This window comes from Clostridium sp. (assembly GCF_036660475.1).
Taxonomy (GTDB): domain Bacteria; phylum Bacillota; class Clostridia; order Clostridiales; family Clostridiaceae; genus Clostridium_J.
Map to the genome: position 1 here is coordinate 1 of NZ_JAVXAO010000003.1, position 57,671 is coordinate 57,671.

General features: G+C 29.1%; 53 protein-coding genes (1 of these 53 running past the window's edge). 31 read left to right on the top strand and 22 right to left on the bottom strand.

Annotated features, from left to right (window positions below):
* Window positions 1-81: 81 nt before the first annotated feature.
* A complete protein-coding gene (locus RSA29_RS05565; protein WP_332660289.1) occupies window positions 82-327 on the bottom strand; it encodes a TIGR03905 family TSCPD domain-containing protein in 246 nt (81 codons plus the stop codon).
* A gap of 124 nt (window positions 328-451) precedes the next feature.
* Window positions 452-1,174 carry a lysophospholipid acyltransferase family protein gene (locus RSA29_RS05570; protein ID WP_332660287.1) on the bottom strand — a complete coding sequence of 241 codons (723 nt, stop codon included), beginning with the start codon at window positions 1,172-1,174 and terminating at the stop codon, window positions 452-454.
* 238 nt (window positions 1,175-1,412) lie between these two features.
* Here RSA29_RS05570 and RSA29_RS05575 point away from each other — a divergent pair, with 238 nt between their 5' ends.
* The 3 genes from RSA29_RS05575 (at window position 1,413) to RSA29_RS05585 (ending at window position 4,622) form a co-directional block, all read left to right on the top strand.
* Window positions 1,413-3,653 carry a trehalase family glycosidase gene (locus tag RSA29_RS05575; protein ID WP_332660285.1) on the top strand — a complete coding sequence of 747 codons (2,241 nt, stop codon included), beginning with the start codon at window positions 1,413-1,415 and terminating at the stop codon, window positions 3,651-3,653.
* Window positions 3,654-3,737: 84 nt separating this feature from the next.
* Window positions 3,738-3,899 (top strand): hypothetical protein, encoded by a 162-nt coding sequence (locus RSA29_RS05580; RefSeq protein WP_332660283.1) that lies wholly within the window; start codon window positions 3,738-3,740, stop codon window positions 3,897-3,899.
* 90 nt (window positions 3,900-3,989) lie between these two features.
* Window positions 3,990-4,622, top strand: a complete 633-nt coding sequence (locus RSA29_RS05585) for an isochorismatase family cysteine hydrolase (protein ID WP_332660281.1) — start codon at window positions 3,990-3,992, stop codon at window positions 4,620-4,622.
* A gap of 126 nt (window positions 4,623-4,748) precedes the next feature.
* Here the strand turns inward: RSA29_RS05585 and RSA29_RS05590 are convergent, their stop codons facing one another.
* The 3 genes from RSA29_RS05590 to RSA29_RS05600 all read right to left on the bottom strand — a co-directional run bounded on the left by RSA29_RS05590 (window position 4,749) and on the right by RSA29_RS05600 (window position 7,564).
* Window positions 4,749-6,104, bottom strand: coding sequence for a YjiH family protein (locus RSA29_RS05590; protein WP_332660298.1), 1,356 nt, complete (start codon window positions 6,102-6,104; stop codon window positions 4,749-4,751).
* 264 nt (window positions 6,105-6,368) lie between these two features.
* Complete coding sequence (locus RSA29_RS05595) at window positions 6,369-6,686, bottom strand: DUF1540 domain-containing protein (RefSeq protein WP_332660279.1); 318 nt, start codon at window positions 6,684-6,686, stop codon at window positions 6,369-6,371.
* Window positions 6,687-6,730: 44 nt separating this feature from the next.
* Window positions 6,731-7,564, bottom strand: coding sequence for a PHP domain-containing protein (locus RSA29_RS05600; protein WP_332660277.1), 834 nt, complete (start codon window positions 7,562-7,564; stop codon window positions 6,731-6,733).
* 350 nt (window positions 7,565-7,914) lie between these two features.
* Here RSA29_RS05600 and RSA29_RS05605 point away from each other — a divergent pair, with 350 nt between their 5' ends.
* Window positions 7,915-8,292: a PadR family transcriptional regulator gene (locus RSA29_RS05605; RefSeq protein WP_332660274.1), complete on the top strand. Its 378-nt coding sequence runs from the start codon at window positions 7,915-7,917 to the stop codon at window positions 8,290-8,292.
* Between the two features lie 63 nt (window positions 8,293-8,355).
* On the opposite strand, the gene RSA29_RS05610 is transcribed toward RSA29_RS05605, so the two are convergent.
* The gene (locus RSA29_RS05610; RefSeq protein ID WP_346944381.1) at window positions 8,356-9,459 is read right to left on the bottom strand and encodes an iron-containing alcohol dehydrogenase family protein; all 1,104 of its coding nucleotides are present in this window, start codon (window positions 9,457-9,459) and stop codon (window positions 8,356-8,358) included.
* Window positions 9,460-9,688: 229 nt separating this feature from the next.
* Between RSA29_RS05610 and RSA29_RS05615 the strand changes: the two genes are divergently transcribed.
* The 9 genes from RSA29_RS05615 (at window position 9,689) to RSA29_RS05655 (ending at window position 19,072) form a co-directional block, all read left to right on the top strand.
* Window positions 9,689-9,838, top strand: coding sequence for a hypothetical protein (locus RSA29_RS05615; RefSeq protein ID WP_332660271.1), 150 nt, complete (start codon window positions 9,689-9,691; stop codon window positions 9,836-9,838).
* Between the two features lie 156 nt (window positions 9,839-9,994).
* Window positions 9,995-10,723, top strand: a complete 729-nt coding sequence (locus RSA29_RS05620) for a pseudouridine synthase (protein WP_332660269.1) — start codon at window positions 9,995-9,997, stop codon at window positions 10,721-10,723.
* Window positions 10,716-11,258: a class I SAM-dependent methyltransferase gene (locus RSA29_RS05625; RefSeq protein WP_332660267.1), complete on the top strand. Its 543-nt coding sequence runs from the start codon at window positions 10,716-10,718 to the stop codon at window positions 11,256-11,258. The genes RSA29_RS05620 and RSA29_RS05625 overlap by 8 nt, the downstream gene beginning before the upstream one ends.
* Window positions 11,259-11,468: 210 nt before the next feature.
* A complete protein-coding gene (locus tag RSA29_RS05630) occupies window positions 11,469-12,356 on the top strand; it encodes a MurR/RpiR family transcriptional regulator (protein WP_332660265.1) in 888 nt (295 codons plus the stop codon).
* A 245-nt stretch (window positions 12,357-12,601) separates the two neighbouring features.
* Window positions 12,602-13,954 carry an NADP-specific glutamate dehydrogenase gene (gdhA, locus tag RSA29_RS05635; protein ID WP_332660263.1) on the top strand — a complete coding sequence of 451 codons (1,353 nt, stop codon included), beginning with the start codon at window positions 12,602-12,604 and terminating at the stop codon, window positions 13,952-13,954.
* Window positions 13,955-14,134: 180 nt separating this feature from the next.
* Entirely contained in the window at window positions 14,135-15,352 is a 1,218-nt protein-coding gene (locus RSA29_RS05640; protein ID WP_332660262.1) for an NAD(P)/FAD-dependent oxidoreductase, read from the top strand.
* Window positions 15,353-15,377: 25 nt separating this feature from the next.
* Window positions 15,378-16,028: a (d)CMP kinase gene (gene cmk, locus RSA29_RS05645; protein ID WP_332660260.1), complete on the top strand. Its 651-nt coding sequence runs from the start codon at window positions 15,378-15,380 to the stop codon at window positions 16,026-16,028.
* Between the two features lie 92 nt (window positions 16,029-16,120).
* Complete coding sequence (locus tag RSA29_RS05650) at window positions 16,121-18,043, top strand: bifunctional 4-hydroxy-3-methylbut-2-enyl diphosphate reductase/30S ribosomal protein S1 (protein ID WP_332660258.1); 1,923 nt, start codon at window positions 16,121-16,123, stop codon at window positions 18,041-18,043.
* Between the two features lie 159 nt (window positions 18,044-18,202).
* Window positions 18,203-19,072, top strand: coding sequence for a GNAT family N-acetyltransferase (locus RSA29_RS05655; RefSeq protein WP_332660256.1), 870 nt, complete (start codon window positions 18,203-18,205; stop codon window positions 19,070-19,072).
* Between the two features lie 84 nt (window positions 19,073-19,156).
* Here RSA29_RS05655 and RSA29_RS05660 read toward each other — a convergent pair whose 3' ends face one another.
* Window positions 19,157-20,353, bottom strand: a complete 1,197-nt coding sequence (locus RSA29_RS05660; RefSeq protein WP_332660254.1) for a pyridoxal phosphate-dependent aminotransferase — start codon at window positions 20,351-20,353, stop codon at window positions 19,157-19,159.
* A gap of 81 nt (window positions 20,354-20,434) precedes the next feature.
* On the bottom strand, window positions 20,435-21,625 hold the full coding sequence (locus RSA29_RS05665) for a PLP-dependent aminotransferase family protein (protein WP_332660252.1): 1,191 nt from the start codon (window positions 21,623-21,625) through the stop codon (window positions 20,435-20,437).
* A gap of 267 nt (window positions 21,626-21,892) precedes the next feature.
* Here RSA29_RS05665 and RSA29_RS05670 point away from each other — a divergent pair, with 267 nt between their 5' ends.
* The 5 genes from RSA29_RS05670 to RSA29_RS05690 all read left to right on the top strand — a co-directional run bounded on the left by RSA29_RS05670 (window position 21,893) and on the right by RSA29_RS05690 (window position 27,178).
* A complete protein-coding gene (locus tag RSA29_RS05670) occupies window positions 21,893-22,912 on the top strand; it encodes a molybdopterin-binding protein (RefSeq protein ID WP_332660250.1) in 1,020 nt (339 codons plus the stop codon).
* A 14-nt stretch (window positions 22,913-22,926) separates the two neighbouring features.
* On the top strand, window positions 22,927-23,745 hold the full coding sequence (locus RSA29_RS05675; protein WP_332660248.1) for an XdhC family protein: 819 nt from the start codon (window positions 22,927-22,929) through the stop codon (window positions 23,743-23,745).
* A gap of 112 nt (window positions 23,746-23,857) precedes the next feature.
* Entirely contained in the window at window positions 23,858-24,643 is a 786-nt protein-coding gene (locus tag RSA29_RS05680; RefSeq protein ID WP_332660246.1) for a DUF975 family protein, read from the top strand.
* Window positions 24,644-24,770: 127 nt separating this feature from the next.
* A complete protein-coding gene (locus RSA29_RS05685) occupies window positions 24,771-25,889 on the top strand; it encodes an alanine dehydrogenase (protein WP_332660245.1) in 1,119 nt (372 codons plus the stop codon).
* Between the two features lie 209 nt (window positions 25,890-26,098).
* The gene (locus RSA29_RS05690) at window positions 26,099-27,178 is read left to right on the top strand and encodes a pyruvate kinase (protein WP_332660244.1); all 1,080 of its coding nucleotides are present in this window, start codon (window positions 26,099-26,101) and stop codon (window positions 27,176-27,178) included.
* 67 nt (window positions 27,179-27,245) lie between these two features.
* Here RSA29_RS05690 and carB read toward each other — a convergent pair whose 3' ends face one another.
* Window positions 27,246-30,452, bottom strand: a complete 3,207-nt coding sequence (gene carB / locus RSA29_RS05695; RefSeq protein ID WP_332660242.1) for a carbamoyl-phosphate synthase large subunit — start codon at window positions 30,450-30,452, stop codon at window positions 27,246-27,248.
* Window positions 30,453-30,499: 47 nt separating this feature from the next.
* Entirely contained in the window at window positions 30,500-31,549 is a 1,050-nt protein-coding gene (gene carA, locus RSA29_RS05700) for a glutamine-hydrolyzing carbamoyl-phosphate synthase small subunit (RefSeq protein WP_332660295.1), read from the bottom strand.
* Between the two features lie 405 nt (window positions 31,550-31,954).
* Here carA and RSA29_RS05705 point away from each other — a divergent pair, with 405 nt between their 5' ends.
* From RSA29_RS05705 to argS, 5 genes are all read left to right on the top strand, one after another.
* On the top strand, window positions 31,955-32,131 hold the full coding sequence (locus RSA29_RS05705; protein ID WP_332660241.1) for a hypothetical protein: 177 nt from the start codon (window positions 31,955-31,957) through the stop codon (window positions 32,129-32,131).
* Between the two features lie 214 nt (window positions 32,132-32,345).
* Complete coding sequence (locus RSA29_RS05710; RefSeq protein ID WP_332660240.1) at window positions 32,346-32,708, top strand: YccF domain-containing protein; 363 nt, start codon at window positions 32,346-32,348, stop codon at window positions 32,706-32,708.
* A gap of 98 nt (window positions 32,709-32,806) precedes the next feature.
* Window positions 32,807-33,085, top strand: coding sequence for a DUF1653 domain-containing protein (locus RSA29_RS05715; protein ID WP_332660239.1), 279 nt, complete (start codon window positions 32,807-32,809; stop codon window positions 33,083-33,085).
* A gap of 84 nt (window positions 33,086-33,169) precedes the next feature.
* Entirely contained in the window at window positions 33,170-34,753 is a 1,584-nt protein-coding gene (locus RSA29_RS05720; RefSeq protein ID WP_332660237.1) for an ATP-binding cassette domain-containing protein, read from the top strand.
* A 237-nt stretch (window positions 34,754-34,990) separates the two neighbouring features.
* On the top strand, window positions 34,991-36,685 hold the full coding sequence (gene argS / locus RSA29_RS05725; RefSeq protein ID WP_332660235.1) for an arginine--tRNA ligase: 1,695 nt from the start codon (window positions 34,991-34,993) through the stop codon (window positions 36,683-36,685).
* A gap of 73 nt (window positions 36,686-36,758) precedes the next feature.
* Here argS and RSA29_RS05730 read toward each other — a convergent pair whose 3' ends face one another.
* Genes RSA29_RS05730 through RSA29_RS05740 form a run of 3 tightly spaced genes read right to left on the bottom strand, consistent with a single transcriptional unit; the run spans window position 36,759 to window position 38,935 of the window.
* Entirely contained in the window at window positions 36,759-36,917 is a 159-nt protein-coding gene (locus RSA29_RS05730) for a FeoB-associated Cys-rich membrane protein (protein ID WP_332660233.1), read from the bottom strand.
* 13 nt (window positions 36,918-36,930) lie between these two features.
* A complete protein-coding gene (gene feoB, locus RSA29_RS05735) occupies window positions 36,931-38,706 on the bottom strand; it encodes a ferrous iron transport protein B (RefSeq protein ID WP_332660231.1) in 1,776 nt (591 codons plus the stop codon).
* Window position 38,707: 1 nt separating this feature from the next.
* On the bottom strand, window positions 38,708-38,935 hold the full coding sequence (locus tag RSA29_RS05740; protein WP_332660229.1) for a ferrous iron transport protein A: 228 nt from the start codon (window positions 38,933-38,935) through the stop codon (window positions 38,708-38,710).
* Window positions 38,936-39,160: 225 nt separating this feature from the next.
* On the opposite strand from RSA29_RS05740, the gene RSA29_RS05745 reads away from it, so the two are divergent.
* The 3 genes from RSA29_RS05745 to RSA29_RS05755 all read left to right on the top strand — a co-directional run bounded on the left by RSA29_RS05745 (window position 39,161) and on the right by RSA29_RS05755 (window position 42,320).
* On the top strand, window positions 39,161-39,826 hold the full coding sequence (locus RSA29_RS05745; protein WP_346944382.1) for a ribonuclease H-like domain-containing protein: 666 nt from the start codon (window positions 39,161-39,163) through the stop codon (window positions 39,824-39,826).
* Window positions 39,827-40,003: 177 nt separating this feature from the next.
* Complete coding sequence (gene ade, locus RSA29_RS05750; RefSeq protein WP_332660225.1) at window positions 40,004-41,701, top strand: adenine deaminase; 1,698 nt, start codon at window positions 40,004-40,006, stop codon at window positions 41,699-41,701.
* A gap of 106 nt (window positions 41,702-41,807) precedes the next feature.
* Entirely contained in the window at window positions 41,808-42,320 is a 513-nt protein-coding gene (locus RSA29_RS05755) for an aromatic acid exporter family protein (RefSeq protein WP_332660223.1), read from the top strand.
* A 131-nt stretch (window positions 42,321-42,451) separates the two neighbouring features.
* Here RSA29_RS05755 and RSA29_RS05760 read toward each other — a convergent pair whose 3' ends face one another.
* The gene (locus tag RSA29_RS05760; RefSeq protein WP_332660221.1) at window positions 42,452-43,105 is read right to left on the bottom strand and encodes a hemolysin III family protein; all 654 of its coding nucleotides are present in this window, start codon (window positions 43,103-43,105) and stop codon (window positions 42,452-42,454) included.
* Window positions 43,106-43,399: 294 nt separating this feature from the next.
* Between RSA29_RS05760 and RSA29_RS05765 the strand changes: the two genes are divergently transcribed.
* The 3 genes from RSA29_RS05765 to RSA29_RS05775 all read left to right on the top strand — a co-directional run bounded on the left by RSA29_RS05765 (window position 43,400) and on the right by RSA29_RS05775 (window position 46,846).
* Window positions 43,400-43,987, top strand: coding sequence for a DUF1836 domain-containing protein (locus tag RSA29_RS05765; protein WP_332660219.1), 588 nt, complete (start codon window positions 43,400-43,402; stop codon window positions 43,985-43,987).
* 194 nt (window positions 43,988-44,181) lie between these two features.
* The gene (locus tag RSA29_RS05770) at window positions 44,182-44,541 is read left to right on the top strand and encodes a metalloregulator ArsR/SmtB family transcription factor (protein WP_332660216.1); all 360 of its coding nucleotides are present in this window, start codon (window positions 44,182-44,184) and stop codon (window positions 44,539-44,541) included.
* Window positions 44,542-44,569: 28 nt separating this feature from the next.
* Window positions 44,570-46,846: a heavy metal translocating P-type ATPase gene (locus RSA29_RS05775; RefSeq protein WP_332660214.1), complete on the top strand. Its 2,277-nt coding sequence runs from the start codon at window positions 44,570-44,572 to the stop codon at window positions 46,844-46,846.
* A 21-nt stretch (window positions 46,847-46,867) separates the two neighbouring features.
* Here RSA29_RS05775 and RSA29_RS05780 read toward each other — a convergent pair whose 3' ends face one another.
* The 3 genes from RSA29_RS05780 to RSA29_RS05790 all read right to left on the bottom strand — a co-directional run bounded on the left by RSA29_RS05780 (window position 46,868) and on the right by RSA29_RS05790 (window position 49,037).
* A complete protein-coding gene (locus tag RSA29_RS05780) occupies window positions 46,868-47,299 on the bottom strand; it encodes a hypothetical protein (RefSeq protein WP_332660212.1) in 432 nt (143 codons plus the stop codon).
* A 183-nt stretch (window positions 47,300-47,482) separates the two neighbouring features.
* Window positions 47,483-48,394 (bottom strand): DMT family transporter, encoded by a 912-nt coding sequence (locus RSA29_RS05785; RefSeq protein WP_332660210.1) that lies wholly within the window; start codon window positions 48,392-48,394, stop codon window positions 47,483-47,485.
* Window positions 48,395-48,581: 187 nt separating this feature from the next.
* Window positions 48,582-49,037, bottom strand: coding sequence for a CBS domain-containing protein (locus RSA29_RS05790; protein WP_332660208.1), 456 nt, complete (start codon window positions 49,035-49,037; stop codon window positions 48,582-48,584).
* 357 nt (window positions 49,038-49,394) lie between these two features.
* On the opposite strand from RSA29_RS05790, the gene RSA29_RS05795 reads away from it, so the two are divergent.
* Window positions 49,395-49,853 carry a hypothetical protein gene (locus RSA29_RS05795; protein WP_332660206.1) on the top strand — a complete coding sequence of 153 codons (459 nt, stop codon included), beginning with the start codon at window positions 49,395-49,397 and terminating at the stop codon, window positions 49,851-49,853.
* A gap of 67 nt (window positions 49,854-49,920) precedes the next feature.
* Here RSA29_RS05795 and nhaC read toward each other — a convergent pair whose 3' ends face one another.
* From nhaC to hemA, 3 genes are all read right to left on the bottom strand, one after another.
* The gene (nhaC, locus tag RSA29_RS05800; protein WP_332660204.1) at window positions 49,921-51,342 is read right to left on the bottom strand and encodes a Na+/H+ antiporter NhaC; all 1,422 of its coding nucleotides are present in this window, start codon (window positions 51,340-51,342) and stop codon (window positions 49,921-49,923) included.
* Window positions 51,343-51,623: 281 nt separating this feature from the next.
* Window positions 51,624-52,898 carry a glutamate-1-semialdehyde 2,1-aminomutase gene (hemL, locus tag RSA29_RS05805; protein ID WP_332660201.1) on the bottom strand — a complete coding sequence of 425 codons (1,275 nt, stop codon included), beginning with the start codon at window positions 52,896-52,898 and terminating at the stop codon, window positions 51,624-51,626.
* A gap of 22 nt (window positions 52,899-52,920) precedes the next feature.
* Window positions 52,921-54,153 (bottom strand): glutamyl-tRNA reductase, encoded by a 1,233-nt coding sequence (hemA, locus tag RSA29_RS05810; protein WP_332660199.1) that lies wholly within the window; start codon window positions 54,151-54,153, stop codon window positions 52,921-52,923.
* Window positions 54,154-54,357: 204 nt separating this feature from the next.
* On the opposite strand from hemA, the gene RSA29_RS05815 reads away from it, so the two are divergent.
* Entirely contained in the window at window positions 54,358-55,002 is a 645-nt protein-coding gene (locus RSA29_RS05815) for a TIGR01906 family membrane protein (protein WP_332660197.1), read from the top strand.
* A gap of 51 nt (window positions 55,003-55,053) precedes the next feature.
* On the opposite strand, the gene RSA29_RS05820 is transcribed toward RSA29_RS05815, so the two are convergent.
* Together RSA29_RS05820 and RSA29_RS05825 are read right to left on the bottom strand one after the other, a co-directional pair.
* Window positions 55,054-56,229 (bottom strand): SpoIIE family protein phosphatase, encoded by a 1,176-nt coding sequence (locus RSA29_RS05820; protein WP_332660196.1) that lies wholly within the window; start codon window positions 56,227-56,229, stop codon window positions 55,054-55,056.
* Window position 56,230: 1 nt separating this feature from the next.
* Window positions 56,231-57,671, bottom strand: partial view of a [Fe-Fe] hydrogenase large subunit C-terminal domain-containing protein gene (locus RSA29_RS05825; protein WP_332660194.1) — the 3' portion only. It continues 266 nt past the right edge of the window; only the last 1,441 of its 1,707 coding nucleotides appear in the window; its start codon lies beyond the right edge, outside the window — the gene reads right to left on this strand; the stop codon is at window positions 56,231-56,233.

A 57,671-nucleotide genomic window follows, 5' to 3' on the forward strand; every position in this document is an offset into this window, starting at 1 on the left:
ACCTATAAACTAGACACTTTTTTTATATGTGTCCGGTCTATAGGTACCATTTTATATAGTAATCTAAAGATAGCATTTTTTTTAATTTTCAGTGTTATATTTTTCTAATGCCTTTGCCAATTGATCTGGACATGATGTTGGCTTAGAACCGCAAGTAATTCCTTTGAGTCTAGATATAGCTTCATTTATACTCATACCTTCTACAAGGCTAGCTATTCCTAAAAGATTTCCAGCACAACCCCTTACAAAGGTTACATTCTTAATCCTATTATCAACTATGTCAAAGTTAATTTCCTTTGAACAAACGCCTGAAGTAACATATTTCATTCATTCACACCTCCAAGTAAAATAACATACCTTTATGATAATACTTTAGTTTGGAGTAAATTTCAAGTTTAAGTATAAAACATTTGAAATTAAATACTTTATAACTAATATAAAGTAAATTAGCTTACTTATTAGGAAGTTTGCTCTTTATAATTTCCTTAACTGAACTTGGAAGGTTTTCTTCTTCTTCCTTTGTAAGAGTTTTAGTGTATATAGGTGGATGTATAAATAATTCAACATCAGCAGCCTTTATTCTATTACCATTTGCCTCCATGAGCTTATATGAGCCGTTAATTGTTATAGGTATAATAGGCGCCTTAGATTTTGTTGCCAATTTAAAGCTACCTGATTTGAATTCACCAAGTGGACCACCTTTGCTTCTTGTACCCTCTGGAAATATAACTAGAGAGTTTCCACTTTTAATTATTTTTACTCCTTCAATAATGGCACCAGCAGATTTTCGTAGATTGCTTCTATCCATAAAAACACAATGAATATATTTCATCCAAGTTCTAACCATTGGTATTTTTAAGGTTTCTATTTTAGCGATAAAACCTTTAGGTTTATCTATGTAGCCCATAAGTAAAGGTATATCAAAATTACCTTGGTGATTACTAATGAAAACTACTGGAACATCTTTTGGAACATTTTCTTGACCATATACATTAACTCTGGCACCGCTATATTTTAATTGACTAAGTGCCCACTTTGAAGTTACTTCATGAATATAGGCCTCTTTTTCTTGAATTTTACCTTTTTTATCTAGTGATTTAACCTTAAAAATATTTATAGCTTTAACACCAAGACTTATGGCGAAGTGACTAAACCATATAATTGTTCTAAACATAAATAATTCCTCCATTATAGTAATTATACTAATAATTATAGTATATTAAAGGTATTTAATAAAGAATAAAATTATTAGGTGGTGAACACTTATTAATTTAAATAGAAGAAGATAGACTAAATATAGAGAAAATATATATAAGTAGCATATATATTATGAAAGTATAAATGTGATATAATTTAGTATAATAAAAATATTTTAAAAATAGTGAAAATTACATTTATATGGGGGAGATAAGTTGGAAAGATATATTATAGATGACTTTGTTGATTTACTAGATATATCATCAGATGCAGAAATAAAACTATATGATTCAACTGGTAATAATAAGAGTAATGCATTTAGTGATATGGGAGCTTGGCATGGATATTATAATTTAAATATTGATAGAACTGAGTTATATGGGGGATTTGCTGGCCCATTAATTATTGCAGAAGAATATGGTGCAAATCTTAGTGATTGCATTAGCAAAATAATTATTAAAAATAGTGATACTGGAGAGATTTATGATTTGAGTATCTGTAGTGATAAGAGTTTTAAATATTATCCAGGTAGGGTATATCAAAAGTATAACATGAATGATATTACTTTAGTTTTAGAGTTGATATTTGTAAATAAAAGGACTGCCCTTATAAAAACTACTATAAAAAACACATCTGATAGAAAAATAATGCTAAAGGTAATGTGGAGTGGTAGGATTTATAATGAAGATTCAAAAGGAAATAATCTTAAACAGAGATTCGAATCTAATGATTTAGGTGTAAAAATAATATTTTCTAATATACGAAATAATAGTACATTTCTATCAAGTGGTGATGCTAGTTTTTTTATAAATTATCCTAGCAATGTAACTACTAAAATTTGTAATAATGAATACGACAGTAAATTAATTAATCCTATTACAATAGAAAAAGAAGAGGAACATATATTGTTTTCAACTCAAAGCTATGTATTTACAAAAGATGAATATGATTATGAAAACAAAGAATCTCTTAAAATTATACATGATGGTGACAAGTATTTTAAGAAAAATTTAGATATATGGCAAGGATACATAGATAAAACCTTTTTAAGTGACAAAAGTCATCTACCATTTTCATATAAAAAAGCTATCGTAAAGGGTGTAATAACTTTAATTACAAATTGGCGAAGTGATGCTGGAGCAATAAAATATGGAGGGGTAACACCATCTATAAGTTATAAAGGATTTAATGGACTTTGGCCATGGGATAGTTTTAAACAAGCTGTAGCCCTTGCATATTTTAATGAAGAATTGGCAAAAGATAATATTAGAGCTATATTTCATTATCAAATCAAATCAGGAGATGTTGTAAGGCCAAATGATGAAGGTTCTCTTATTGATACAGTGTTTTATAATAAAGATAAGTATAGAGGCGAACAGGGCGAAAATTGGAATGAAAGAAATTCAAAACCACCACTTGGAACTTGGGCAGTTTGGAAATTGTATGAAGTTACACATGATAAAAAGTTCTTAGTAGAAATCTATGATAATCTAATAGGTTATCATAATTGGTGGTATAAAAATAGAGACTTCAATAAGAATGGAATTTGTGAATACGGAGCAATGGTACATGATGATCATCAAAGGGTTAATGAAAAAGGAAATATCAAACTCATAGAAAAGAATATTATAGAGGCTGCAGCTTGGGAAAGTGGAATGGATAATGCGCCTAGATTTGATGTTGAAGGATATAAAGAGAATGATGGTGTTAAGATTTTACTTAATAAAAACGATGACGGAGATACGATTTCATATTCTATAAACCAAGAGTCTGTTGATTTGAATAGTTATCTATACTATGAAAAGATATTATTAGCAAAGATAGCAGAGATAATAGATAAAAAGGAAGATAATATAAGATTTACAAAGGAAGCTAATAAGATATCAAAGTACATACAAGAAAATATGTATGATAATAATAGTGGATATTTTTATGATATTAAAGTGAAAGAAAGTATAGATGAAACAATAATTGATAAAAACACTTTATTAGTGGACAATGAAAATGATGATATTATTAAAAGCTCATATGATTACGGTGAAATTTTAACTTGTAGAGGAAAGGGGTGTGAGGGATTTATACCCCTTTGGGCAGAAGTTGCCTCAAAAGATCAAGGTAGAGAAGTAATAGAGAATATATTAAACAAGGATATGTTTAATACATATTTTCCATTACCTACAGTAAGCAGGGATAATACCAAGTATGCACCAACCAAGTACTGGAGAGGACCAGTGTGGTTAGATCAAGCATATTTTGCAATAGATGGTCTTAGTAAATATGGTTATAAAAAAGAAAGTATTATGCTAGCTAAAAAACTTTTTGAAAATGGAGAAGGTATTTTAGGTGATTTGCCTATAAGAGAAAACTATAATCCGGAAAATGGAGAAGGTCTACATTGTAAAAACTTTAGCTGGTCTGCGGCGATGCTATATATATTATACCAAGAAATTTTATAGTGAAAAAAAGAATAAAATATAAAAATTTGAATTAATTTGTTGTAAAAAATGATATAATAAAATAAAAAATAGGGGGTGGATTAGATGGATAATATTAAGAATAAATTTAAAAACTTAGAATTGAAACAACTAGATAAACATAATGAAAAATTATCCTCAGTATTAGTGTTAGGTATTGTTGTTGGTGCAATAGGAATAGGCTATAAGGTTACAAAAACTGCTATGAAGCTTAAAAAAAAGAAATAGTATAGTGATTCTTTTTTAAAAAAGTATTATTGAAAATTAAGCTTTTTAAAAAGTGTTAATGGAATAGTAACTTTAGACAGGGGTGAGAAAATGTTAGATGCATTAAATGGAATAAAAAATGAATTGAGTAATTTAAAGTCAGTTAGTATATCAGAATTACCAAGTAATAAAACTGGAATAATAGTAATTGATATGGTAAGAGGATTTTATGATGTAGGACCATTAGCATCACCAAGAGTTGAGAAAATAATAAATCCGTTAGTAGAACTAAATGAGAAAACTAAGGAATATAAAAAGGTATTTTTCATAGATTGCCACAAGGAAAACTCAACGGAATTTAAATCCTATCCAACACACTGTATTGAAGGAACTATTGAATCAGAATTGATTAATGAGTTGAAAGAATATGCAACTAATGGAACCATTGTAATGAAAAATAGTACGAATGGATTCTATGCTAAAGAATTTCAAAAATGGATTAAGGAAAATTCTCACTTGGAAAATTTTATTGTAACTGGAGTATGTACGGATATTTGTGTGGAAGCTTTTGTGATTTCCCTTATAACATATTTTAATGAAAATAATCAATGGAAAAACATTATAGTTCCAATTAATTTAGTTGAAACTTTTGATTTAGGGAACCATGACGCGGAGTTGATGAATTTAATAAGCCTATACAAGATGAAATCAAATGGAATCAAAATAGTGAAGTCTATTGAATAATTTTAAATAAAATGAATATATTAGTTTTAAAAAAGGAAAAAGCGTGAATTAAATCAATTCTACGCTTTTTTTTTATAAACAATTTTAAATGAGCAGTATTTATGAAAATAGGTTTCTTATTAATGATTAAAATAAAAAGTGTGCGATTATTGAAATTATGGGTAAAGTTATTAATGTTCTTTCTATAAATATTATAAATAACTCTTTGAATTTTATTGGTATTTTTGATCCAAGAAGTAGTGCGCCAACCTCGGAAAGATAGATCAACTGAGTAATTGAAGTAGCAGCAATTATAAACCTTGTCATTTCACTTTGGATTCCACCTGACATTATTGAAGGAAGAAGCATATCGGCAAAACCGGCTACTAATGTACTTGATGCTGCAGCTGCTTCTGGTATTCTAAGAATATTTAAAATCGGGATAAAAGGTAGACCTAAAATTTGAAAAACTGGCGTATGTTCAGCAATAATTAATGCTAATGTACCTACAGCCATAACTACAGGAATTACTCCAAACCACATATCTAAAACATTCAAGGCACCTTTTTCAAAAACATCTTTTTTGATGGATGAATTATTTGCTTTCTCAAGGGCATTTTCTAGACCATATCTAAATGGTGTATATCCCTGAGGGAGCGAATCATTTTTGTTATTATTAACGTTATTATGATAAACATCTTTCTTCATTGAAAGTGGCGGTATTTTAGGTACTATTATTGCCGCAATTACGCCTGCAAATGTAACTGATAAATAAAAAGGAAGAAACATATGACTAAGACCTACTGTATCAACTATTACTAAACTAAAGGTAATAGATACGAGAGAAAAGGTTGTCCCAATAACGCAGGCTTCTCTTTCAGTATAATAACCATCCTGATATTGTTTACTAGTTAAAAGTACACCTATAGTTCCATCACCAAGCCATGAAGCTATACAGTCTATTGCAGATGCTCCAGGAAGATTAAATACTGGGCGCATAACTTTTACTAATAAAGAACCTACAAATTCTAAAAGACCAAAACTTAAAAGCAATGGAAGGAATAAACCTGCAAATAAAAATACAGAAAATAATATAGGAAGTAGTTCAGACAATACCATTCCACCTGTATTTTCTGACCAAATAGCTTCAGGTCCAATTTTAAACATTGTACATATAATAAATACTCCACCTAAAATTCTTATAATAAACCATATATTATTCACATTAAATAGTGTGTTCAAAAAAATATTTTCTAATATAAATTTAGGTTTTAAAAATTTTGTTATAGTTGTAATTATCGCCGTAATGATAATAATTACAGTTACAATATAAAAAAGTGAATCTCCAAGCATTGATTGTAATGAACTTGATAATGTGGCAACTGGAATAATAATTTCACCATTTCTACTAATAGGAACCATAAATAAAAATACCCCTAAAGTAGACAGTAGTATAAATTTTAATATTGTTACTAAATTTTTATTGTTTTTAGATGTTATTATTACATCTCTATTTTTCATTAAAATACACATCCTTTCAGCATTCTGTAACGTCGTGTATAATTATACAAAACATATGTATAAAATGCAATGGAAAATTAATCATATATAAATCACATATATAGGTTATATATCTGTAAATTCATGTATTCAAATAAAATCAAGGTAAAAGATATGTAAATAAATAAGAAGTGGATGAATTATTTATGAAAATATGGGAAGAAAAATGTATAAAAAGGTGAAATAGTATACTATTTCACCTTTTTATTAGGTTGATTTATACGAAAAATTAGAACATTGAGTATCTTCTGATGTTTCAGATGTGTAGCCAGAAACAATAATTGAATCAGCATTACATTTAAAATCCTTATTATAAATACAGTGTTTGGCTCTGCAATTTATATTTGTATATGGATTACCTTCACTAATTGAGTTTGTAAGGGCTTTAGATTTATTAATGAAATTTTCACAGTTTGTATTTTCACTCTGATAAGTAGTAGCACCACTTACAGTAATTTCATTTAAACAACAATGATTACGATTGTTATTTACGCAATTTTGAACAGAACACTCAAGTAAAACCATTTTATCGCCTCCAAATTAGTTTTACTTTAGTATTGCGTATTAGATTATAATTTATACAAATTAATGAATTTATTGAAGGCGGTTTCAGAAAGCTGCATATCTCCAATATTTCCATGATTAGTATCTTCAATATATATTCCATGAAAATCCGATCCGCAAGTTATTATCATATTTTTGATTCTTGCAAGAGTTATAAATTCATCAGTTTCTCGTTTGAAATTTTGATAATATATAGCTTCAATGCCATGAAAATCATATTTCAGAATATCCTTTATTGGAGTTTTACGTATAAGTTTTGGATGTGCAAGAACAACTATACAATTGTATTTTTTTAAAAGATTAATTCCTTCCTCAATGGATATGTGCTTATTTGGTACGTAAGCAGGACTATCATTTCCTATAAATTTATTAAATATATATTGGAAATCATAATTATAGCCAGCTTCAATTATGGCTTGAGCTATATGTGGCCTTGCTACAACACCATTGCTTAATTTTAATATATTTTCAACATCAATATTTATATTAAAAAATTTGTTCAAATTATTAACAATGGCGATTGCTCGATTGCGTCGATTTGCTTTTAGATTATCAAGGAAAAGTAATAATTCTTTATTTTTATAGCTATCATCCTTGAAATATCCAAGTATATGAATGCTTTCACCATTATGGTTACAACTTAACTCAATACCAGGAACCACATTTAGATCAAGTTCACTGGCTTTTAACAAAGCCTCTTCAATGCCATCGGTAGTGTCATGATCGGTTATAGCAAGTAGCTGTACATTCTTATTTTTAGCTATTTGAACCACTTGTGAAGGGGTAAACATTCCATCAGATGCGGTAGTATGGCAATGAAACTCTGCGATTATATTCATAAAAACCCTCTCTCTTATAGAACACATAAAAAATCTATGAAATTTAAAAATACATTGATTTTTATGTGTTACAAATATATAAAATAAATATAAGTATATTATATATCAAGTAAAGCACTATTAGTATAATAACTTATAGGTTAGTTTAATGTCTTAAATTGTTCTATAAGTATTTAGAATAATTTTATTAAAGAATCATCAATTATATTAAGTGTTAATATTTTAAGTACATTACAAAGGTATCATTTACGTAAGAGGGTTTGTGATATTAATATATTTATGCATAATAATAATTGTCATAATTGAAAAAACAAAGTATAATATAATAAAACACCAAAAGGAGAAAAAATATGAAAGGTGAAAATAGAAAAAGAATAGCAACCTTAGACAATAGAATCAACACTACAAAACTCGTAAAATTATATATATTTCATTATTTAATCTATGAAAAAAAAGAAGAATATGGATTAGAAATTGCAAATTATATAAATAATAATTTCACAAAAGTATCAAATGGATTAATATATCCATTACTTAGAGATTTAGAAGAAAATTTATACCTTACTGCTAAGTGGGAAGACTTTGATAGAAAAAATAAACGTCTTTATAAAATTACCGATGAAGGCATAGATCATTACAATAGAATAAAACCTGATTATTTAGAAGCAATAAATTATAATATTTCTATTTATAATAGTGTAATTGATAAAATTTATAGCAAAAAATAATGTAATAAGAAATAACAAAAGAACTAATTAAGATTTTATGATACTTCTTAATTAGTTCTTTTGTTATTTTATGCTGTTAGTATAAATTTTCAATATATCTTCATATGACAATTTGTATGGATGGTTTTTCAACTTAGCTTCATTGGAACTCATATACTTAGCATAATCTTCTAATTCACTTAAAGAGATTTTTATATCAGTGCTCAGTAAATTTTCTATAAATTCGCCAAATGCATTTAGATCTTTAATATTTAATAATGAAAGTATTGTATTAACCTTTGTTTTATTATGAATGTTATATATTGAAAGGTATTCTTTTAGCAATATACCATTAGCTTTTCCATGTGGTATATTATGATAATAAGTTAATGGGTATCCCATACCGTGAGGAATTGATGTTCCGCTTTGAGAAATTACCATACCTGCAATTGAAGATGCAATAAGTAATTTTTCACGTATGTCGAAGGTTAAATTATCTTCGCCGATATAAGGAATACACTCTTTAAATATACTCATACCACTCTCAGCAAATGTGTTGCTAAAATGATTCGATGCAGCAGATAAATATCCTTCAATTAAATGTGATAATGAATCTATTGCTGTATTTATTGTTACATTTTTAGGTGTATTCATTAAATATGAGGCATCCAAAAATGAAATTGCAGGAAAAATTTTCGGAAGTATACCTCTTTTATTTTTAATGCTATGATCAGTAAGAATAGAATATTGTGTTGTTTCAGTTCCTGTTCCTGCAGTAGTTGGAATAGCAACGATAGGTAAAGATGTAAGAAATCCATTCGAAAACAATTCATCAATTAGAATATTGGGGTTTGAAAGCATAACCCCAGCTGCTTTAGATGCGTCTATTGGTGAACCACCACCTATTCCAATGATGAAATCTATATTCCTATTTAAACCAAATGATTTAATCTTATTAATAGTTTCAGTAGATGGATTTTCTTCAACATCATCGAAAATGTAACTTTTTATATTATTTATGGTTAAACAGTTTAATACATGATTTAGAGATCCATTTAATTTAGATGAATTCTTACCAGTTACAATTAATGCAGTATTTCCCAATTGGGTCATAATACTACCATGATTCGTCACTGCATTTTTTTCGCAAATTATTTTTGTAGGCATGAAAAAAATTGGATTATACAAAATGCATTCCTCCTTAAACAATATATTATTAGATAATTTGAATTTAATATATTAAATTCAAATTATCTATACTTTCAATATACCATTTATTGAATATTTTCTCAATAAAGGCCTTAAGAAAAATTAGCCTTGTGTTGATAGAGATTTAACAATATTAGAAATTGAAAATACAAGTGGTTTGTATATTTTTAAATAATTTGAAAATAATATTAAACGGGAGGTGAGATAAATGGCTAAAAATAAACAAAACAAACCTAAAAAAGAATCTAAAATGACTAGTGAACTTACTTCTATGGTAGATAAGTCAAATGAAAGTAAAAAATCAAAGACTGGATATATGGAACAGCCACCAAATTCAAAACAAAACCAATTAAAATAATCAATTTAAAGTTAATAAAATTTTGATAAAACACCAGCATTGAATAAAAATATCAAGGCTGGTGTTTTATTTATAATAAATATTTTCTTCATTTATTGATTTTTACAAGAATAATATCTATAATTCAATTTAATAGGATATGAAGGGAAGTTTATAATGGAAGAAAGATTACAAAAGTATATGGCTAGATGCGGAGTTGCATCTAGGCGCAAATGTGAAGAAATAATTTTATCTAAAAGAGTTAAAGTTGATGATGTAGTAATAGTTGAATTGGGATCTAAGGTCTATCCATCTATTAGTAAAGTGGAGGTAGATGGGAAGTTAATATTACCCGAAGAAAAAAAAGTGTACATAGCGCTTAATAAACCTACAGGATATATTTCAGCGGTTAAAGATGATAGAGGGAGAAAAACAATATTAGACCTCGTAAATGTGAATGAAAGAATATATCCTATTGGCAGACTTGACTACGATACATCTGGGTTAATACTTCTTACAAATGACGGGGATGTATATAATAACATAATTCATCCAAGAGTTTCTATTAGTAAAACTTATATAGCTTTAGTTGAGGGAATAATAGACGAGGAAGTTAAATTTAAATTCCAAAAGGGAATAGACATAGGTGATTATGTTACAGCACCTGGAAAATGCACTCTACTTAATTCATATAAAAATAGTTGTGAAATTGAAATTACAATACATGAAGGTAAAAATAGACAAGTAAGGAGGATGTGTGAGGCGGTAGGTCATAATGTACTTATGTTAAACCGTGTATCTATAGGTAACCTTTCATTAGGCAATGAATTAAAAGAAGGCGAATGGAGATATCTAAGTGTCGATGAAATTAAATCATTAAAAGTAGTAGGACATGACAATGTTTAGGTATTTAGGTGATATAACAGATGTTGCCCATTATATTATTGAAAATTTTGTTATAGATAGATGTATAGCTATAGATCAAACTTTAGGTAATGGAAGCGACTGTGATTTTCTAAGTGGAAAATTTAAAAAGGTGTACGCTTTTGATATTCAGTCAACTGCAATTGAAAAATACAAGAAAAAAAACAAAGAAAATGTTATTCTTATTATGGATTCACATGAGAATATAGCTAATTATATAAAAGAAGAAGTAGATGTAGCAATTTATAATTTAGGGTTTTTACCAGGCGGAGATAAATCAATTACAACTCATGCTGAATCAACATTAAAAAGTGTTGAAGATACTCTTAAGATTTTAAAAAGTGGTGGATTTGTATTAATAGCAGTATACACAGGTCATAATGCTGGTCAATATGAAAGTGAAGAACTTATCAAATATGTAGGTTGTTTGCCAAAGAATAAATTTGGCGTTATGTTACATAAAGTTATTAATAGAAGTGAAAATGCGCCATATCTATTAGTTATTGAAAAAAAGTAATGATTTTACAATATTAATACATAATTGCTTTAATATGATTAGAAAAAAATTAATGAAAAGTTGCCTTTTAATTAAGGTGGCTTTTTTATCATTAGAATTAATATAAATTTTATATTGATGGATAAGTCATCATATGTTAATATGAAGCATATAATTCATTTTACTGAAAAATGAATTATAAATAATGAAATCTTTTAAAAGGAGTTATATATGGAAAATAATAATGTAGATTTAATGAGATTAATACAGACTAAATTTTCAAGATTAAGTAAAGGTCAGAAACTTATTGCTGAATACATATTAAAGCATTATGATAAAGCTGCATTTATGACAGCGGCAAAGCTTGGTATAAGCGTTGGAGTTAGTGAATCTACGGTTGTTAGATTTGCCAATCAACTTGGATATGAAGGGTACCCTGAACTTCAGAAAGCGCTTCAAGAATTAATTAAAAATAAACTTACTACAGCACAAAGAATTGAGCTTTCAAATGATTTTATTATTCCTAATAATGCATTAAAAGGAGTTTTAAAATCAGATATAGAAAATATTAGAGCCACAATGGAAAAAATAAATTATGAAGCATTTGAAAGTACAGTAAATAGCATCTTAAATTCTAAAAAAATATACATTGTTGGATTGAGAAGTTCAGCTGCGCTTGCTGATTTCTTAGGATTCTATTTGAATTTAATATTGGATAATGTAAAAATAGTTTCTTATGGAATGAGTGATATTTTCGAACAGATGCTTACTTTAGGCGATGGAGATTGCGTTATTGGAATAGGATTTCCACGTTATGCTATGAGAACTGTTGAAGCTATTAATTATGCTAAATCATGTGGTGCAGACGTAATCGCTATTACAGATAGTGTATTATCACCTTTAGCAACAAAAGCTGACTATGTACTAGTTGCAGAAAGCAATATGGCTTCATTTGTAGATTCACTTGTTGCTCCATTAAGTGTCATTAATGCATTAATTATAGCTGTTGGATTAAAAGAAAAAGAAAAGATATCAAAAACATTTACTGATCTTGAACACATATGGCAAGAATACCAAATATACTCATATAAAAGTAATAAAGATGTAAATAAATTTTAAAATGTATGAAAATTTAAAATATATGTTGATTTATGGATAAAAATATTTTATTATGTAAATAAAGACATGTAATCGTTTTAAAAAAATGCAATAAATCAGTTAAATTGTTTTTAAAAAGAAGGAAAAAAAACGTTTGCATCGAATATATATTATTATAAAGATTTACTTGAGGTTTCAAAAGAGGTTGCTTCAAGTGGATTAATATAAATATCAATATTGTTTAAATTTTAGGAGGTATTATTACTATGGATACTAAAGCTTATATTGAACAAGTATTAGAAAACGTTAAAAAAAGGAACAGTGCAGAGCCAGAATTTATACAAGCAGTAGAAGAGGTTTTAAACACTATTGGGCCGGTACTTGAAAACCACCCAGAGTATGTAAATGCAAACATATTGGAAAGATTCTGTGAGCCAGAAAGACAAATAATGTTTAGAGTATCTTGGCAAGATGACAATGGTAAGACTCATGTAAATAGAGGATATAGAGTACAGTTTAACGGTGCTATAGGGCCTTATAAAGGTGGTTTAAGATTCCACCCATCAGTTTATCTTGGAATTATCAAGTTCCTAGGATTTGAACAAATACTTAAAAATGCATTAACTGGACTTCCAATTGGTGGAGGAAAAGGTGGATCTGACTTTGATCCAAGAGGAAAATCAGATGCTGAAATTATGAGATTCTGCCAAGCCTTTATGACAGAATTACAAAGACATATCGGACCTGATGTAGATGTTCCTGCTGGTGATATTGGTGTTGGCGGAAGAGAGATTGGATACCTATATGGTCAATATAGAAGAATTAGAGGAGCTTTTGAAAATGGAGTTCTAACTGGAAAAGGTTTAAGTTATGGTGGAAGTTTAATAAGACCAGAAGCAACCGGCTTTGGCGTTACTTACTTCTGTGAAGAAATGCTTAAACATGAAGGTACTGACTTTACAGGTAAAACAGTTGCAGTTTCTGGATTTGGAAACGTTGCTTGGGGTGCATGTATAAAAGTTGCTGACTTAGGTGGAAAAGTTGTTACTCTATCAGGACCAGATGGTTATATATATGATAAAGATGGAGTAACTACAAAAGAGAAAATAGACTTCTTAGTTGAAATGAGAAATTCAGGAAGAGATAAAGTTCAAGATTATGCAGATAAATTTGGCTGTGAATTCTTCGCTGGACAAAAACCATGGGGAACTAAAGTTGATATAATCATGCCTTGTGCAACTCAAAATGATATTCATATTGAGCATGCAAGACAAATTGTTGAAAATGGAGTTAAATTTGTATGTGAGGCTGCTAATATGCCTTGTACAAATGAAGCTGTAGAATACTTCTTAGAAAAAGGATTAATTGTTGGGCCAGCTAAGGCGGCTAACGCTGGTGGAGTTGCTACATCTGCACTTGAAATGTCACAAAATAGTATGAGACTAGCTTGGAGTGCAGAAGAGGTAGACGAAAAACTTCATAACATTATGGTTACAATTCATAAAAATGCTATGGAAGCAGCAGAAAAATGTGGACATGGTTACAACTTAGTTGCTGGTGCAAATATTGCTGGATTCATTAAGGTTGCTGAAGCAATGTATGCTCAAGGAAATTTTTAATATTAAATTTATTTAACTTTAATATTAAAGGAGAGAATTTAAAAATTCTCTCCTTTTCTATGTAATAAACAAAAAAATGGGTTTAATTAAATAAATACATTGAATAATAGTAGGATTTATATTAAATTATAGTATAGAGAATGTTTTTATAATGCAAAGTAAGACATAGGTGGTGATTTTTTGGCAAAGGTAGTAGTTATAGGTGGAGGACCCGGTGGAATGATGGCTGCAATAGCAGCTAGCGAAAATAACCAGGTCGTATTAGTAGAAAAGAATAATAAGCTTGGCAAAAAATTATTCATTAGTGGTAAAGGTCGATGTAATATTACGAATGGAAAAGATATTAGTGAATTTTTTGATTATATACCTACTAATCCGTATTTTTTGTATAGTTCTCTATATAGTTTTACAAATGAAGATACATTTAAATTTTTTAATCAACGTGGAGTAGCACTTAAGGTTGAAAGAGGGGACAGAGTTTTTCCAACTTCCGATAAATCATCAGATATTATTAAAGTCTTTGAGAATGAGTTAAAAGAAAAAAAAATAAAAGTATATTTAGATTCAAATGTTAAAAAAATAAAATTGCAAGATAAGGAAATAACTAGTGTAATTCTTGAAGATGGAAAATCAATAAGTTGTGACCATGTTATATTAGCTACTGGAGGAGCATCTTATCCACAAACGGGATCTAATGGGGATGGCTTTAGAATCAGTAAGGATTTAGGACATAAAATTATAGAAATTAAACCTTCTTTAGTACCTTTAGAAATTGTAGAACCATGGGTAAAGGATATACAAGGATTGTCGCTAAGAAACATACAGCTTACTGTTAGAAATAGCGATAATAAGATAGTATTTAGAGAACAAGGCGAAATGTTATTTACTTACTTTGGTATATCAGGTCCTTTAGTACTTAGTGCAAGTAGTGTAATAATGCCGAGAAATAAATATACGGTGGAAATTAATCTTAAACCTGCACTTAGTGACAAAGCTTTAGATCTTAGAATACAAAAGGATTTTTTGAAGTATAATAATAAAGAGTTTAAAAATTCATTAGATGATTTATTTCCACAAAAGTTAATACCTACTATGGTTAAACTAAGTGGAATTTCAGAAGAGCAAAAGGTAAATACAATAACGAAAGAACAACGAAAGAACTTTATTAATGCTATTTCTCACTTTACTTTAAATGTAAAGGGGCTACGACCAGTTTCTGAAGCTATTGTTACTTCAGGTGGAGTAGATACTAAAGAAATAGATCCTTCAACAATGAAGTCAAAGATTATTAAAAACCTTAGTTTTGCAGGTGAAATTATAGATGTAGATGCATTTACAGGTGGATATAACATTCAAATAGCTATGTCTACTGGATTTATAGCAGGTAGTAAGCTATAACATATAATGAATAAGGGGTGATACTATGCAAACATCAATAGCAATTGATGGTCCTGCAGGAGCTGGGAAAAGTACTATTGCAAAGTTGTTAGGTGAAAAATATAATTTAATGTATATAAATACAGGTTCAATGTATAGAGCTGTTACTTTATTTGCAATGAAAAATGGAATAAAAGAAAATGAAATATTAAAATTATGCGATCTTATCGACACTCTGAATATGCACTTTGATGATGAAAATCTAATAGTTAATGGAGTAGATATAACTAAGGAATTAACTAATATTGAGGTTACAAATAATGTTTCTAAATATGCATCGATGCTTGAAGTAAGACAAAAATTAGTTCACCTTCAACAAGAAATATCTAAGGATTATAACGTAATTATGGATGGTAGAGATATTGGAACAGTTGTATTAAAAAATGCAACATTGAAGATATTTTTAAACGCAAAAGCGGAAGAAAGAGCCAATCGTAGGTACAATGAACTTATAGCTAATAATATAAAAGTTGATTATAATAACATATTAGAAGATATAAAAAGAAGAGATTATATAGATTCTCATAGAGAAATAGATCCATTAAAAAAAGCTGAAGATGCCATAGAAATAGATTCTTCATTAATGAGTATTCTTGAAGTTGTGGAAGAAATTTCTAAATATATTGATAAAATATAATAATATTTTTAAAAGTTTACTCCTTAAGTTAAATAATAGTAGGTTTTTGAAAAAAAATATTGTATAGTTAATAGTGAGACAGAGGTGATGTTATGACTGAGATAATTCTTGCTGATAAGGCCGGGTTTTGTTTTGGGGTTAGAAGGGCAGTCGATGAGGCTATAAGGCTAAGAGAAAAATATAAAAAACCTATATATACATTAGGACCATTGATACATAATAGTGATGTAGTTAAGAAATTAGAAGAAAAGGAAATATACGCAATAGATATGGAAGAAGCGTATAAAATTCAGAAAGATGAAGTTGTTGTAATACGTTCCCATGGGGTAGGAAAAAATGTACTTGAACATTTAAGTGAAAATAGTGTTATAATAGAAAATGGAACTTGTCCTTATGTTAGAAATATACAACAAAAGGTTGAGGAGTATTATGACAAAGGATATAGTATTATTATTGTAGGAGATGAGAGCCATCCAGAAGTTATAGGTATAAATGGTTGGTGCAGCAATTCGGCAATAATATCTAAAAATGGAGATAATATAACGTCATTTTATCGTAAAGTGTGTGTCGTTTCGCAGACTACAGAAAAACAAAGTAATTGGGAATTGGTTCTAAGTAAGATTATTCCTATTGCTAAAGAAATTGTTGCGTTTAATACTATTTGTAGTGCAACAGAAGAACGGCAAGAATCAGCTAATAAAATTTCAATAGACGTTGATTTGATGTTAGTTTTAGGTGGATATAATAGTTCAAACACTACAAAACTTTATGAAATTTGCAAATCAAACTGTAAAAACACCTATCATGTTGAAAAAGTAGATTCAAAACTTTTAAGTTTGATAGGTAAAGAAAATATAAATAAAATAGGAATTACTGCTGGAGCCTCAACTCCAGAGTATATAATTGAGGAGGCTATTAACAAAATGAAAAAACAATTCGATATAAGCAAAGAGGATATGGATCTTTATGATAAATATTCTAACGATAGCAACAATATAGCAGCAGGTGGAATATTAGAAGGTGAAGTATTTAAAGTTAATGAAAAAGAAGCATATTTAACAATAGGTGCTAAAACAGAAGCAATACTTACTGTTGAAGAGTATTCAAGAGATAAGGAAACTCCTTTAAATAATCAAATTAAAGTTGGCGATATTATTAGAGCAAAGGTAGTTAACAGAAAAAATACTGACGGGTTAGTTGTATTATCTAGAGTTGAAATACTAAGAGGCGAGCAACAACAAGAACTTAAAGTTGCATTTGATAATGGAGATATAATTAAGGTTGAAGTTAGTCAAGAGGTAAAAGGTGGACTTGTAGCACTATTTAAGGGTGAAAGAGTATTTATACCTGCATCTCATATTGAATTAAGCAGAGTAAGTGATTTAGCTAAATATATAGGTCAAACTGTAGATGTTAAAATCATAGAATTTGCAAGAGAAAGAAATAGAGTGAAAATTGTTGGATCAAGAAGAGAAATACTAGCTAAGGATAGTGAATCTAAAAGAGAGACTACATGGGCTTCATTAGAAAAAGGTAATATAGTTGAGGGTGTTGTTAAAAGAATAGCAGCATTTGGAGTATTCATTGAAGTTGGTGGAATTGACGGGTTACTTCATAGTTCGGAAATGTCTTGGAATAAAGTTAATAATCCATCTAAACTTTTTAAAGTTGGAGAAGTTGTTAAAGTAGTCGTTATAGATTCAGACAAAGAGAATAATAAACTTGGACTAAGCATTAAGATGTTAAGTGAAGACCCATGGAATAATATAGCAGATAAATATCCTATAGGATCAGTTGTTGAAGCTAAAGTTGTTAGATTTGCACCATTTGGAGCATTTGTAGAATTAGAAGCTGGTATTGATGGGCTTGTTCACATATCTCAAATCACTAAAGAAAGAGTAGAAAAAATAGAAAATGTGTTAACGATAGGTGAAACGGTTAAGGCTGTTATAACTCAAGTTGATGCTGACAATAAAAAAATAGGTCTTAGTATTAAAGACGTTGATTCAGAATAAAATTAGCAAAGTATACTCTATAAATGTAAATTTGTAGAGTATACTTTTTTAATTTTTAATTTATAGGCTTTAATATATTAAATTATGTAAAATAGGTTATAATATTAAAATTTTCACTATACTATATATATAGATTCAAGAGTAGAGGTAGATGGATTTATGTATAAATTAGAGTCAATAAATAATTCAAATTTAAATTTATTAAACATATTCAATTTAAATGACGACTATAAAGAAGATATTGTTGAAATTGTTAACAACAAAAATATTTTCAAAAAATTATTATTCATTAAAAACATTAAGTATATTAAATTATATGATAAATATATTGGTTTTATATGGTTTGTAAAATTACAACATCAATGTTATAAGATTCATTGTTTAAAAATTATTTCTGAATATACTAGCATGGAGTACTATAAAGCATTGTTCAATCTTTTTAGCAATGCTTCGTCCATAAGAATAAGTGATAATAATCTTGATAAAAACTTATTGTTAGATTTAGGCTTTACGATTGAAAAAACTATACTTGAAATGAAAAAAAATATAACTAGTATATATGAGGATAAGTATACTTTTGAAAATAGCCATATTTCATTTCATGTATTTGAAGACGGTAGCGATGAAGTTACAAGATGCTCTATTCAAAATGTAGTATTTAACTCCATAAGTAGGCAAGCAATTCGAGAAGAAGATATAATATGTGAAAGATATGAGAAATATTATATACCTAGTGGGTGTATTTTTATTAATTTAGATTGTATACCTATAGGATATGCTCAACTTATAAGAAAGAATGAAATGATATTCATGGCTAATTTTGGTATAATTCCACAATATAGAAATAATGGATATGGAAAATTTCTGCTTAAATATATGTTAAATATAGCATCAGATTTAGGTGTTAGTGAAGTATACCTTAAATGTGATTCATGTAACAGAGATGCAGTAAAATTATATGAGTCTGAAGGGTTTAAAAGAGTAAAAGTATGCTATGAATATAAGAAAAATGAAAAGTATCTATTGTGAAAAATTGTATATAATAGATAAGATTTATATTTCAATAAAAATAAAAGAAATTAAGGCAAAATCCCTAATTTCTTTTATTTTTATTTATTTTTCATTTTTCATATATTCAATCAAACCTCGTTCTAAAATATCCATTGCATCTGACAATGCAGTACTGTTTAAACAGTAGGATAATCTAATTTCATCAAGTCCAAGTCCATCAGTTGCATAAAAGCCTTCTGCAGGAGCAACCATAACAGTTTTATTATTATAGCTATAATCAGTTAACATCCACTTGGCAAAATCTTCTCCGCTTTTTATTGGTAATTTTACTACTATATAAAATGCGCCAGTAGGTTTTTTACAAATTACACCTGGTATTTTTGAAAGTTTATCAAACATAATATTTCTTCTGTTTTCGTATTCTTTTTTTACTTTAACAAAGTATTCCTTTGGAGTATTTATCAAATTTGCTGCACCTAATTGTTCTAGTGTCGGAACACATAATCTAACTTGACACATTTTCATAATTTGGCTAATTAACTCTTTATTTTTAGATGCAACGAGTCCAATTCTCGCACCACAAGCACTATAGCGCTTAGATATACTATCAATAAGTATTACTCTATCCTTAATATCTTCCATATAAAGAGCTGACGTATATTTTAAGTCATCATAAACAAATTCTCTATAGACTTCATCTGCAATAAAGAATATATTGTATTCTTTACATATATCAGCTAACATTCTGATTTCTGCTTCTGTATACACAACACCTGTTGGATTACCAGGATTTGAAATCATGATTGCTTTTGTTTTAGGCGTAATTTTAGAGATTATTACTTCTTTGTCAGGTAGATGGAATCCGTCTACTGCTCTAGTTATAAATGGAATAACATTGACACCAGCACCTTGAGCAAATCCCGAATAATTTGTGTAAAATGGTTCAGGAATTATAACTTCATCACCTGCGTCACACACTGCTGTTAATGTTAATGAAATAGCTTCAGATCCACCATTCGTAACAAGAATTTCGTCCATACTAAAATCTATATTCCATTCTTTATAGTATTTAATAAAACTTTTTATAACATCATCTATACCTTGAGATTGTGCATACTTAAGAACATCTTCGGTGTAGTTAGTTATACCTTCTAAGAATTCCTTAGGAGTTTCAATATCAGGTTGTCCGATATTGAGAGGATAGATACTTATTCCTCTATTCATAGCTTCTGATCCATAAGGTGCAAGCTTACGGATTGGAGAGTAACCCATTGCTAGTATTCTTTTTGAAAATTTCATTGTAAATCCTCCTAATTTGAGTTAAATTTAATTCATTAAATAATATATTAAAAAAAGAGTAACGATTAAATAAATATAATTCTAGTTGTTATAATATTTATGAAGGACTTTTGCTAATCGCTTAATCCCTTCTACAATTCTATCATCTGGCATATTAGAATAGTTTAATCTAAAGAAATTTTTCCTTCCACCATTAGCAAAGAATGAGCTTCCAGGCACATAAGCAACATTTTCTTTCAGTGCATCCTCCATGATAACAGCTGAATCCAAATCCTCTCTTAGTTCAACCCAAGTAAATAACCCTCCAACTGGATAAGTATATTTAATTTCTTTTGGGAAGTATTCCTTCATAGTGCTTAGCATTAAATCGCGTCTTACTTTATATATTTTAATTATACTATCTATATGCTCATCTAGACTATAAGTTTTCATAAATTCTGCTGCAGCCACTTGAGCTAATGTATTACATTGAAGATCGGCACCTTGTTTAATCAATATATATTTCTCAATAATTTCTCTTTCTGCTAATATCCATCCAAGTCTTAAGCCAGGACAAAAAGTTTTTGAAAATGTACCAAGATTAATTACATACCCAGATTTATCAAAGGATTTAATTGACGGTAGTTTTTCACCTTCAAATCTTAATTCACCATATGGGCTATCCTCAATAACAGGAATTTCATATTTAGCACTTAATTCAGCTATACGTTGTCTTCTTTCTAAGCTCATAGTTATCCCACTTGGATTTTGGAAATCAGGAATTGTATAAATCATTTTAATGTTATTTTCGGTAGCTAAAACTTTTTCTAATTCATCAACAATCATTCCATTTTCATCCATTGGTATTTCTAGAAACTTAGGACCGTATGGTATAAAGGCATTTATGGCACCTAAATAACTTGGACTTTCACAAACAATAGTATCACCCTCATTTATGAAAAGCTTTGCAGAAAATTCTAAACCTTGTTGTGATCCATTGGTTAACATTATATTTGATATATCACATTTTACTCCTGTTGGCGCAACTCTCTCTTTTACAATGATTTCTCTAAGTGGAACATATCCATCGGTAGACGCATATTGTAAAGCAAGTTGGCCCTTATTAAGTATAACATCTGTCATTACTTCATTTAATTTTTCTAATGGGAAAAGTTCAGGTGCTGGTAATCCACCGGCAAAAGATATAATTTCTGGTTTTTCAGTTAGTTTTAGAAGCTCTCTTATTTCAGATGCTTTTAGTTTTGATGTTCTGTTTGCATAACATATGTTCATACATACACCCCCATAATTTTGTTAAATAAAAATAGTTACATTTATTTACCCTATGTACTATAATTGTATTATAACCTATTTAGAAAAATTTTCAAGATGTTTCACTACAGTATGAAAGTTATACTGTACAAAATAAGCATATATTTGATATAGTATATTGATTTCAATACCACACATTACAATAACTTGTAATGTGTGGTATTTTTTTACAAATTATGTTATAATAATCTTTAATTTAATACTACTTGTTTGTTAGGAGGAAATTTAATGAAAAGTGTAAAAGTAGAAGATTCAATTGGGATGGTAGTTGCTCATGATTTAACTAAGATAGTAGCAAATGAGTTTAAGGGTGCAAGATTTAAAAAGGGTCATATCATTGAACTTAAAGATATAGAAGAGATGAAATCTATGGGTAAAAATCATGTATATGTTTTAGAACTGGATGAAGAAAATTTACATGAAGATGATGCTGTTAATGAAATCGTACAAGCTATTAAAGGAAATAATATTTTTTTTGAAGGTCCTAAAGAGGGTAAAATTAATCTGCTGGCAACAACGAGTGGTCTGTTAAAAGTAAATTTAGAAATGCTGTATGATATCAATAGCATAAAGGATATCGTTGTCAGTACACTGCATAATAATACGGTAGTAAAAAGTGGTGATATAGTTGCAGCTACAAAAGTTACACCCTTAGTTATAGAAAAAAAATATATAAACGAAGTAAAAGAATTACTTGAGAATGAAATAGGTATTATTAAAATAAAACCTTTTGTGCACAAAAATGTAGGTATTATAATAACTGGAACTGAAGTTTATGAAGGTATTATAACAGATAAATTTGCACCATTAATTAAAAGTAAAGTTATCAGTTATGGTGCTAGCGTTAATGATGTAATCTTTGTTCCAGATGATTTAGACAAAATAGTTCATGCGATAGAAGAGTTTAAAAAAAGTGGATTTGATTTGATAATATGTAGTGGAGGTATGTCTGTAGATGCAGATGATGTTACACCAATCGCTATTGAAAAAGCTTCTTCACAGGTTATAACTTATGGTGCGCCAGTTATACCAGGCGCTATGTTTATGTTAGCGTATTCAAATACTATACCTATTATCGGAATTCCGGCTTGTGGGATGTTTTTTAATATAACTATATTTGATGTGCTACTTCCACGACTAATGGCAAATGATAAAATTTCACGGAGAGAAATAAGTGAAATGTCACATGGTGGACTATGCCTTAGATGCAATGTTTGTAATTATCCAGTATGTCCATTTTGTAAGTAGGAGGTATTTATAATATGGATTATACTTTATTGGAAGAAATTAATGACAATGTAAAGAATGGTAAAGAAGTTGCACTATCTATAATTACAAAAGCCTGTGGTTCATCTCCTAGAGGTGAGGGTACTATGATGGGAGTTTTACGTGATGGAACTATTTTAGGTACTATTGGTGGGGGAGCCCTTGAAAATGAAATAAAAAAAGAAAGTGTTAAATGTATTAAATTAAGAACTAGTCGAAGATTTACCTTTAACCTGAATGAAACAAATACCGATCTTAATATGACTTGTGGAGGTGAGATAGAAATATATATAAAAATTTTATTACCTAAACGTAAGCTTTTAATAGTTGGAGGAGGGCATATTGCACTGCCACTTCAGTATATTGCTAATATAGTAGGATATGATGTTGTTATATTTGAAGATAGGGAAGAGTATTGTAATTATGGTAGATTTAAAGTTGCAAATGAACTTATTTTAGGTGATATTAGAGAAAATCTTTCAGTTTATCCAATAAATAATCAGTGCAGTATAGTAATTATTACCAGAGGTCATATTCATGATGAAATTGCATTAAAAACAATTTTAGATACACCAGCTAATTATATAGGAATGATTGGAAGTAAAACAAAGGTTAATAATCTTATGCAGAAACTTATAGCTGAAGGTTACAGTAAGATAATTTTAGATAAGATTTATTCACCAATTGGATTAAATTTAGGTGGAGAAACTCCTGAAGATATTGCATTAGGGATTATGGCTGAAATTTCATTATTAAATAACAATGGGAGTTTAGAACATAAAAAATTCATTTCAAAGAATGGAACATTATCATAATTTTAAGAATATAATACACTTGAATATAATATTTATAGTAGTATACAGATAATTAATTTGAGATGGAATTAAATACAATATGCTACTAATTTTAAATTAAAGGAGGAAGAAAATGATTAATCGGAAAGCCCTAAAGAAATTATCTAAAGATCAATTAAATGGCCAGTGGACGGTACCGGTACTTATAACCTTATTCATTATGGTACTTCAAATTATACTTCAATCTACACTAAAAATTGTCAATTTTGGCAATGTTGAAAATTTGGGTTTGGATATTTTATGGTTTGTGTTAAGCACTTTTATATTGTTAACTATTAATGTCATGATAAATTCATTCTATCTAAAAATATCCAAAGGATCAAAGGTTAAATTTTCAGACCTTTTTATCAATACAAAAACATGGATAAAAGGAATTGGTATCCAACTTTTAATGACATTAATAATGCTTCCTCTAATAGTGATTTACTCTATACTTTTAGTTATTACAATGCTTAAGTATTTTAATTATATCATGATGAGTGGTTTTGGAATTACAGCGTATTCACCTCCTGCATCTTTTTATCTAATAATGTTACTATTTATACTTATATTTGCAATTGCACTTATAATTTTAGAATTATATCTTTTCCCTGCTTTAATAATTATATGTGAAGATAATAATAATGGTCTATGGAAAAGTATTAAATATAGTTTCAAAATGATGAGAGGTAACGTATGGGGGTTATTTGTATTACAACTTAGCTTTATCGGCTGGGCATTATTATGCATATTAACATTTGGGATTGGTTTTCTATGGCTTATCCCTTATACTAATACAACCCTTTTCAATTTTTATAATGAAATAAGGAACAAATCGCAAACTAATACTAACTATAATGATATTACATCTTTAACGTAAGATAGTATATGAATTCTTAAACTAAAGCTTAAAGTAATTATACTTTAAGCTTTTAAAATAATACTTGTTAAGAAATATAACTATACTTTTCAATTAGTTTATAAACTATTTATCTAGGAGGTATTATATGATTATAGGTGTTCCAAAAGAAATTAAGGTTAATGAATATACTGTAGCTATTTCTCCATCAGCAGTTGCTGAATTTGTAAGTAATGGACACGTAGTACTTATAGAGGAAAGTGCTGGAGTTGGAAGTGGCTTTAATGATGATGAATATGTAGAGCATGGGGCAATAATTACTGACAAAACTACAGTTTATAATGGTTCTGATATGGTTTTCAAGGTAAAAGAATTACTTCCATCAGAGTTTGAATACTTAAGAGAAGGTTTGATAATTATGACATATTTCCATTCAAATGCGTACAGAGATGAAACTGACGCTTGTATTAATAAAAAAATTATTGGTATAGCATGCGAAGATGTTCAAGATAAAAATGGTAAATTCCCATTATTAAGACCAATGAGTGAAATTGGTGGGAAGGGTGGGTTTATCGCTGCATGTAACTATAGCCAAAAAATAAACCACGGTAGTGGTAAAATGTTGGCAAGAGTTAGTGGTATTAAAACACCCCATATAACTATATTAGGTGCTGGGTCAGCCGGTGTTGGCGCCGCTGAACTTGCAGCTGGATTCGGAAATAGAGTAACTATATTGGATATAGATTATGGGAAATTAGAAAGTGCTAAAGGAAAGCTACCATTAAATGTAGAATTTTTACATTCAAATCCTTCAACAATAAGCGAGATAATTAAAAATACCGATGTGCTTATGAATTGTGTATCTTGGCCTAAATGGAGGACAGATCATATTATTACTAGAGATATGCTTAAAACTATGAGGTCTGATACAATTATAATTGATGTGGCCTGTGATATTGGTGGGGCTGTAGAAACTTGTCATGCAACAACCCATAATGAGCCAGTGTATTTTGAAGAGGGCATACTACACTATTGTGTAGATAATATACCTTCTGCTTACGCTAGAACCGCCACCTGTTCAATTTGTTTGGCAACAGTACCATATGCATTAGAAATAGCTAACAAAGGTGTAGAAAGTGCTCTTATAGAGAATCCACACTTAAGAAAAGGTCTTTGTTTTTATAATGGAAATTTAACTTTAGAGGAAACAGCATTAAAACAGGGACGTAAATCTATTACACCTGAAGAAGCACTCGGCATTATTTAAATTAAAAACTACTGTAAATAGATAAATCTATTTATAGTAGTTTTTAATTTTTGCTATGTTATTATATAGATTTAGTTTTGAGTGTATCATATATAGATAGCAATTAAATATTTGTTGCATAATAAATATTATTATACAACACTATTGTTTGTTGTTATAAAAGATGATAGATTTATAATATGTTCCATAGAATATATAAATGTTATTCTATGAGTAAAATAGCATATATGCATTTAATGCAAATAAATAGTTTAGGTGATGAAATGAAAGTAGTATGTTCAATCGGTCCAAATGTTAAGTCGTTAAGTGATTTAGATAAATTCATAGATGCAGGAATGGATTCTGCGAGATTAAATTTTTCTCATATTGAGTATGAGAAGGCTAAAGATCAAATCCAATATATAAAAGATAAATATCCTAGTATTACAATTATACAAGATTTACAGGGTAACAAGCTTAGAGTATCTTCACTATTTAATGGACAATTAAGAGTAAATTTTGGTGAATCAGTATACTTCTGTAGTGAGGATTTTTACAAGTCGAATCTTAGACATAGTGATAAACATATACTTATTCCTATTTCATTTCAAGGTGAGTTTTCGTGGCTTACTAATGCTAATAAGATCTTAATGAAAGATGGAACTATGGAATTTAAGGTTATTGGAAAACTTAAGGATAAAGATGCAATAAAAGCAGAAGTTGTAATAGGTGGAATGGTTAGGGGCGAGAAAGGATTAAATGCTCCAGGTATGGATAGAACCGGTATGGGTTTAACTGTTAAGGATAAATCAGATATTGAATTTGGTATTCAGAATAAAGTAGATGTAATATGCCTTTCATATGTTACTAGAGCAGCTGATATACTAGATTTAAAGGCATATATAGGAGAAATTAAAAAGGATAAGACTGATATTAATATACCGAAACTTTGGGCTAAAATAGAGTGCAAAGAAGGAATTGATAGCTTTGATCAGATTGTAAATGAAGTTGATGGAATAATGCTAGGAAGGGGAGACTTGCTTTCAGAACTTGATATAGTAGAAATTCCTTTTGTCCAAGACAAGATTATTGAGAAAATGAAATCAAGTAAAAAAGAACTTATAATTGCAACTTATGTGCTAGATTCTATGAGAAATTCCTTTAAGCCTAAAATTCCTGAAGCTGACGATATATATAATTTCCTTAAGAATAAAGTTGATGCAGTTATGCTTGCAGGAGAAGTTGGTGTTGGACGAAACCCAATTGAGGTTATAAAATTTGCTAAAAAGATTATTGATAAATATAGTTAATATGATTAAAAATAATTAAGGACAATGTATACATTGTCCTTAATTATTTGATTAAATTTTGAACAGACTATTTTCCAAGGTTAAATACATCCAAATCTTTAACTTTAAGTCCTCGTTTCATAACTGTAACCATTGCTCTTAGTGTATCTAGTGATGTCATGGTAGATACTCCAGCTTCAACGGCTGTTCTTCTTAATTTGAAACCATCACGTTGGGAATCATTTCCTTTAGTTGGTGTGTTTACTATCAAATTAATAGATTTACTTCTAATCGCATCAACTATGTTAGGCTTATCTTCACCAATTTTATTAACTATTTCAGTTTCTATGCCTGCAGATTTTAGCATTTTTGCAGTTCCTTCAGTAGCAATCATTTTACAACCAAAGGAGTTCATTTCTTTGGCTAAGATTAAGAATTCATCTTTATCACTACTGTTGATTGTAACTAATAGTTTATCTCCTGACTTTAGAATCTGCCTTTTAGCTGCGATAAAGCCTTTCATCATAGCTTCATCAAAAGTATGTCCGATTCCAAGTACTTCTCCTGTAGATCTCATTTCGGGCCCAAGACTTACTTCAACCTTTGGGAGTTTTTCAGTTGAAAATATAGGTACTTTTACAGTTACAAAATTAGGTTCTGGGCAAATACCTTCTTCATAACCCATATCTTTTAATGATTCTCCAAGCATAGCACGAGTAGCCAGTGACACTATTGGAACATTAGTAACTTTTGTTATATAAGGAACAGTACGAGAAGCTCTAGGATTTACTTCGATAATATATATTTCTCCCTCAAATTCAATGAATTGAATATTTATCATACCAATAACTTTAAGCTCTAAAGCGATTCTTCTTGTATATTCAAAGATAGTACGCTTAGACTTTTCTGATACATTTTGAGAAGGGTATATACTTATAGAATCTCCTGAGTGAACGCCAGCTCTCTCAAGGTGTTCCATTATGCCTGGAACTAATATTTCTGTGCCATCGCAAATTGCATCTACTTCTATTTCTTTACCAACCAAGTATCTATCTATTAAAACAGGATTTTTACTATCTCTTTTAAATGCATTTTCTAAATATCTCTTAAGTTCTTTTTCTCTGTAGGTAATTTCCATACCTTGACCACCGAGCACATAAGAAGGCCTTACAAGAACAGGATATCCAAGTTTTTCAGCTCCAACTATACCATCTTCCACATTCCATACAGCCATACCTTTAGGCCTATTGATATCAAGTTCCTCAAGCATTGCCTCAAATCTTTCTCTATCTTCAGCTCTATCAATACCATCTGCATCAGTACCTAAAATTTTAATACCATTTTCTCTTAGAAGCTTAGATAATTTTATTGCAGTTTGACCACCAAATTGTAGTATTACACCTTCTGGCTTTTCTTTATCTATAATGTTTAAAACGTCTTCTTCAGTCAATGGTTCAAAATATAGTTTATCAGATATATCAAAATCAGTAGATACAGTTTCAGGATTATTATTTACAATTATTGTTTCTATTCCTTTTTTCTTAAGAGCTCTAACTGCATGAACAGAACAATAATCAAATTCTATTCCTTGTCCAATTCTTATAGGTCCTGAACCGACAACCATTACTTTTCGCTTATCTGATACTACTACTTCGTCAAATTGTTCATAGGTTGAGTAGTAATATGCAGATACAGCATCAAACTCACCAGCACAAGTATCTACCATCTTATAGGTTGGCATAATATTATAAAGTTTTCTAAGCGTATATAATTCTACAGGGCTTATATTCATTAAGTCTGCAATACCTTTGTCTGAGAATCCTTTCTTTTTTAATAACTTTAGGTAGTCTCTATGAAGATCCTCTACCTTAGCGGTTTTTAAGAATTCTTCTTGTTCTACTATCCATTTAAACTTATTTATAAAGAAGGTATCTATTCCTGTGATTTCTGATAACTTTTCAACAATATATTTTCTTCTAAGCATTTCAGCTAGGTCAAATATTCTCTCGTCATCGGGTACCATTACACTGCTTTTAAGCTCTGATAAGGTTTTTTCTTGAGATGGTTTATGATCAAGCACATATTTACCAATTTCAAGAGATCTAATTCCTTTAAGAAAAGCAGCTTCAAAGTTAGAACCTATAGCCATGACTTCTCCGGTTGCCATCATTTTAGTTCCAAGAGCTTTAGTGGCATTTTTAAATTTGTCAAAAGGCCATTTTGGAATTTTAACTACAACATAGTCAAGAGCTGGTTCAAATGATGCCATAGTCTTACCAGTAACTGAATTTACTATTTCATCTAAAGTATATCCAAGAGCAATTTTAGCCGCAACTTTTGCTATAGGATATCCTGTCGCCTTTGAAGCTAATGCAGAGGAACGAGAAACTCTAGGATTTATTTCAATTACAGCATAATCAAAGCTATGAGGGTTTAATGCAAACTGAACGTTACATCCACCTATGATGCCTACTTCATCTATAATCTTTAGAGCCGAAGTTCTAAGCATTTGATACTCTTTATCTGACAATGTTTGAGAAGGGGCTACAACTATAGAATCTCCAGTATGAACACCAACTGGATCTATGTTTTCCATATTACAAACTGTAATGCAGTTTCCTTTAGAATCACGCATTACCTCGTATTCTACTTCCTTCCAACCTTTAATACTCTTTTCTAGAAGTACTTGATTTACTGGGCTAAGTGAAAGACCGCTATCTAATGTTTCAATAAGTGATTCTTCATCATCTGCAATACCGCCACCAGTTCCACCTAGTGTATAGGCTGGTCTCACAATAACAGGGTAACCAATTTTATTTGCAAACTTAATTCCAGATTCTATATCATTAATTATCTCTGATTCAATAACAGGTTCATTGATTCTTTCCATCAATGATTTAAACAAGTCTCTATCTTCACCTTTTTTTATAGATTCTACAGTTGTTCCAATAATATTAACACCATACTTTTCAAGAATCCCTTTTTCCTCAAGTTCAATTGTTAGGTTTAGACCTGTTTGGCCACCCATTCCAGATAAAATACTATCAGGTTTCTCCTTTATTATTATCTTCTCAATAAATTCTGTGGTTAGCGGTTCTATGTATATTTTATCTGCTACTTCTTTATCTGTCATTATAGTTGCTGGATTAGAATTTATTAGTATAGTTTCTATTCCTTCTTCCATAAGTGCTCTACAAGCTTGTGTTCCTGAATAGTCAAATTCAGCAGATTGTCCTATTACAATCGGACCAGACCCTATGATTAATACCTTTTTTATGTCATTTCTTTTACTCATTAATTATTCCTCCTACATGAAAGCTCTCTGTCTTTCTTAATGTATTTTTATTTTATTAGTTCTAAAAAATTATCAAATATAACTGCATTTTCTTTAGGTCCAGGTGATGCTTCAGGGTGATACTGAACACTTGCTATAGGTAGTGTTTTATGTCTCATACCTTCAAGTGTGCCATCATTAACACTAACATGAGTAATTTCCATATCAGCTGGTAACTCACTTACGTAATATCCATGATTTTGACTAGTTATATATACCTTATCACCTATTATATCTTTTACTGGATGATTTGAACCTCTATGACCAAATTTAAGCTTAGCTGTTTTACCACCAAATACCCATGCTAAAAGCTGATGTCCAAGACAAATGCCACATACTGGTTTTTTATCAACTAGTTTTTTTACTTCTTTAATTACATTACCTAAAGTCATAGGATCTCCAGGACCATTTGATAGAAAGATTAAATCAGGATTAGTATCAAGTATTTCTTCCGCTCTTGATGTAGCAGGGAACACTGTTAAATTACAGTTTCTTTCTTTAAAATTCCTTAGTATATTTGATTTAACACCAAAATCCATAACTGCAACATTTGGACCAGTTCCTTTAATTTTATAAACTTCTTTTGTAGATACTTTATACACTGCATCATCATTATGAAACTTTTCTAATCGATCTTTAACATCATCTAAAGATAAATCTTTAATAGTTATAAATCCCTTCATTGAACCATGATTTCTTAGTACCTTTGTAAGTGCTCTTGTATCAATCCCCTCAAGTCCCATAATCTTATTTTCTAGTAGATAGCCATCAAGTTCCATCTCACATCTAAAATTAGAAGGATTGTTCGATTTTTCTCTTACTATAAATCCCTTAACCTTTGGTGATAAAGATTCTAAATCTTCTAGATTAATACCATAATTACCAACTAGGGGGTAAGTCATAGTTACTATTTGACCATAATAAGATGGGTCTGTAAGTGTTTCTTGGTATCCTGTCATTGAAGTATTAAAAACTACTTCACCAACAGTATCCTCAATGTACCCAAAAGCATTGCCTTCAAATTCAATTCCATTTTCTAATATAAGTTTTGCCTTAATATTCTTTGTATTCAAGAAAAACCCTCCATTCAAAATTATAAATTCATAACAAAAAGGATAATAAATAAAACAAACAAATTGTTGTTTTACTCACTATCCTATGGGTTTCTCTTTAAAATAATTATACTTATAGCCATTGTTAGCTCTCCCTTCGTGGCCTCTCTGGACCAATTTAAAAGTAGATATGTCCCTTTGATTCTATAAAAAAAAATCAAGAATGTCAACATAAATATACAAGCATCTACAATAAAGTTTTAAAATATGCACAAATGTAATATTTATTTAAATTATTTTTATATAATTTTAGTGATATATATGATTTTAATAAGAATATATATCACTACACCAAATTTCTATGAATAAATTAATTATAATTACCAACAATAATTTATGGAGGCGATATTAATGAGTAAAAACAATAAAATAATTAGTAATAATCTGCAAAATTCTACTGGTAATAATTTAAGTGGAATAAATGTAAAAGCGCTAGGTAACTATACAAAAAATGCTGTAAAAAATTTCGAGGAAAACATTGTAAGTGAAACAGATTATTTAGAAAAAGTAGATAAAGAATTAGAATGAGATTAAAGTTAAATTTGGTTTATATATTCAATTTCCACCGCATTAAGGTGGATTTTTTGTTTTTAAAATGATATAAACAGTTAAAATAAATTTATTAAGAAAATACTTACGAAGAATTAAATAAACTTATAAGTTTAAAATAGAGTTGTATACTTGCAAATTATATTAAATTGTATATTATAATAAGTAGTATTTAATATTAAAGGAGATTATAATGAGTTGTTTAGGAAACATTATCTGGTTTTTGTTTGGAGGACTTATTGCTGGACTCCAGTGGTGGTTAACAGGTGTTTTATGGTGTATAACTATAGTTGGAATACCAATCGGTCTTCAATGTTTTAAGTTTGCAAGACTTCAGTTTGCACCATTTGGAAAAGACATTATAACTACAAATGATAGCAGTATGGGATTTTTGTTAAATGTCTTATGGTTAATATTTGGTGGATTACCACTAGTAATAACAAACTTAGTTAGTGCTCTATTACTCTCAATTACAGTAATAGGGATACCATTTGCAGCTCAATCACTCAAAATGGCAAGGCTAGCATTTGCACCATTTGGGAAAGAAGTGAAGTAAGTTTAATAATTGTAGATAGTAATTTATTTATATCAAATGAAATTTGGATAAAGCAAAATATTAAATTTATTATTCTATAAGTGAGAGGTATATATTATATGCGAAATATTGACGATTCCAAAGGGAAAATTTTTAGGCATTTTAAAGGTGATTTATATTTATTGGAAGGTTTTGTAATCAATTCGGAGACAAGAGAAAAAATGGTGCTTTATAGAGCATTATATGGAGAGTGTGGATTATTTGTAAGACCTTATAATATGTTTATTGAAGAAGTGTTAGATAATAAGTTAAATCCAACAGGACAAAAGTATAGATTTGAAGAATTTGAAGTAAAAAGTGAAAACAATCATAGTATAAACAGTAAATCTATGATATAATTATAAACATATGTTTTAATAAAAAATCAAAAAGTTTTACCATGTTAGGTAAGACTTTTTTAATGGATAATTGGAGGTAACATTATGATTAGTACTACAGGCGTTAGTTTAAGATACGGAGCACGTAAACTTTTTGAAAATGTAAATATTAAGTTTACTGAGGGGAATTGTTATGGTTTAATAGGTGCCAATGGAGCAGGTAAATCTACATTTTTAAAAATACTATCAGGAGATTTAGAACCTAATACAGGAGATGTTTCTATAACAACTGGTCAAAGAATGACTATGTTAAAGCAAGATCACTTCGAATTTGACGAAGAAGAAGTTTTAAAAACTGTAATTATGGGACATAGAAGATTAGTTGAAATTATGAATGAAAAAGATGCTCTTTATGCTAAAGAAGATTTTAGTGATGAAGACGGCATGAAAGCTTCAGAACTTGAGGGAGAGTTTGCAGACCTTAATGGATGGGAAGCTGAGAGTGAGGCTGCAACATTATTACAAGGACTTGGAATTAGTGAAGATTTACACTTTAAATTAATGAAGGATCTTAATGGTTCTGAAAAAGTTAAGGTTCTACTTGCACAGGCACTTTTCGGACATCCTGATATCTTATTACTGGATGAGCCTACAAACCATTTAGATATTAAATCTATAGCTTGGCTTGAAAATTTCTTGATGGACTTTGAAGGAACTGTTATTGTTGTATCACATGATAGACACTTCTTAAATAAAGTTTGTACCCATATGGCAGATATAGACTTTAGTAAAATACAAATGTATGTTGGTAACTATGATTTCTGGTATGAATCAAGTCAGTTAGCATTACAAATGTCTAAAGATCAAAATAAGAAAAAAGAAGAAAAAATTAAAGATCTTCAAAACTTTATAGCTCGTTTTAGTTCAAATGCTTCAAAAGCTAAGCAAGCTACTAGTAGAAAAAAACAATTAGATAAATTAACACTAGACGATATCAAACCTTCTTCAAGAAGATATCCTTTTGTTGGATTTAAAGCAGATAGAGAAGCTGGAAATGACTTATTAGTTGTTGAAAATCTATGTAAGACTATTGATGGAGTAAAGGTCCTTGATAATGTAAGCTTTATGGTTTATAAAAATGATAAGATTGCATTTTTAGGGGATGGAGTTTCAAAAACAGTTTTATTCAAAATCTTAATGGGTGAGATGGAGCCAGATAGTGGAACATTCAAATGGGGTGTAACTACTTCTCAATCATATTTCCCGTCAGATAACTCAGAATACTTTAATGAATGTGACTTAAATCTTGTAGATTGGTTAAGACAATTCTCTGAAGAAAAGGCTGAAAGCTTTATAAGAGGATTCCTTGGTAGAATGTTATTTTCCGGAGAAGAAGCGTTAAAGCAGTCATCTATACTTTCTGGAGGAGAAAAAGTTCGTTGTATGTTATCTAAAATGATGCTTAGTGGAGCTAATGTATTAATACTAGATGAACCTACAAACCATTTAGACCTAGAATCAATAACAGCAGTAAATAACGGGTTAATGAACTTTGCTGGAACAATGCTATTTACATCTCATGACCATCAGTTTATTAATACTATTGCAAATAGAATAATTGAAATACTTCCTACTGGTGAAGTAATTGATAAAACTATGACCTATGATGAGTATCTTGAATTAAAATAATTGAGTACACAACTTAAAGGATATTTATTTAAATAAATTATGAAGAGAACCTTTGAGAAGCTCCCCGAAAATTTAGGTTAGTAGGGACCAGTCGCTATTGCGTTAAATGTTTGAGTGGACTTTTATTAGAATGGTACCACGGATATATACCCGTCTCTTTCGTAAAGAAAGAGACGGGTTTTTATACGGATTTTTATATTAGATAATGTAGCATCTAAAAGAAAGAGAGGATTTATCATGGATTATAAAAATATAATAGCTGAAAACTTATGCACATATATAGATATAGATACGGAAACCATTATAAAAGTTATTGAGAACCCACCAAAAGCTGATATGGGAGATTTCGCTTTTCCTTGTTTTCAATTAGCTAACGCTATGAAGAAAGCAGCAAATATCATTGCTCAAGATTTAAAATTACAGATGGGTAACATTGATGGATTTGAAAAAATAGAGGTATTGGGGCCATATGTAAACTTTTTCGTAGCTAAAAGTGATTTTATAAAGGATATTATAGAAAGAATACTTAGTGAAAAAGAGCAGTATGGAACAACAAATGAAGGTGTAGATAAAAATGTTATTATAGAGTATTGCTCAGTTAACATTGCAAAGCCATTCCACGTTGGACACCTTGTTACAACAATGCTTGGAAACTCACTACACAAAATATTCAATTCACAGGGATATAATGCTATTGGTATTAATCATTTAGGTGACTGGGGAACACAGTTTGGAAAGCTTATATATGCATATAATAACTGGGGTGATGAAAAAGCATTAGAAGAAGAACCTATAAAAGAGATGTTAAGAGTATATGTTAAATTCCATGATGAGGCAGAAAAGAATCCTACCCTTGATGATGAAGGAAGAAAATACTTTAAACTTCTTGAAGATGGTAATGAAGCTGAGGTTAAACTTTGGACTAAGTTTAAAAACTTAAGTTTAAAGGAATTTGATAGATTATTTAATTTATTAAATATTAACTTTGATTCTTTTGATGGAGAAAGCTTTTATACAGACAAGATTGGTTCAGTTATAGAAGAAATAGATTCTAAGGGATTATTAGTTAAAAGTAACGGAGCTAAAGTTGTTATGCTTGAGAAAGAAAATATGCCGCCATGTATAATTAGAAAAGCTGATGGAGCAACTATTCATGCTGCATGTGATTTAGCTGTTATGTTCTATAGAAAAGAAACTTATGATTTTCACAAGAATATATATGTAGTGGCAAAGGATCAATCTCTACATTTTAAGCAAGTATTCACAACAGTTAAAAAGATGGGTTATGATTGGGCTGATGATTGTATACATACACCTTTTGGTCTTGTTAGATTCCCAGACAAAAAGTTTTCTACCGGAAAAGGTAATATAATGTTCCTTGAAGATTTATTAAATGAAACAGTTCTTAAGACAGAAGAAATAATAAATGTGAAGAATCCTAATCTTGAAAATAAGAGAGATGTAGCTAAAAAGGTTGGAATATGTGCCATTGTATTCACTTTCTTTAAAAATTCAAGAGAAAGAGATATAGTTTTTGATTGGAACGAAATGCTAAGTTTCGAAGGAGAAACTGGTCCTTATGTTCAGTATACCTATGCTAGAGGAAAAAGTATCCTAAGAAAACTAGGAGAGGCAACATCAGAAGTTGATTATAGTAAGCTTATTTCAAGTGAAGAATTTGAACTTGCAAAAGAATTATCAGGATTTAATAATGCTATAAAACAGGCTTTAGATAAATTACAACCTTGTATTATTACTAGATATACTATTGATGTGGCTAAAGCATTTAATAAGTTCTATAATGCTATAAATATATCAAATTCAGAAGATGAAATAACAAAACAGACAAGATTATCTTTAGTAAAAGCTACTCTTCAAGTATTACACAACGGATTAAACCTTATTGGTCTTGAAACTGTAGATGAAATGTAAATTACTAAAATAGTACAGTAAAAATCCCAGTGAAGCGAAATCTTCACTGGGATTTAATTATTTATAAATTATTTTATTTATCATCAATTTTATTATCTACTTTTGTTACGAAGTTTGGACATTTTGATGTACAACTTCCACAATCACATCCACCAGTTTTGGTTCCTATTTTTTTATATAATATGAAACCAGCAAATCCAACAATTAGTAGAGTTATTATAATCTCTATCATAATTTCACCTCATTTAAATAATAATATTCATTATTTGATATATTAAAAAGGAAAATATCCATGCTACTGCAAATTGATAGATTACGGAAAATGTAGCTAATTTAGTACTAAATTCCTTTTTCAAAGTAGCAATAACTGACACACAAGGTGTGTATAATAGGGTAAATACTAAGAATGAAATTCCACTTGCGGTAGTAAATGAGGCTGCAATATTCGCTACTAAATCTCCAGAATATAGTACACCCATAGTACCTATAACAACTTCCTTAGCCATAAGCCCAGTTAACAGTGCAACTGAATTTTCCCATGTCCCAAATCCTAATGGTCTAAATATTGGAGAGATAAAGTTACCAATTGTAGCTAAGAAACTTTCATTAATATCCACCATACCATTTATACTGAAGTTTGACAAAAACCATACTAATACAGATATTGAAAATATTAAAGTTCCAGCTTTTTTCAAAAACCCTTTACCTTTTTCCCATGTATGAATCATCAAACCTTTAAATTCAGGGAGCTTGTACTCGGGTAATTCGATAATAAATGGTTCTTCATCTTTTTTGAATATAGTGTTCTTAAATATATATGCCATCAAAAATGCAATTAATATACCTAAGATGTAAAGTCCAAATATAACCAATGACTCACTTGATGCAAACAGAGCACTTGTAAATAATGCATAAACAGGTAACCTTGCATTACAAGACATAAATGGTATTATCAACGCTGTTAATTTCCTATCTTTTTCACTTTCTAAAGTCCTTGCTGACATTATACCAGGTACAGAACATCCAAAACCCATTAAAAGTGGAATGAACGCTTTTCCAGAAAGACCCAATTTCCTCATTAGCTTGTCCATAATAAATGCAGTTCTCGCCATGTATCCACTATCTTCCAGAAAACTAATTCCAATAAATAATGTTAATATTATAGGTAAAAATACTATTACAGATCCAACACCTCCAACAATTCCATCGATTATTAAAGAGTGAAACCATGGTGCAGTGTTTGCTAAAGGAATTTCTAAAAGAGAAACGAAATTTACATTTATTAATGTATCTGCTATTTCTTGAAGAGGCCCTCCTATCCAATCGAAAGTAAACTTAAATATTAAAAACATAATTCCTAAAAAAATAGGATAAGCCAAGAATTTATTAAGAACAATTGAGTCGATTTTTTCTGTTACGTTATCAGTAATAGATTTTTTACCATTTACACAACTATTCAGAATGCTATCGATATATGAATAGGTTTCCTTTTCATTAAGCATAGAAAAATTATGCTTTTTATTAATTTCATAGTTAACATTATTAACGATGTCAGTCTGCAATAATTCTTTTAATTCTCTTACTCCGTCACCTTTAGAAGCTGATACAGGTAAAATTGTAACTCCTAATTTTTCAGAAAGTTCACCATAATTAATGTGAATCCCTTGACTTTTAGCTACATCTATCATATTAACAACCAATAAAATAGGCTTGTTAAATTGAGTTAATTGAGACGTAAGATATAAATTTCTTTCTAGATTTGAACCATCAATAATATTTATTATCAAGTCAACTTCATCAGTGTATAGAAAATCCTTAGACACTTTTTCTTCATTTGAGAATGTATCCATAGCGTATATTCCAGGTAAATCAATAATTTTTATATCCTTTGTAAGGTAACCTTCTTTTTTTTCAACTGTTACACCTGACCAATTACCTACATATTGGTTAGACCCTGTAAGAGAATTAAACAAAGTAGTCTTACCAACGTTTGGGTTACCTATAAGAGCTATAGTTTTCATACTAGATAGCCTCCTTAATAAATATTAATTCAGCATCTTTTTTTCTGATTGCTAAATCAGTACCTCTTAAATTTATTATAATTGGATCACCAAATGGTGCAACTTTTTTTACTAATATTTCAGTTCCTTCTACAAACCCTAATGCCAATAATCTTTTTGTTAATTTATCGTCACATGCTAGTTCTTTAATTAAACCTTTATGACCTGGTTTTAAATTAAAAACGTTCATGAATATCACTCCTTCTTGAAAACAATTATCAATTATATATTAATAGTATATTCTAAATGATAATTATTGTCAATGTATAAATTTATATTTTATAAGGAGATTTACATATAGATAATTTATGTCATGATATGATATAATACTAATATATGTTTTTATGGTTTACTTTTAATTAAATATTTTACATATTTAATTATGTACAATTAATATATAATACATGTTAAAGAAATGAGTGGTAAGGTGATAATTAAAGAAATTGCTTTAGATATCGATAAGTCTGAGTTTAATGATAGTCTAAGCATAAATGGTGAAAATGATTTTTTTAAAAAGTCTGTTTTTTTTGATTTGGAGCATTATGTATACAAAAAGCCTATATGCATAGGAGTTTTTGGAGCCGGATATTATGATGAAGAAAATGATAAACTTATGATTACTCAATATATGATGGAAAATAAACATGAATTAGAAAAAGTGCTACTTTTATCAAAGGAGTATTTCATCAAAATGAATGAAGAGTTTGGAAAAGAATATATAGTTACATTTTCAGGAAATAATGACTTTATAGTTTTAGACTATTTATTTAATAAATATGAATTCAATTATAATTGGGAAGATTATTTTAAAAGCATAGATTTACAAAAGAAATATGAACAAGTAAAGAAAAAATCAATAGGATTAAAAGCTCTTGAAAGCGAATGTAGCATTATTCGCGAAAGTGAGATCATAAGTGGCTCGACACTAGCCAAAACATTTGGGAAAATAATGAAAGATGATATGTATTTTTCTAGAATGCCAACTGAAAAGAAGGATAAAATCCTCTTATATAACATGCAAGATGTTGTTAGTTTATTTCATATATATACACAATGGAATAAATATATTAAATCTGAATAATTTAAGCTATCTCATAGAAGAATATAAATTTGTATTTTTCTATGAGATAGCTTTATATTTAAATATCATATAATCCTATCGTGCAAGTAATTTATATCACAATAATCATTAAAGTAGAATTTATATATGCAAATTATTCAAGATCATTTTTAGTATAATAAAACAAGAGGTGGTATTATGTCAATATTGTCCAGAGGTAGAGATGCTTCTATAAATAATGAAAAATGTGATTTAGTCCTAAAAAATGCTCAATTTATAAATGTATTCACGTCGGAAATTCAACAAGCTGATATAGGTATTGTTGAAGATATAATAATAGGTGTGGGTACGTACAGTGGAATAGAAGAAATTGATTGTAGCTCTAAATTTATATCGCCAGGGTTTATTGATGCACATATTCATATAGAATCATCAATGGTTACACCTAATACCTATGGTAATCTTGTAATTAATCATGGAGTTACTACAGTTATAGCTGATCCACATGAAATTGCTAATGTTCTCGGAGTAGACGGAATTAAACTTATGATGGATAACTCAGAATTAGCACCTATAGATATACATTTTATGATGCCATCCTGTGTCCCCGCTGTAAAATTTGAGGAAAATGGTGGAGTATTAAATGCAAGAGATTTATATGAATTTATAACCTCTCCTAAAGTTATTGGTTTAGGAGAGGTTATGGATGTTAATGCAGTGACAACGATGAATCCAAGTATGATGGAAAAGTTAGATGCCTTTAAAGACAGCAATATAGATGGACATGCGCCTCATATTTCGTTAGGTCAACTTAATCAATATATTTTATCCGGAATTAAGACGGATCATGAATGCATTACCAAGGAAGAGGCTTTAGAAAAAGTAAGATTAGGAATGCATGTGTTAATAAGAGAAGGTTCTGCAGCAAAAAATCTCATAAACTTAATTGGCGCAGTTGATGATAATAATTATAGAAACTTTTCGTTTTGTACAGACGATAGACATATAGAGGATATAATTGAAGAGGGGACAATTAATAATGCAATAAAGCTTAGTATTGAATGTGGACTTAACCCTATAAAGGCCTATATTATGGGGACTTATAATGTGTGTAAATGTTATGGATTAAGCAAAAAAGGTGCTATTGCTCCAGGATATATTGCTGATTTAGTGATTCTAAATAATTTAGATGATGTTGATATTGATATAGTTATTAAAAGTGGACATATTGTTAATAAATCTCGTGATACCTCAAATGAGTTTGTAGCAAGAAACACAGTAAATATGGATAAATTAACTGAAAAACACTTTCAGATTACACCTACTGGAAGCAATATGAATGTGATTGAAATAATACCCAATTCACTCGAAACAAAATTAAGTATAAGGCCGAGCATAATTATTGATAATAAACTAGATATGTCTTCATATGAAGATGTTTTGAAAATAGCAGTATTTGAGCGCCATAAACGAACTGGAAATTATTCACTAGCATTTTTATCGGGAATGGGACTTAAAAATTGCTCGGTTGCGCAAAGTATAGCACATGATTCTCATAATATTATTGTAATTGGTGATAATGATAATGATATGGCTAAAGCAGTAAATACTCTAATTGATATTGGCGGTGGAATTGCGATTGTTAGTAATGGGGATGTAATAAATACCTTACCTCTAGAAGTTGGAGGCATACTTACTAACGCATCAGTAGATTATGTATATAGTAGATTGAAAGAGTTAAATGTTTTTATGGATAAACATGGATTGAAGGTAAATGTAGATGCATTTATAACATTATCATTTATGAGCTTACCAGTAATACCAGAAGTTAAATTAACAACTAAAGGATTAATTTCATATAAAACATTAAGTAAACTTCCAGTTTTTTTTGATTAATAGTGGAAATATTATTATAATCTTATATAATATAAAAGTAATAATCTATTTGAATTATTACTTTTAGTAGTATGAGTAACACTATAATACACGAGGAGATTGGATTTTGAAGAACTTAAACATCATAACAAACTTAAAAAAATATGTAGGAATGAGAAATATCAAAACTGCTCTAGCAGTTGCAGTAAGTGTAGTAATATCGGATATATTTAAACTACAATCACCTTTTTTCGTTGCTACTTCTGCATTGATTTCTATGGAAACAACTGTTAAAAAGGGGATACATGCTGGAATTTCAAGAGTACTTGGAACTATAATTGGTGGATGCTTGGGTGTAATAGCTGTATTAATTCACCCTGGTAATGTATTTTTAATTTTTACTGGTATAGTTATATTGATAACTTTATTAAATTTATTAAATTGGCAAGATTCTATATCAATCGCATGTGTTGTTTTTTGTGTAATAATGATTACAATGAGCAGTGAAAATATTGTATTTTATGCATTTCAACGAACTTTTGATACTATAGTAGGGATTATAATTTCAATATTTATTAATTATATTATTTCACCACCAGTAGATTCAAAATTTTCTAAAGAGGCAGATCTTAATGAGTAATTTTAATATGTATGTGTTAAATTATATTAAAACACTATAAATGACAAAATACTACTAAATTAATTTAGTAGTATTTTGTCATTTATATATCATTAACCTAACAAGTATCTATAATATTATATTTTAATACATTATAGATTTAAAACATACTTATAAATAAAATAGTAATGAGCCATACTTCCTAAAATCACAAATATATGAAAAATTTCATGAGCTCCAAAACTTCTGTGAACACCTTTTTTCTCTAAACAATAAATCACGCCGCCAATTGTATATAAAACCCCACCAAGAATTAGAATAAACAGGCCACTAGCTGAGACTACTGATGACAATGGTCCAAAGATAAATATAGCCATCCATCCCATGAGTATATATATAGATGAAGATAACCAAGACGGACAATTAATCCAAATCATCTTGAATATTATTCCAGCTAATGCCATACCCCATATAGTAAATAGCATATAATATTTAAGTGGGTTACTTAAAAGAACTAAACAGATTGGAGTATAGGTTCCTGCAATGAGCACGAATATCATTGCATGATCTAATTTTCTCAAAAATTTAATAACGGAATCTTTAGCAATGGTAAGGTGATAAACACTACTTGCAGTGTAGAGTAGAATTAAACTTAATCCAAATATAATAGTTGAAATTAGAGTATAAAAATCATAGTTATTAGCAGATATCTGTTTAATTATTAGGAAACATATCCCTAAGAAAGAAATAGCCGCTCCAAATATGTGTGAAAATCCACTGAATGGTTCACGAAAATTAGTATTCATATAAATACCTCCTAAATGTAATTGCACACCTAGTTTTTAATACTATGTGATGTCATATATATAGTATACTACTAAAATTAATAAAATATATACTTATTTTATTAATTTTATGTTAATTTCTATATAATCAATTTTAAATAAATATTATATTTAGATTTTAATCTTATAATGATTTTAAGTGGATTTAATTATTCTATATTTGGAATGCCTTGTTTATACATAGCAAATAATGGTATCATAATATTATTATATAATTTTAATACGTAGATTATGGGCGAGAGGTGTAAAATAATTATGAAATTTGACGATAATGAATTAGTTGAATTATTTTTGAACTTAAATCTTAATGAAGAAATAGAATTAAATAAGATACCAGATCTTGATTTGTACATGGATCAAGTTATTCAGCTATTTGAAAATAATCTATCAAACTCTAAAAGAAATGAAAGTGATAAGATATTAACAAAGACTATGATAAACAATTATTCTAAAGATAAACTATTATTTCCGACTAAAAATAAAAAATATACTAAAGAACATATAATTTTAATGATTATGACTTACGATTTAAAACAAACATTGTCAATAGGAGATATTAAAAAAATTTTTAATCCTATGGTGGAAGGTGTGTGTAAAGACGATGATATTTTAAATATTTCTGAATTGTATGAAAAATACCTTATCCTTAAAAATAAGCAATGGGAAGAAGAAAAAATATTATTAGAAAATACTCTACATTCTGTATCTTCTCTGTATGAAGATATAGACGGTGAAAATAATGATATTAATTATCAAAAATTACTATCTACTATACTAGCACTTTTAAATTCGGCAGCATTGAACAAACGACTTGCCGAAAAAATAATTGATAAATATTTTTAATGTGTTAATATAATGCTGTTATTCTAATATTTAGGATAGCGGCATTTATTTATTACTCAATTATATAAATAAATTTTCAAGTTACTAAATATGATGTAATATAAATTGCAAAATAAAAAAATATAAATTTTATTGACAAATAAGTATTAAGATCATATTATAGATATATGAGCATATATTCATATGAGGAGGTTATGTATATGGAACAACTAGAATTATGCAATTGTAATTACATTCACAGTGAAGTTATTGATAAATTGCATGGTAAATCATTAGATGATAACACTGTGAGTGATTTAGCAAATTTTTTCAAATCAATAGGTGATCCAACTAGAGTTAAAATTCTTAATATTCTAATGAATACCGAAGCATGTGTTTGCGATATCGCAGCATTAACGAATATGACTCAATCAGCTATATCACACCAACTGAGAGTATTAAAGATGTCCAGAATTGTTAAATCTCGAAGAGATGGTAAGGTTATATATTACTCATTAGATGATGACCATGTTAAAGATATTTTCTATAAAGGGTTAAATCATATAAATGAGTGAGTAATTAAAATCAAGGGGGAGATAAGGTATGGGAGAAACAAAACGTATTTATCAAATACAAGGACTAACTTGTGCAAATTGTGCACTTAAAATTGAACGTGAACTAAATGGACTACCTTATATTGAAAGTGCGGTAGTTAATTCAATAACATCTAAAGCAATTTTAGAGCTTAAAGCAGATATTGATAAAGAGCTAGTATTTAAAGATGTAGATAAAATAGCGTCAAGAATAGAACATGGTGTTAAGGTAAAAGAAATTGATAAAAATCATATTGGTAAAAGAATTAATCCAATTCAGGGCAATATTAAAATAAATAGTAACAGTAAGTCCAGACCAAAAAGTAATACCAATCATGTTCAAAATTCAACTTTAGAATCAAATCATGATCAAATAAGAAGTTTGGAAAACCATGATCAAGGTAATAATCATAATCATAGTCATGCAACAGCTTACTCTAAGAAAAAAATTATTAAACTTAGCATAGGATTAATAGTAGGTTTTTCGGCTGCTTTAACTAGTGGAATAATAAGCTTAAGTTTATTTATACTATCATATTTAATTATTGGTGGAGATATTTTATTAATCGCTGGTAAAAATATAATTCGTGGTCAACTATTTGATGAAAATTTTTTAATGAGTATAGCTACAATCGGCGCATTTGCTATAGGTGAATATCCTGAGGCTGTAGGTGTAATGTTATTCTATCAAGTAGGGGAGTTTTTTCAAGATCTTGCTGTTAATAAATCTAAGAAGTCAATAGCAGATCTTATGGATATTAGGCCTGATTATGCTAATCTTAAACTTAAAAATGGTGATATAAATGTAGTGTCACCAGAGAGCATCAATGTCGATGATATAATATTAATTAAGCCTGGTGAGAAAATACCTCTAGATGGTGTAGTAGTGCTAGGTTCATCACAAATAGATACGTCTGCATTAACAGGTGAATCAGTTCCAAGGATTATTAAAGAGAGAGATGAAGTTTTAGCTGGTTCAATAAATAAAACATCTCTAATAGAAATTAAAGTTACTAAGGAATTTGGTGAATCTACAGTTTCCAAAATACTTGAACTTGTTGAAAATGCATCTAATAAAAAGGCACCAGCTGAAAAATTCATTTCAAAGTTTGCTAGATGGTATACACCAATTGTAGTGATTTTAGCTATTATGTTAGCGATTTTACCACCTATATTTGTTGGTGGTGAATTCTCAACTTGGGTATACAGAGCATTATCATTTTTAGTTGTGTCTTGTCCATGTGCACTCGTAATTTCTATTCCATTAAGTTTCTTTGGAGGAATTGGAGGTGCGTCTAGGAGTGGTATTTTAGTTAAAGGTGGTAATTATTTAGAAGCCTTAAGTAATGCTGAAATAGTAGTTTTTGATAAGACAGGAACATTAACAGAGGGAAGTTTTGAAGTTACAAAGATTTTACCACATGGATTTATCACTGAAGATATATTAATAGAATATGCAGCATATGCTGAAATATATTCAAATCATCCAATTGCAAAGTCTATAGTTGAATCATATAAACGATTAAACGCTAAGGCCGTAATTGATAAAACTAGAATTAAAAGTTATGATGAAATTGCTGGAAAAGGTGTTAAGATATATTTTGGAGATAGATATATTTATGCAGGTAACTACAGGTTGATGGAAGAGCTCGAAATAAATTACATTAAATCGAATGACGTTGGAACTATTGTATATTTAGCTGTAAATAATAATTTTGTAGGAACGTTAGTTATTTCAGATAAAATAAAAGAATCTGCTCCAAAGGCTATTTTTGATTTAAAAGAAATTGGAATAAAGAAAACAGTTATGTTGACTGGGGATAATAAAACAATTGCAAATTATGTAGCCAAAGTAATTTCAATTGATCAAATTAATTCTGAATTAATGCCTCATGAAAAAGTTGCAGAGATAGAAAAACTATATAAAACACTTTCTAAAAAAGGTACAATTTTATTTGTAGGGGATGGAATAAATGATGCACCTGTATTAGCTAGGGCTGATGTCGGAATAGCTATGGGTGGTATAGGTTCTGATGCAGCAATAGAAGCTTCTGATGTCGTTATAATGACAGATAACCCTGCTAAGATTTCTACAGCAATAAAGATTGCTAGAAAAACCCAAAAAATTGTTGTTCAAAATATAGTATTTTCATTGCTAATAAAGATAGTAGTATTAGCACTTGCAGCGATAGGTATTGCCAATATGTGGATGGCAGTATTTGCAGATGTTGGAGTTACTTTACTAGCAGTTTTGAATGCTATGCGTGCAATGAAACTAGAAGACTAAAAAATAAAACAGGAGAAAGCATTAATTGCCTTCTCCTGTTTTTTTATTGTAAATTAAAAAATCTATCTTATCTGTACTATTCTGAAAAAATATAGTTAATTTTTCTTTGTCATCAACAATTTCATAATCATCGAATTGATAGCTTTTAATTACATTATTGCCATTAGATGTTCTAGTATTGTCAACATTTACAAAAAATTTTCCATGTGTATATAGGATGGTTTTTATAGTAGGTTCATTATTTTCGTTATAGTAAGTATATATAAGTTTAGATGTTTTGCTTTCCTTGCAACTCTTGTCAAATTCAAATATTAAATTAATATTTGTAATGACACCTTTATAATTTATTACGTGATTTTCTTCTATAGCATTATTAGGAAGAAAATCTTTAGGAATAGATTGCATATATGATAACAATTTATTGTTTGAGATTTCAGAACTATTATACAACATATATAATATAGATACTAAAACTATAATGGGAAGAATATACAGCTTTTCAAAAAAGAACTTAGTTAGATTTGATTTATGAGTGTCTATTTTAGCATTTTTATTTCTTATACGCCTATTAATAATAAAACCACCTTTTCTATATAAATAACATTAACTATTTATATAGAAAAAAGGTGGTGAATATTACAATGAAATATTCTTTTTTTCTTTAGTACTACTCTTTCTTAAAAAACTTAGTTTAGTTTCGGTTATAATAATAGCTACCAATATAAAAACACATCCTACTAACATGGAAAATGTAAATATTTCATTTAATAATAATACAGAAAATAAAGCTCCGAATAAAGATTCTAATGAAAGTATTATAGCCGTATGCGTAGAACTTGTATATTTTTGCGCTACATTTTGAATTAAAAATGCAATTGTTGTACTAAATATAGCTAAATAAATAATAGAACCTATTCCTTGTAAGTTCATTGAAGTAGGGAACGGCTCAAAGAAAATTGCAGTTGAAATAGAAAGTAATGCCGCAGTCCCCATTTGAACAACAGTTAAAATAATAGGATCATCATCTTTAACGAATTTACTAATAGTTAGTATTTGACCTGCAAATCCAAATGCACATAGCAATGTAAGTGTATCTCCATAACCTATAGATACACCATCTTGTAAAGTTAACATTGAAATACCTATAATACAAATTACTGCACCTATTAACGAGTAATTATCTGGCTTTTTCTTTGATAACATCCATTGTAAGAATGGAACAAGAACTACATAGACAGCAGTTAAAAATGCACTTTTACCTGCCGAAGTATATTTGATACCAACTGTTTGAAGTGCAAATCCTAAGAAAAGAAATATTCCTATTATAAATCCATTTTTAAGTTGCACTCTTGTCACTTTATTAACACGTTTATGAAAGATGATATACATTATAATAGTAGACAATGTAAACCTCATCGCCATTTGATAAAATGGTGTTATAAAGTCTAATGAGTCCTTAACTGCTATAAATCCTGCCCCCCATAATATAGCTACTATCAATAATGCTATATCTGCGTATAAACTGTTCTTTTTAAAATTTTTTTCCATAGTACCCCCTAAGATATAAATTCAATTCTTATAGTATATTATAACATATTTTTAATTATATTATAATAGTTCACCATTCATCCATTAAAATTGAATTATTGTTTTCATAATAAAAAAACTTTTCTAACATACTACTGTATTAAGTAGTAATACTAAAAAAGTTTTTAATGCTTTTATTATGGATTTATCAACTTATTTTAGATATATTTTTAAAATCACTAAATTGATTGCAATCATCTTCTTCGAAAATCCGCTTATAGCAATATGAAATTATATCTCCTCTTTTAATAATTCCAATAAAAATATTTGAATCATCTACAACGGGCACAAAATTTTGTGATTTTGCAGCAAGTATCAAACTTTCCATATCTGAATTAATTGATACAGGTTTATTTTTAACATGTCTTGGAATTTCTTTAATTAGAACATTCTCAGTATCTTTAAGACTTAATTCTGATGAGTTTTTTAGTTTCCAGAGGATATCTCCTTCAGTAAGGGTTCCTATATATCTCCCTTTATCATCTACTAATGGTATAGATGTATATCTATGGTATTCCATTCTTTCCATAGCTCTTCTCATGGTAGAATTAATTTTTTCGAAAATAACTTCACTTTTAGGAGTAAGAAAAAAGGCAACATTCATATTTTATCATCCTCCATTTAACTCTTAATTTAATAAGTATAATATAATGTTACAGGTTAATTATAACATAATTATCACCGTAAGTCTGAATAAACTTTTTAACAATTTAAAAACATCTAACTGTAATAATTATTTTGTTATATACATTATAGTATTCTTTAATATTCAACATTGATTACCATTTTTAAAATTTGAAATCAGAATTCATTAATTATTTAAATAGTAAGGTTGAATTTTAATATAAAAAAATATATAATATTTTATATACTATAGAATACAATTATAGCATTTAAGTGTTCATATGATTTGTAATCGTCAATTTTAGGTTGATAATTAATATAAAAAGGAGATTTACGTATGGAAATAAGTCTAAACTTAATTGAAGAATCTGTTAAATCAAATAGCATAGACGATGTAAGAAAAGCATTAATTGAATATATTAGAGTTGAACCTGAAAATTCAGAAAAATTAATAAACGCTTTGAATTATGCTAAAGAAAACGTAGATGGATTGTTTGAAATTCATGACAATATTAAGTTGGAAGAAGATAATCTGTGGACTAAAGAGTATTTTCTTAAAACACTTAAGGATTTGTCTAATAATTTTTCTGAAGAAAGATTTAACCATTTATGTCTAGTTGGTGCATTTATTTATCCCAATACAGAAGCTGAAGGTCAAGATACAGTTATAATTAATAATATTAAACCTGTTTCTGATTCTGAATTAAGATTTGAAAAAGTTAAAACCATGCTAGCTTTAGGAAGCGGGATTTTAGTTGGTTTTATTATTGGCAAAAAATTAGGTAGAAAGAGATAGTCTACATTTATACTATACACAATCAAAAACAACCTTTAATTTTAAATTAAAGGTTGTTTTAAATATTTTATGCTTTAAGTGTTTCTATTTCACATTCTTCAAGTTTTTCCATTGTAAACCCTGTATATCCATAAATTATTGAAATTACAGGGTTTATATAATTTAGAAAACAGTATGGAAGATATAGGAATGGAGAAACACCCAGTGTTGTTGCCATAAATGCCCCACATGTATTCCAAGGAACAAAACATGAAGTTAAAGTTCCAGCATCTTCTAAACATCTTGATAAATTTTTAGGAGCTAGCCCACGTTTAGCGTATTCATCCTTATACATTCTACCTGGTATAACAATTGATAAGTACTGATCTCCTGCTAAGATGTTAACAACAACACAAGATATGATTGTAACTAATACTAAAGATCCAGTACTGACTGCAAATTTAAGTAATTTCTGAGCTAACACATTTAAGAAACCAGCTTTCTCCATTATCCCACCAAATATCATAGCACATATAATTAATGCTACAGTACCCATCATACTTTGAAGTCCACCACGACTTAAAAGATTATCAACTACTTCTACTCCAGTTTCACTAGTATATCCTGTATTTAAAACATTAACTATATCACCGTAGTTAGATCCCTGAATTAGAATTGCCAAAATAACTCCAGCCACTACACCAAGTATTAACCCAGGGATAGCAGGCATCTTTTTAACAACAAGAACAATTACGATTACAGGAGGTAATAGCAATAATGGATTAATTGTACATGAAGCTTTTAGTCCTTCAAGAATAATATTAACTTGGGATACATCCAATTCTTGTCCAGCATATTTAAGACCTAAAATCCCAAATATTACAAGCGAAATTACCATACTAGGGGTAGTTGTATAGAACATATGTTTAATATGGTCAAATAATGTAGAACCTGCCATTGCTGGTGCTAGGTTAGTTGTATCTGAGAGGGGAGACATCTTATCACCAAAATAAGCTCCACATATAATAGCACCCGCTATCATAGGTTTTGAAATTCCTAACCCTATACCAACTCCCATAAGTGCTATACCAACCGTACCAGCGGTTGTCCAAGAACTACCTGTTGCAACAGAAACTATTGAACAAATTATACATGTAGCAACCAAAAATATTCCAGGCGATAAAATTTTTAGTCCATAATAAATCATAGTTGGAACAGTACCACTTAATATCCAAGCTCCAATTAAGATACCTATAATCATAAGTATTATTATTGCTTGCATTGACATCTGAATAGTGTCAATAAATCCTTTTTCGATATCTTCCCATTTGTAACCAATAGATAATGCCATGATAGCCGCTACCATAGCTGCAATTATTAATGGAATATGAGGGCTAGCATCAAAAAATATAATTCCAACGGATAAAGAAATTATAAGAACAAGAATAGGGATAAGTGATTGCCATATTTTCGGTGTAATTACATTAACAGTCTCTTTTTTTTCTTTCATTAATACACACTCCTACCTTTAAAATACATTTGAGTTAATTAAAGTATAATGATATTATATATAGTAGTTCATGCAAAATCAAGACTATTCTGAAAATTTTTAAATTAATTATTTTTAGGTTATACAATTAAAAATACAAAAGGAGCCGTCTAAAATTCAACGGCCCTTTGTATTTTTTCATATTCTAATCAATAATTTCATTTAATTAACAATTAATGTGTCGTATTTATTATAAAGTTTTAATTAGCGATTGTTTAGATGATCTATTTTCTAAACATTATTTAAACATTGAAAGATTCAAATGCTATTAAAAACTTATCAATATCATCACTGCAATGACAGTTTGATAAAAACATTGCTTCAAATTGAGACGGCGGTAAATTTATTCCTTTATCAAGCATGTGAATAAAGTATTTTTTAAACATATCTGTATTACACATGGATGCATCTTCATAATTATTAACACTAAGTTTATCAGTAAAGAATGCTGTCATCATTCCACCAACTCTATTAATTTTCAAAGGAATATTTTTATTTCTTGCAATTTTCAACATACCTTCTTCTAGAATTTTACCAATTTGTTCAATGTGTTTATATATTTCTTTGTTTTCATTTAAGGTTGATACAGTTGCAATACCTGCTGCCATAACAAGTGGGTTTCCAGACATGGTTCCCGCTTGATATACTGGGCCAAGAGGAGCTAACATCTCCATAATATCACGTCTTCCACCATATGCACCACATGGAAGACCTCCTCCTATAATCTTGCCATAGGTTATTAAATCAGGTGTTACGTTCTTAAACAATTCTCTAGCGCCCTTATATCCAATTCTAAATCCACACATTACTTCGTCGAATATAAGGAGAGTTCCACTTTTCTTACAAATTCTATCTAATTCCTCCATGAATTCTACTGATGGTTTCACAACACCCATATTACCAGCTACAGGTTCAATGATAACACATGCAATTTCATTTTTATAAGATTCAAAAATCTCTTTAATATTTTCAATGTCATTATATTTAGCAACAATTGTATGCTCTACATGTTCCTTTGGAATACCTGCACTTCCAGGAATGCCACAAGTCATAACACCTGACCCTGCACTAACTAAAAATCCATCATAATGACCATGATAGCACCCAGCAAACTTAACAATTTTATTTCTATTAGTGTAACCTCTTGCAAGTTTAACTGCGCTCATAGTTGCTTCTGTCCCAGAGTTAACCATTCTAATCATGTCAATTGATGAAGTTTCGCATATAAGTTTAGCTAAATCTAATTCTAACTTAGTGGGAGCACCAAATGCTATAGCATTTTCACTAGTGTCCTTTATCGCTTTAACAACATTTGGATGCGCATGTCCAAGTATCATTGGACCCCATGCACCTACAAAATCTACATACTCTTTTCCTTCTTCGTCATATATCTTAGAACCCTTCCCAGATTTTATAATAGGTGGTGTAATTCCCATAGCCATAAGTGCTCTAACTGGACTATTTACCCCACCAGGTATATATTTTTTACTCTCATTAAAAATAGTTTGATTGTTCATGCAAATATCCTCCTTGTTGATCTTATTTTAAAAAAATACGTTGAATTAGGTCATATGCTTTCTCATTATCACCGTTTAATGTTTCTTCCTTCAATACTTCTATTGCTCGATTTATGTATGTATTTGAACTGCTTTTTAACAGTGTAGCAACTAACTTATCATTATCTTTTGTATATTTCTTATTTCTAAATGTTTTAAGATTATTTTGAACTACTAGATTCCCATCACATTTAATATTTTCAATAATTGGACTTAATGATTTTAGCTTTAAATATTTAATGTATTCATCATAATATTTTGAAATTATATATTTATTGGAATTCATTATTTCTTTTCTTAATATTTTATTTTCATTATCAACATTTTGAAGTGTATCTACATTGTACAGATCTACATTTTTCAATTCAACACAACTAGCTTCTACATTAATGGGCAATGAAAGATCAAAAATCATAACTTTCTCTGTTTGAAGATCATTTTTCATAACTAATGGGGTAGGGGATGAGGTACAACAAATTATAGCATCCATATTAGCATAACTTGCACGTAAATCACTTAACGGTTTAATAATAAGCTTGCCTAAATTAACGTAATGAGCATTTTTTAATATAGCCGGATGTTCATTGGCTTTAGATGTATTTCTTACGACTATAGTAATTGAAGTTATAAAATCAATTTTACCAATTAAATAATTAAACGTTAATTCTGCCATTTTACCAAAACCCAATATTAAGATATTTTTGCAATTGTTTTCTAATGCTTTTTTAGCAGCAATAGAAGAATACGATACTGGCATTTTATATAATTTACTTTGTGTTTTAAATTCTTTACCACAACTAATTGCCATAGAGAATAGTTTATCAAAGTTACCTTTTATCACCTTTAGGTTTTTACTTCTTAAATATGAGTCTTTTACTTGACCTAATATTTGATCTTCACCTAAAATCTTAGAATGAAATCCACAACTCACCTCAAACAAATGATTAATTGCCTTATTTTCATTCGAATAAAATATATGTTCTTTAAATGCTAAGTTCCATTTTAAAATATTAAATATCTTTAAAATCAAATCATCTTTCTTTAAGTGCGATTTTAAATATATTTCAGTTCTATTACAAGTATTAATTATAACAACTTCAGTGCATAGTACTTGCCTCATTTTTATCAATATTCCATTTATAGATTCTGGAGATATTGATAACTGACCTCTACGCACTAAATCAAGTTCTTTTTTTATTCCTATTAAATGAATCATTTCTACCTCGCAATTTACGAATTTAATAAATTTTATTAAATTAAATTTAAAACCCATTAAAAATGGGGTGTTATTATTGTATATACACAAAAGAAATTATACTATAGGATTTTTTTTTTGACAATGGAAAAACATAATAATATAAATTTGTTGATATATATGCTATTTTCTGACATAATACATATATATACACAGGAGGGGATTATGAGAAAAACAATATTGTGCAGTACCATTACCATTATAGGAATTATATTAATTATATTGATTGCTACAATATCAGTAACAAAGTTTAAGCCAATATATAACTTTAGTGTTAATATTTTTGATATTGATAGCAATGCAAATTTACCAAAGGAAAAGATATTAGACAATTATTCTTACATAGTTGACTATATTTTGAATGATGAAGCGATGTTTGAACTTCCATCTCTACCATTTTCAGAGGATGGTGCCATTCATTTTCAAGAAGTTAAAGAACTATTCAATTTATGTAAAAAAGTTATACTTATTTTAATTTCAACTTTAATTATTTTATTGATAGTTTATATCAATAAATATAGGGACTTTATGTGTTTAAAATATACTGGACTTGGTTTAATAATGACACCTGTTGTGGGAGGTATTATGGTTAGTTTAAATTTTAATTACTTCTTCACGGTCTTTCACAAAATCTTTTTCAATAATAATAAATGGATTTTTGACCCTCAAACTGACCCTATTATAAATATATTGCCAGAAGAATTTTTTGCACTTTGTGGAGGTGTAATTTTATTTTTTTGCATCTTAACTGGTTTATTTATGTATATTGCTCACAATAAATATATTAAATATCAGCTTAAAACTACTTAGCGACTAAAAAGATATTCCATAATATTTAAATTTTATGGAATATCTTTTTAATTATAAAAATGTAATACGAACCTTTTTACCCATAATTTCTAGAAGCTCTTTTATTTCTTCAACAATTCTAATTTTCAAGTTAAAATCTTTTGGAAATGAAGGGTTTTGATGAGCCGGATTTATTGCTTGTCCAACATATAAATTAATAGATGTGCCTTCATTTATTAGCATAGATGAAAGTTTAGATGCTCCATCTAGACTTTTATTAATTTGTAAGGTAGTGCTGTCTTCCGATGCTTTTATATGGGCTTTTAACATTTCTTTTACCTTATTTAAGGTTAAAATACCCTCCGTAACCAAATCAATGCCTTTCATATAACCCATCGGCGGAACTTCAGATGTATAATTTTTCAAATCTACCTCAATCGGAGCATTAAGTGCCTTAGAAATTATATTAGCTGTTGTCCCACCACATATTATCTTTTTACCTTTTGCAGACTTAAGAAGATTTATAAGAATATTATCATCTTCTATATTTCTTGGTGGGCCGGTAAAAATAGATATTTCTTGCTCTTTTCTTATTTTTAATACAACAACTGTAGTATCATCACCAGGTTTATTGTCATATAAATCCTTACATGCATTTAAAATTTGTGTACATATACCTTTAGCTACTGATTCTCTTTTTAAGACATTCGTAATATATTTATCAATCTGTGGCCATTCCCAACCTAAATTTAAAAGTCCACCAACACCAGCGTGAACAACACCATCACTTATTACAACTAAAGCATCACCCTCATTCATATAAAATCTGCTTTCATAAATAATTTTACTATTTACAATACGTTCAGTTCTGTTAATACTACAAGGCCGATTACTTCTAAAAAAGAAAACTGGCGGATTATCATATTCAACCATATAGATTTCACCGTCATTTTTGATTTTTACAATTGTAAAAGTTGAGTAAGCTAATTTTCTAACTTGACATTCTGGAAGAGTATTTATAATTGTATCAATAGTTTCTTCTATTGTAGCTCCGCCCTTAAGCATTGTTACAGCAATTTTTGATGTCAGCGTGCCAAGTATATTAGCCTTAACGCCACTACCAAGTCCATCTGACATTACAAGAATCATTCCATCATCGGTCTTAGCAATTTCTACATGATCACCGCAAAGCTCCTCTCCACGTTTATTCATACTCATATGTGCTATATCTAAATAATATTCCCTCATACTAAATTTCCTTTTCCAATACATTTTTTAAGCCTAAGATTGCTACTTTAGTTTCTGCAGTAGTCTCACCCAAAAGACTGGCGATTTCTTGTGCTACCATCATCTGTTTATTAATTATAGATTGTGTAACATCTATCGCTTTGTGTTTAAGTTCAGCTAACTCTAATTTCCTATTCTCCTCATCGGTTATATCTGTAAACGTTACAAGCATTGATGAATGATTTTTTATATGAATTATACTTTTATAACCATGAAAATTTAATGCATCATAAAAAACTTTATTTTTTAATACATCTTCTTTTGTATTAAGAACCTTTTGAAAATCTGAATCAGGTATAATATCTGTAATAGGCGCACCTATTACATTCTTCTCATGGTTACCTAAAAACATTTTTCTTCCTGCTGGGTTAATATCTTTAATTAATAACTTATGGTCAATAAATAAGATTGCATTAGGAGAATTTTTAAATATTTCACTATTCATACTCTCAGCTAATGATCTCATATATGGAACACACATTTCAACTTGGGACATTCCATTATATACAGCAATACATTTTTCAACACAAGTATTATATCCACAGGCGCCACAATTAAGTTCTTCTGTTTTAGTATATTTACCCATTTGCCTAAGGATTTTTTTAACTTCATCTTCATTAGGCATAGGCATAACCAATTTTTTATTGTTATATGTTCTAATTAAATCTAAATTTGAACTATTTAAATTTGGTAGCTTATTTTCTTCATTTTGTTTATTTAAATAGCTTCTAATTCTTTTTAATTTTGCATATACAGATTCATTTTTCTGTATAGTTCCAGGTCCGCCAAGGCAACTTTCATTACATGCACTTAACTCTACACATACATTTTTAAGATTATTATTTTTAATTTCATTTAATACAGTTTTACAATTTTCTAGGCCGTGTACTCGTATTAAATCTATATTTTTCTTTTCTATCGTTGGCCTTAATGCATTTAAAATTCCACCAACAACTGGATACCGGTCACCTCTAGTCGTTCCACCAAAATCTACATGTCCATCTTCTAAAAGTGTATAATCTATTTTTTCTTCTTTTAAAAGCTCGTTAATTTCATCAAAGGTAAGTACTGCGTCAATAACCCCAATATTAGATTTAGATAAAGCTTCTACTTTTTTTGATATACATGGACCTATAAACACAATGTATGGATCTATATATCTGCTTCTAATACTCTTACCGTGTGCTACCATTGGAGATGATACAGGTAATACTAATGAATTAAGTTCAGGGTAATATTTTTCTACAAGCATTACTACTGAGGGGCAACAACTAGTAAGAAATTCACCATTTGTACTAGATTCAATTATAGCTTCATATTTTTGTGTCACTAGTTCTGCGCCAATTGAAACCTCTTCAATATACGAAAACCCAAGCTTTCTTAGAGCTGTAATTATTTTAGGT

What these genes read in the sequence shown, in the direction of transcription:
- RSA29_RS05565 (WP_332660289.1), bottom strand. Translation starts at nt 327, where the DNA reads ATGAAATATGTTACTTCAGGCGTTTGTTCAAAGGAAATTAACTTTGAC.
- RSA29_RS05570 (WP_332660287.1), bottom strand. Translation starts at nt 1,174, where the DNA reads ATGTTTAGAACAATTATATGGTTTAGTCACTTCGCCATAAGTCTTGGT.
- RSA29_RS05580 (WP_332660283.1), top strand. Translation starts at nt 3,738, where the DNA reads ATGGATAATATTAAGAATAAATTTAAAAACTTAGAATTGAAACAACTA.
- RSA29_RS05585 (WP_332660281.1), top strand. Translation starts at nt 3,990, where the DNA reads ATGTTAGATGCATTAAATGGAATAAAAAATGAATTGAGTAATTTAAAG.
- RSA29_RS05595 (WP_332660279.1), bottom strand. Translation starts at nt 6,686, where the DNA reads ATGGTTTTACTTGAGTGTTCTGTTCAAAATTGCGTAAATAACAATCGT.
- RSA29_RS05600 (WP_332660277.1), bottom strand. Translation starts at nt 7,564, where the DNA reads ATGAATATAATCGCAGAGTTTCATTGCCATACTACCGCATCTGATGGA.
- RSA29_RS05605 (WP_332660274.1), top strand. Translation starts at nt 7,915, where the DNA reads ATGAAAGGTGAAAATAGAAAAAGAATAGCAACCTTAGACAATAGAATC.
- RSA29_RS05615 (WP_332660271.1), top strand. Translation starts at nt 9,689, where the DNA reads ATGGCTAAAAATAAACAAAACAAACCTAAAAAAGAATCTAAAATGACT.
- RSA29_RS05620 (WP_332660269.1), top strand. Translation starts at nt 9,995, where the DNA reads ATGGAAGAAAGATTACAAAAGTATATGGCTAGATGCGGAGTTGCATCT.
- RSA29_RS05625 (WP_332660267.1), top strand. Translation starts at nt 10,716, where the DNA reads ATGTTTAGGTATTTAGGTGATATAACAGATGTTGCCCATTATATTATT.
- RSA29_RS05630 (WP_332660265.1), top strand. Translation starts at nt 11,469, where the DNA reads ATGGAAAATAATAATGTAGATTTAATGAGATTAATACAGACTAAATTT.
- gdhA (WP_332660263.1), top strand. Translation starts at nt 12,602, where the DNA reads ATGGATACTAAAGCTTATATTGAACAAGTATTAGAAAACGTTAAAAAA.
- cmk (WP_332660260.1), top strand. Translation starts at nt 15,378, where the DNA reads ATGCAAACATCAATAGCAATTGATGGTCCTGCAGGAGCTGGGAAAAGT.
- RSA29_RS05650 (WP_332660258.1), top strand. Translation starts at nt 16,121, where the DNA reads ATGACTGAGATAATTCTTGCTGATAAGGCCGGGTTTTGTTTTGGGGTT.
- RSA29_RS05655 (WP_332660256.1), top strand. Translation starts at nt 18,203, where the DNA reads ATGTATAAATTAGAGTCAATAAATAATTCAAATTTAAATTTATTAAAC.
- RSA29_RS05660 (WP_332660254.1), bottom strand. Translation starts at nt 20,353, where the DNA reads ATGAAATTTTCAAAAAGAATACTAGCAATGGGTTACTCTCCAATCCGT.
- RSA29_RS05665 (WP_332660252.1), bottom strand. Translation starts at nt 21,625, where the DNA reads ATGAACATATGTTATGCAAACAGAACATCAAAACTAAAAGCATCTGAA.
- RSA29_RS05670 (WP_332660250.1), top strand. Translation starts at nt 21,893, where the DNA reads ATGAAAAGTGTAAAAGTAGAAGATTCAATTGGGATGGTAGTTGCTCAT.
- RSA29_RS05675 (WP_332660248.1), top strand. Translation starts at nt 22,927, where the DNA reads ATGGATTATACTTTATTGGAAGAAATTAATGACAATGTAAAGAATGGT.
- RSA29_RS05680 (WP_332660246.1), top strand. Translation starts at nt 23,858, where the DNA reads ATGATTAATCGGAAAGCCCTAAAGAAATTATCTAAAGATCAATTAAAT.
- RSA29_RS05685 (WP_332660245.1), top strand. Translation starts at nt 24,771, where the DNA reads ATGATTATAGGTGTTCCAAAAGAAATTAAGGTTAATGAATATACTGTA.
- RSA29_RS05690 (WP_332660244.1), top strand. Translation starts at nt 26,099, where the DNA reads ATGAGTAAAATAGCATATATGCATTTAATGCAAATAAATAGTTTAGGT.
- carB (WP_332660242.1), bottom strand. Translation starts at nt 30,452, where the DNA reads ATGAGTAAAAGAAATGACATAAAAAAGGTATTAATCATAGGGTCTGGT.
- RSA29_RS05705 (WP_332660241.1), top strand. Translation starts at nt 31,955, where the DNA reads ATGAGTAAAAACAATAAAATAATTAGTAATAATCTGCAAAATTCTACT.
- RSA29_RS05710 (WP_332660240.1), top strand. Translation starts at nt 32,346, where the DNA reads ATGAGTTGTTTAGGAAACATTATCTGGTTTTTGTTTGGAGGACTTATT.
- RSA29_RS05715 (WP_332660239.1), top strand. Translation starts at nt 32,807, where the DNA reads ATGCGAAATATTGACGATTCCAAAGGGAAAATTTTTAGGCATTTTAAA.
- RSA29_RS05720 (WP_332660237.1), top strand. Translation starts at nt 33,170, where the DNA reads ATGATTAGTACTACAGGCGTTAGTTTAAGATACGGAGCACGTAAACTT.
- argS (WP_332660235.1), top strand. Translation starts at nt 34,991, where the DNA reads ATGGATTATAAAAATATAATAGCTGAAAACTTATGCACATATATAGAT.
- RSA29_RS05730 (WP_332660233.1), bottom strand. Translation starts at nt 36,917, where the DNA reads ATGATAGAGATTATAATAACTCTACTAATTGTTGGATTTGCTGGTTTC.
- feoB (WP_332660231.1), bottom strand. Translation starts at nt 38,706, where the DNA reads ATGAAAACTATAGCTCTTATAGGTAACCCAAACGTTGGTAAGACTACT.
- RSA29_RS05740 (WP_332660229.1), bottom strand. Translation starts at nt 38,935, where the DNA reads ATGAACGTTTTTAATTTAAAACCAGGTCATAAAGGTTTAATTAAAGAA.
- RSA29_RS05745 (WP_346944382.1), top strand. Translation starts at nt 39,161, where the DNA reads ATGAGTGGTAAGGTGATAATTAAAGAAATTGCTTTAGATATCGATAAG.
- ade (WP_332660225.1), top strand. Translation starts at nt 40,004, where the DNA reads ATGTCAATATTGTCCAGAGGTAGAGATGCTTCTATAAATAATGAAAAA.
- RSA29_RS05760 (WP_332660221.1), bottom strand. Translation starts at nt 43,105, where the DNA reads ATGAATACTAATTTTCGTGAACCATTCAGTGGATTTTCACACATATTT.
- RSA29_RS05765 (WP_332660219.1), top strand. Translation starts at nt 43,400, where the DNA reads ATGAAATTTGACGATAATGAATTAGTTGAATTATTTTTGAACTTAAAT.
- RSA29_RS05770 (WP_332660216.1), top strand. Translation starts at nt 44,182, where the DNA reads ATGTATATGGAACAACTAGAATTATGCAATTGTAATTACATTCACAGT.
- RSA29_RS05775 (WP_332660214.1), top strand. Translation starts at nt 44,570, where the DNA reads ATGGGAGAAACAAAACGTATTTATCAAATACAAGGACTAACTTGTGCA.
- RSA29_RS05780 (WP_332660212.1), bottom strand. Translation starts at nt 47,299, where the DNA reads ATGTTGTATAATAGTTCTGAAATCTCAAACAATAAATTGTTATCATAT.
- RSA29_RS05785 (WP_332660210.1), bottom strand. Translation starts at nt 48,394, where the DNA reads ATGGAAAAAAATTTTAAAAAGAACAGTTTATACGCAGATATAGCATTA.
- RSA29_RS05790 (WP_332660208.1), bottom strand. Translation starts at nt 49,037, where the DNA reads ATGAATGTTGCCTTTTTTCTTACTCCTAAAAGTGAAGTTATTTTCGAA.
- RSA29_RS05795 (WP_332660206.1), top strand. Translation starts at nt 49,395, where the DNA reads ATGGAAATAAGTCTAAACTTAATTGAAGAATCTGTTAAATCAAATAGC.
- nhaC (WP_332660204.1), bottom strand. Translation starts at nt 51,342, where the DNA reads ATGAAAGAAAAAAAAGAGACTGTTAATGTAATTACACCGAAAATATGG.
- hemL (WP_332660201.1), bottom strand. Translation starts at nt 52,898, where the DNA reads ATGAACAATCAAACTATTTTTAATGAGAGTAAAAAATATATACCTGGT.
- hemA (WP_332660199.1), bottom strand. Translation starts at nt 54,153, where the DNA reads ATGATTCATTTAATAGGAATAAAAAAAGAACTTGATTTAGTGCGTAGA.
- RSA29_RS05815 (WP_332660197.1), top strand. Translation starts at nt 54,358, where the DNA reads ATGAGAAAAACAATATTGTGCAGTACCATTACCATTATAGGAATTATA.
- RSA29_RS05820 (WP_332660196.1), bottom strand. Translation starts at nt 56,229, where the DNA reads ATGAGGGAATATTATTTAGATATAGCACATATGAGTATGAATAAACGT.